The sequence below is a fragment of the Thermopolyspora sp. NPDC052614 genome (assembly GCF_040678635.1).
Lineage (GTDB): Bacteria > Actinomycetota > Actinomycetes > Streptosporangiales > Streptosporangiaceae > Thermopolyspora.
The window spans coordinates 57,672-112,257 of the sequence record NZ_JBFATZ010000018.1 but is presented as its reverse complement, the minus strand read 5'-3'; the positions used below and the strand labels follow the sequence as shown (position 1 = coordinate 112,257).

The 54,586-nt window shown below is 70.5% G+C and carries 60 protein-coding genes (2 of these 60 only partly in view); 35 read left to right on the top strand and 25 right to left on the bottom strand.

From position 1 onward, the window contains the following. Window positions 1-405 carry the end of an SDR family NAD(P)-dependent oxidoreductase gene (locus AB0K60_RS30105; protein WP_364062599.1) on the top strand. Its footprint begins 477 nt before the window's first position, so only the last 405 of its 882 coding nucleotides appear in the window; its start codon lies off the left edge, out of view; it ends in the stop codon at window positions 403-405. Window positions 406-437: 32 nt separating this feature from the next. On the opposite strand, the gene AB0K60_RS30100 is transcribed toward AB0K60_RS30105, so the two are convergent. Continuing rightward, the gene (locus AB0K60_RS30100) at window positions 438-821 is read right to left on the bottom strand and encodes a type II toxin-antitoxin system death-on-curing family toxin (RefSeq protein ID WP_364062596.1); all 384 of its coding nucleotides are present in this window, start codon (window positions 819-821) and stop codon (window positions 438-440) included. A 2-nt stretch (window positions 822-823) separates the two neighbouring features. Further along, window positions 824-1,027, bottom strand: coding sequence for a ribbon-helix-helix protein, CopG family (locus AB0K60_RS30095; protein WP_364062593.1), 204 nt, complete (start codon window positions 1,025-1,027; stop codon window positions 824-826). 324 nt (window positions 1,028-1,351) lie between these two features. Here AB0K60_RS30095 and AB0K60_RS30090 point away from each other — a divergent pair, with 324 nt between their 5' ends. Next, the gene (locus AB0K60_RS30090) at window positions 1,352-2,161 is read left to right on the top strand and encodes an HAD-IA family hydrolase (protein ID WP_364062590.1); all 810 of its coding nucleotides are present in this window, start codon (window positions 1,352-1,354) and stop codon (window positions 2,159-2,161) included. Here the strand turns inward: AB0K60_RS30090 and AB0K60_RS30085 are convergent. Continuing rightward, window positions 2,136-3,455: an FAD-binding oxidoreductase gene (locus tag AB0K60_RS30085; RefSeq protein ID WP_364062587.1), complete on the bottom strand. Its 1,320-nt coding sequence runs from the start codon at window positions 3,453-3,455 to the stop codon at window positions 2,136-2,138. The genes AB0K60_RS30090 and AB0K60_RS30085 overlap by 26 nt on opposite strands. 75 nt (window positions 3,456-3,530) lie before the next feature. On the opposite strand from AB0K60_RS30085, the gene AB0K60_RS30080 reads away from it, so the two are divergent. Then, window positions 3,531-4,406, top strand: a complete 876-nt coding sequence (locus AB0K60_RS30080) for a sigma-70 family RNA polymerase sigma factor (protein ID WP_364062584.1) — start codon at window positions 3,531-3,533, stop codon at window positions 4,404-4,406. Window positions 4,407-4,410: 4 nt separating this feature from the next. On the opposite strand, the gene AB0K60_RS30075 is transcribed toward AB0K60_RS30080, so the two are convergent. The 3 genes from AB0K60_RS30075 to AB0K60_RS30065 form a co-directional block, all read right to left on the bottom strand. Continuing rightward, complete coding sequence (locus tag AB0K60_RS30075) at window positions 4,411-5,637, bottom strand: PAS domain-containing sensor histidine kinase (protein ID WP_364062581.1); 1,227 nt, start codon at window positions 5,635-5,637, stop codon at window positions 4,411-4,413. Window positions 5,638-5,777: 140 nt separating this feature from the next. Further along, on the bottom strand, window positions 5,778-7,013 hold the full coding sequence (locus tag AB0K60_RS30070; RefSeq protein ID WP_364062578.1) for a PP2C family protein-serine/threonine phosphatase: 1,236 nt from the start codon (window positions 7,011-7,013) through the stop codon (window positions 5,778-5,780). A gap of 44 nt (window positions 7,014-7,057) precedes the next feature. Continuing rightward, window positions 7,058-7,429, bottom strand: coding sequence for a hypothetical protein (locus AB0K60_RS30065; protein WP_364062575.1), 372 nt, complete (start codon window positions 7,427-7,429; stop codon window positions 7,058-7,060). Between the two features lie 339 nt (window positions 7,430-7,768). Between AB0K60_RS30065 and AB0K60_RS30060 the strand changes: the two genes are divergently transcribed. Next, on the top strand, window positions 7,769-8,590 hold the full coding sequence (locus AB0K60_RS30060) for an SAM-dependent methyltransferase (protein ID WP_364062572.1): 822 nt from the start codon (window positions 7,769-7,771) through the stop codon (window positions 8,588-8,590). A gap of 95 nt (window positions 8,591-8,685) precedes the next feature. Here AB0K60_RS30060 and AB0K60_RS30055 read toward each other — a convergent pair whose 3' ends face one another. Next, window positions 8,686-9,039, bottom strand: coding sequence for a hypothetical protein (locus AB0K60_RS30055; protein ID WP_364062569.1), 354 nt, complete (start codon window positions 9,037-9,039; stop codon window positions 8,686-8,688). Then, the gene (locus AB0K60_RS30050) at window positions 9,036-9,524 is read right to left on the bottom strand and encodes a hypothetical protein (RefSeq protein WP_364062566.1); all 489 of its coding nucleotides are present in this window, start codon (window positions 9,522-9,524) and stop codon (window positions 9,036-9,038) included. Before AB0K60_RS30050 ends, AB0K60_RS30055 begins: the two co-directional genes overlap by 4 nt. Before the next feature lie 636 nt (window positions 9,525-10,160). On the opposite strand from AB0K60_RS30050, the gene AB0K60_RS30045 reads away from it, so the two are divergent. Continuing rightward, entirely contained in the window at window positions 10,161-11,495 is a 1,335-nt protein-coding gene (locus tag AB0K60_RS30045) for a citrate synthase (protein ID WP_364062563.1), read from the top strand. A gap of 57 nt (window positions 11,496-11,552) precedes the next feature. Here AB0K60_RS30045 and AB0K60_RS30040 read toward each other — a convergent pair whose 3' ends face one another. Both AB0K60_RS30040 and AB0K60_RS30035 read right to left on the bottom strand, forming a co-directional pair. Beyond that, a complete protein-coding gene (locus AB0K60_RS30040) occupies window positions 11,553-11,717 on the bottom strand; it encodes a hypothetical protein (protein ID WP_364062560.1) in 165 nt (54 codons plus the stop codon). 3 nt (window positions 11,718-11,720) lie between these two features. Further along, window positions 11,721-12,779: a glycosyltransferase family 2 protein gene (locus tag AB0K60_RS30035; protein WP_364062557.1), complete on the bottom strand. Its 1,059-nt coding sequence runs from the start codon at window positions 12,777-12,779 to the stop codon at window positions 11,721-11,723. 236 nt (window positions 12,780-13,015) lie between these two features. Here AB0K60_RS30035 and AB0K60_RS30030 point away from each other — a divergent pair, with 236 nt between their 5' ends. Beyond that, window positions 13,016-13,621, top strand: a complete 606-nt coding sequence (locus AB0K60_RS30030) for a class F sortase (protein WP_364062554.1) — start codon at window positions 13,016-13,018, stop codon at window positions 13,619-13,621. Between the two features lie 94 nt (window positions 13,622-13,715). On the opposite strand, the gene AB0K60_RS30025 is transcribed toward AB0K60_RS30030, so the two are convergent. Beyond that, window positions 13,716-14,033, bottom strand: a complete 318-nt coding sequence (locus AB0K60_RS30025) for an ATP-binding protein (RefSeq protein WP_364062551.1) — start codon at window positions 14,031-14,033, stop codon at window positions 13,716-13,718. A gap of 237 nt (window positions 14,034-14,270) precedes the next feature. Between AB0K60_RS30025 and AB0K60_RS30020 the strand changes: the two genes are divergently transcribed. Further along, a complete protein-coding gene (locus AB0K60_RS30020; RefSeq protein WP_364062548.1) occupies window positions 14,271-15,119 on the top strand; it encodes a helix-turn-helix transcriptional regulator in 849 nt (282 codons plus the stop codon). A 10-nt stretch (window positions 15,120-15,129) separates the two neighbouring features. Continuing rightward, window positions 15,130-15,330, top strand: a complete 201-nt coding sequence (locus AB0K60_RS30015) for a DUF397 domain-containing protein (RefSeq protein ID WP_364062545.1) — start codon at window positions 15,130-15,132, stop codon at window positions 15,328-15,330. 109 nt (window positions 15,331-15,439) lie between these two features. On the opposite strand, the gene AB0K60_RS30010 is transcribed toward AB0K60_RS30015, so the two are convergent. After that, complete coding sequence (locus AB0K60_RS30010; RefSeq protein ID WP_364062542.1) at window positions 15,440-15,604, bottom strand: hypothetical protein; 165 nt, start codon at window positions 15,602-15,604, stop codon at window positions 15,440-15,442. Between the two features lie 76 nt (window positions 15,605-15,680). Between AB0K60_RS30010 and AB0K60_RS30005 the strand changes: the two genes are divergently transcribed. Both AB0K60_RS30005 and AB0K60_RS30000 read left to right on the top strand, forming a co-directional pair. Then, a complete protein-coding gene (locus AB0K60_RS30005) occupies window positions 15,681-15,827 on the top strand; it encodes a hypothetical protein (protein ID WP_364062539.1) in 147 nt (48 codons plus the stop codon). 116 nt (window positions 15,828-15,943) lie between these two features. After that, window positions 15,944-17,299 (top strand): hypothetical protein, encoded by a 1,356-nt coding sequence (locus AB0K60_RS30000; protein ID WP_364062536.1) that lies wholly within the window; start codon window positions 15,944-15,946, stop codon window positions 17,297-17,299. An 85-nt stretch (window positions 17,300-17,384) separates the two neighbouring features. On the opposite strand, the gene AB0K60_RS29995 is transcribed toward AB0K60_RS30000, so the two are convergent. Next, window positions 17,385-18,062, bottom strand: coding sequence for a response regulator transcription factor (locus tag AB0K60_RS29995; RefSeq protein ID WP_364062533.1), 678 nt, complete (start codon window positions 18,060-18,062; stop codon window positions 17,385-17,387). After that, the gene (locus AB0K60_RS29990) at window positions 18,059-19,732 is read right to left on the bottom strand and encodes a histidine kinase (protein ID WP_364062530.1); all 1,674 of its coding nucleotides are present in this window, start codon (window positions 19,730-19,732) and stop codon (window positions 18,059-18,061) included. Before AB0K60_RS29990 ends, AB0K60_RS29995 begins: the two co-directional genes overlap by 4 nt. Window positions 19,733-20,154: 422 nt before the next feature. Between AB0K60_RS29990 and AB0K60_RS29985 the strand changes: the two genes are divergently transcribed. Further along, a complete protein-coding gene (locus tag AB0K60_RS29985; protein WP_364062527.1) occupies window positions 20,155-20,385 on the top strand; it encodes a hypothetical protein in 231 nt (76 codons plus the stop codon). A 39-nt stretch (window positions 20,386-20,424) separates the two neighbouring features. Here the strand turns inward: AB0K60_RS29985 and AB0K60_RS29980 are convergent, their stop codons facing one another. The 3 genes from AB0K60_RS29980 to AB0K60_RS29970 form a co-directional block, all read right to left on the bottom strand. Beyond that, a complete protein-coding gene (locus AB0K60_RS29980) occupies window positions 20,425-23,349 on the bottom strand; it encodes a hypothetical protein (protein WP_364062524.1) in 2,925 nt (974 codons plus the stop codon). A gap of 137 nt (window positions 23,350-23,486) precedes the next feature. Beyond that, the gene (locus tag AB0K60_RS29975; protein WP_364062521.1) at window positions 23,487-24,149 is read right to left on the bottom strand and encodes a response regulator transcription factor; all 663 of its coding nucleotides are present in this window, start codon (window positions 24,147-24,149) and stop codon (window positions 23,487-23,489) included. Window position 24,150: 1 nt separating this feature from the next. After that, complete coding sequence (locus AB0K60_RS29970) at window positions 24,151-25,449, bottom strand: histidine kinase (RefSeq protein WP_364062518.1); 1,299 nt, start codon at window positions 25,447-25,449, stop codon at window positions 24,151-24,153. A gap of 134 nt (window positions 25,450-25,583) precedes the next feature. Here AB0K60_RS29970 and AB0K60_RS29965 point away from each other — a divergent pair, with 134 nt between their 5' ends. Both AB0K60_RS29965 and AB0K60_RS29960 read left to right on the top strand, forming a co-directional pair. Continuing rightward, window positions 25,584-26,711 carry a serine hydrolase domain-containing protein gene (locus AB0K60_RS29965; RefSeq protein ID WP_364062515.1) on the top strand — a complete coding sequence of 376 codons (1,128 nt, stop codon included), beginning with the start codon at window positions 25,584-25,586 and terminating at the stop codon, window positions 26,709-26,711. A gap of 52 nt (window positions 26,712-26,763) precedes the next feature. Beyond that, a complete protein-coding gene (locus AB0K60_RS29960; RefSeq protein WP_364062512.1) occupies window positions 26,764-27,945 on the top strand; it encodes an amidohydrolase family protein in 1,182 nt (393 codons plus the stop codon). Here the strand turns inward: AB0K60_RS29960 and AB0K60_RS29955 are convergent. Further along, a complete protein-coding gene (locus tag AB0K60_RS29955) occupies window positions 27,933-29,594 on the bottom strand; it encodes a sulfatase (protein ID WP_364062509.1) in 1,662 nt (553 codons plus the stop codon). The two genes, AB0K60_RS29960 and AB0K60_RS29955, sit on opposite strands and share 13 nt — an antisense overlap. Before the next feature lie 322 nt (window positions 29,595-29,916). On the opposite strand from AB0K60_RS29955, the gene AB0K60_RS29950 reads away from it, so the two are divergent. Genes AB0K60_RS29950 through AB0K60_RS29935 form a run of 4 tightly spaced genes read left to right on the top strand, consistent with a single transcriptional unit; the run spans window position 29,917 to window position 31,306 of the window. Then, a complete protein-coding gene (locus AB0K60_RS29950; RefSeq protein ID WP_364062506.1) occupies window positions 29,917-30,063 on the top strand; it encodes a hypothetical protein in 147 nt (48 codons plus the stop codon). Continuing rightward, window positions 30,056-30,199, top strand: a complete 144-nt coding sequence (locus tag AB0K60_RS29945) for a hypothetical protein (RefSeq protein WP_364062503.1) — start codon at window positions 30,056-30,058, stop codon at window positions 30,197-30,199. Before AB0K60_RS29950 ends, AB0K60_RS29945 begins: the two co-directional genes overlap by 8 nt. Before the next feature lie 58 nt (window positions 30,200-30,257). Then, window positions 30,258-30,803 (top strand): NAD(P)H-dependent oxidoreductase, encoded by a 546-nt coding sequence (locus tag AB0K60_RS29940; protein WP_364062500.1) that lies wholly within the window; start codon window positions 30,258-30,260, stop codon window positions 30,801-30,803. Further along, on the top strand, window positions 30,800-31,306 hold the full coding sequence (locus AB0K60_RS29935) for a flavin reductase family protein (RefSeq protein WP_364062497.1): 507 nt from the start codon (window positions 30,800-30,802) through the stop codon (window positions 31,304-31,306). Before AB0K60_RS29940 ends, AB0K60_RS29935 begins: the two co-directional genes overlap by 4 nt. On the opposite strand, the gene AB0K60_RS29930 is transcribed toward AB0K60_RS29935, so the two are convergent. After that, window positions 31,290-31,817 carry a hypothetical protein gene (locus tag AB0K60_RS29930; RefSeq protein WP_364062494.1) on the bottom strand — a complete coding sequence of 176 codons (528 nt, stop codon included), beginning with the start codon at window positions 31,815-31,817 and terminating at the stop codon, window positions 31,290-31,292. The genes AB0K60_RS29935 and AB0K60_RS29930 overlap by 17 nt on opposite strands. A 182-nt stretch (window positions 31,818-31,999) precedes the next feature. On the opposite strand from AB0K60_RS29930, the gene AB0K60_RS29925 reads away from it, so the two are divergent. Next, window positions 32,000-33,250, top strand: a complete 1,251-nt coding sequence (locus AB0K60_RS29925; RefSeq protein WP_364062491.1) for a hypothetical protein — start codon at window positions 32,000-32,002, stop codon at window positions 33,248-33,250. 10 nt (window positions 33,251-33,260) lie between these two features. On the opposite strand, the gene AB0K60_RS29920 is transcribed toward AB0K60_RS29925, so the two are convergent. Together AB0K60_RS29920 and AB0K60_RS29915 are read right to left on the bottom strand one after the other, a co-directional pair. Further along, window positions 33,261-35,018, bottom strand: coding sequence for a SpoIIE family protein phosphatase (locus AB0K60_RS29920; RefSeq protein WP_364062488.1), 1,758 nt, complete (start codon window positions 35,016-35,018; stop codon window positions 33,261-33,263). A 62-nt stretch (window positions 35,019-35,080) separates the two neighbouring features. Beyond that, the gene (locus AB0K60_RS29915) at window positions 35,081-35,764 is read right to left on the bottom strand and encodes a class I SAM-dependent methyltransferase (protein ID WP_364062485.1); all 684 of its coding nucleotides are present in this window, start codon (window positions 35,762-35,764) and stop codon (window positions 35,081-35,083) included. A 244-nt stretch (window positions 35,765-36,008) separates the two neighbouring features. Here AB0K60_RS29915 and AB0K60_RS29910 point away from each other — a divergent pair, with 244 nt between their 5' ends. From AB0K60_RS29910 to AB0K60_RS29900, 3 genes are all read left to right on the top strand, one after another. Beyond that, window positions 36,009-37,484: an FAD-binding protein gene (locus AB0K60_RS29910; RefSeq protein ID WP_364062482.1), complete on the top strand. Its 1,476-nt coding sequence runs from the start codon at window positions 36,009-36,011 to the stop codon at window positions 37,482-37,484. Window positions 37,485-37,834: 350 nt separating this feature from the next. Then, window positions 37,835-38,203, top strand: coding sequence for a hypothetical protein (locus tag AB0K60_RS29905; RefSeq protein WP_364062479.1), 369 nt, complete (start codon window positions 37,835-37,837; stop codon window positions 38,201-38,203). A 172-nt stretch (window positions 38,204-38,375) separates the two neighbouring features. Beyond that, the gene (locus AB0K60_RS29900; RefSeq protein ID WP_364062476.1) at window positions 38,376-39,023 is read left to right on the top strand and encodes a hypothetical protein; all 648 of its coding nucleotides are present in this window, start codon (window positions 38,376-38,378) and stop codon (window positions 39,021-39,023) included. Window positions 39,024-39,319: 296 nt separating this feature from the next. Here AB0K60_RS29900 and AB0K60_RS29895 read toward each other — a convergent pair whose 3' ends face one another. Then, window positions 39,320-39,550 carry a DUF397 domain-containing protein gene (locus AB0K60_RS29895; RefSeq protein ID WP_364062473.1) on the bottom strand — a complete coding sequence of 77 codons (231 nt, stop codon included), beginning with the start codon at window positions 39,548-39,550 and terminating at the stop codon, window positions 39,320-39,322. Further along, complete coding sequence (locus tag AB0K60_RS29890; RefSeq protein ID WP_364062470.1) at window positions 39,532-40,386, bottom strand: helix-turn-helix transcriptional regulator; 855 nt, start codon at window positions 40,384-40,386, stop codon at window positions 39,532-39,534. The genes AB0K60_RS29895 and AB0K60_RS29890 overlap by 19 nt, the downstream gene beginning before the upstream one ends. Window positions 40,387-40,733: 347 nt before the next feature. Between AB0K60_RS29890 and AB0K60_RS29885 the strand changes: the two genes are divergently transcribed. The 10 genes from AB0K60_RS29885 (at window position 40,734) to AB0K60_RS29840 (ending at window position 49,347) form a co-directional block, all read left to right on the top strand. Beyond that, entirely contained in the window at window positions 40,734-41,126 is a 393-nt protein-coding gene (locus AB0K60_RS29885) for an ATP-binding protein (protein WP_364062467.1), read from the top strand. 161 nt (window positions 41,127-41,287) lie between these two features. Further along, a complete protein-coding gene (locus AB0K60_RS29880; RefSeq protein WP_364062464.1) occupies window positions 41,288-42,052 on the top strand; it encodes a GntR family transcriptional regulator in 765 nt (254 codons plus the stop codon). Window positions 42,053-42,058: 6 nt separating this feature from the next. Then, window positions 42,059-42,286 (top strand): 4Fe-4S dicluster domain-containing protein, encoded by a 228-nt coding sequence (locus AB0K60_RS29875; protein ID WP_364062456.1) that lies wholly within the window; start codon window positions 42,059-42,061, stop codon window positions 42,284-42,286. Between the two features lie 11 nt (window positions 42,287-42,297). After that, window positions 42,298-43,572, top strand: a complete 1,275-nt coding sequence (locus tag AB0K60_RS29870) for an ABC transporter substrate-binding protein (protein WP_364062453.1) — start codon at window positions 42,298-42,300, stop codon at window positions 43,570-43,572. Beyond that, a complete protein-coding gene (locus AB0K60_RS29865) occupies window positions 43,559-43,714 on the top strand; it encodes a hypothetical protein (protein ID WP_364062450.1) in 156 nt (51 codons plus the stop codon). Before AB0K60_RS29870 ends, AB0K60_RS29865 begins: the two co-directional genes overlap by 14 nt. Further along, window positions 43,714-44,610 carry an ABC transporter permease gene (locus tag AB0K60_RS29860; protein WP_364062447.1) on the top strand — a complete coding sequence of 299 codons (897 nt, stop codon included), beginning with the start codon at window positions 43,714-43,716 and terminating at the stop codon, window positions 44,608-44,610. The genes AB0K60_RS29865 and AB0K60_RS29860 overlap by 1 nt, the downstream gene beginning before the upstream one ends. Then, complete coding sequence (locus AB0K60_RS29855; protein ID WP_364062444.1) at window positions 44,607-45,329, top strand: ABC transporter ATP-binding protein; 723 nt, start codon at window positions 44,607-44,609, stop codon at window positions 45,327-45,329. Before AB0K60_RS29860 ends, AB0K60_RS29855 begins: the two co-directional genes overlap by 4 nt. Then, entirely contained in the window at window positions 45,329-47,989 is a 2,661-nt protein-coding gene (locus AB0K60_RS29850; RefSeq protein ID WP_364062441.1) for a fumarate reductase/succinate dehydrogenase flavoprotein subunit, read from the top strand. The genes AB0K60_RS29855 and AB0K60_RS29850 overlap by 1 nt, the downstream gene beginning before the upstream one ends. A gap of 85 nt (window positions 47,990-48,074) precedes the next feature. Continuing rightward, the gene (locus AB0K60_RS29845) at window positions 48,075-48,800 is read left to right on the top strand and encodes a lysophospholipid acyltransferase family protein (RefSeq protein WP_364062438.1); all 726 of its coding nucleotides are present in this window, start codon (window positions 48,075-48,077) and stop codon (window positions 48,798-48,800) included. 160 nt (window positions 48,801-48,960) lie between these two features. Further along, window positions 48,961-49,347, top strand: coding sequence for a hypothetical protein (locus AB0K60_RS29840; protein ID WP_364062435.1), 387 nt, complete (start codon window positions 48,961-48,963; stop codon window positions 49,345-49,347). Window positions 49,348-49,853: 506 nt separating this feature from the next. Here AB0K60_RS29840 and AB0K60_RS29835 read toward each other — a convergent pair. After that, complete coding sequence (locus AB0K60_RS29835) at window positions 49,854-50,444, bottom strand: hypothetical protein (RefSeq protein ID WP_364062432.1); 591 nt, start codon at window positions 50,442-50,444, stop codon at window positions 49,854-49,856. A gap of 129 nt (window positions 50,445-50,573) precedes the next feature. Between AB0K60_RS29835 and AB0K60_RS29830 the strand changes: the two genes are divergently transcribed. Continuing rightward, window positions 50,574-51,467, top strand: coding sequence for an SMP-30/gluconolactonase/LRE family protein (locus tag AB0K60_RS29830; protein WP_364062429.1), 894 nt, complete (start codon window positions 50,574-50,576; stop codon window positions 51,465-51,467). Here the strand turns inward: AB0K60_RS29830 and AB0K60_RS29825 are convergent. Beyond that, window positions 51,457-51,666 carry a hypothetical protein gene (locus tag AB0K60_RS29825; protein WP_364062426.1) on the bottom strand — a complete coding sequence of 70 codons (210 nt, stop codon included), beginning with the start codon at window positions 51,664-51,666 and terminating at the stop codon, window positions 51,457-51,459. The two genes, AB0K60_RS29830 and AB0K60_RS29825, sit on opposite strands and share 11 nt — an antisense overlap. Window positions 51,667-52,056: 390 nt before the next feature. On the opposite strand from AB0K60_RS29825, the gene AB0K60_RS29820 reads away from it, so the two are divergent. The 3 genes in view from AB0K60_RS29820 to AB0K60_RS29810 are tightly spaced (each overlapping or abutting the next) and all read left to right on the top strand, a layout consistent with a single transcriptional unit that may run on beyond the window. Then, window positions 52,057-52,764 (top strand): siderophore-interacting protein, encoded by a 708-nt coding sequence (locus tag AB0K60_RS29820; RefSeq protein ID WP_364062423.1) that lies wholly within the window; start codon window positions 52,057-52,059, stop codon window positions 52,762-52,764. After that, window positions 52,764-54,554, top strand: a complete 1,791-nt coding sequence (locus AB0K60_RS29815; RefSeq protein WP_364062420.1) for an ABC transporter ATP-binding protein — start codon at window positions 52,764-52,766, stop codon at window positions 54,552-54,554. Before AB0K60_RS29820 ends, AB0K60_RS29815 begins: the two co-directional genes overlap by 1 nt. Next, window positions 54,551-54,586, top strand: the start of a protein-coding gene (locus AB0K60_RS29810) for an ABC transporter ATP-binding protein (protein ID WP_364062417.1). 1,719 nt of this gene lie beyond the right edge of the window; the window shows 36 of its 1,755 coding nt (coding positions 1-36); its start codon is at window positions 54,551-54,553; the stop codon falls past the right edge of the window. The genes AB0K60_RS29815 and AB0K60_RS29810 overlap by 4 nt, the downstream gene beginning before the upstream one ends.

The window sequence follows — 54,586 nt, the reverse complement described above, 5'->3', positions numbered from 1 at the left end:
TTTCACTGGTACGGCAGGGCCAAGCTCGCCAACCTGGCGTACACCATGGACCTGGCGAAACGACTCCAGGGCACCGGCGTCTCGGTCTTCGCGGCCGACCCCGGCGGCGCCACCACCGAGATGAACAACGGCAGCGGACGAGTACCCAAGATCGTCACCCCCGGCCTCCGCCTACTGTGGCCGCTGGTGCGTCGCACGTTCGAACGACGCGCCGCCACCCCCGTCCCCGTGGCGGCCCAGTCGTCGATCTTCGCCGCCCTCGACGCCTCACTCACCGAGCAGACCGGCCTGCTCATCGACCCCGAATGCCGCTCCGTGGAGCCCTACAACTCCAGCACCGACTCGCGCATGGCCGAGGCCGTACGCAAACTCAGCGAACGCCTCGCGCCACTCGTAGACGCCTGACCCGCGGACACTCACAGCGGCGCGCGGACGTCTTACCCCGTGGGTTGGATCAGGGGCTCGATGCGTTTGACGATCGACGGAACATCGTCGAGGACATGCGTGGCGATGTCCAGGACGGTGGTGAACAGTTCGTCCTCGGCCGCAGGGTCGAATCGAGCGCCGTTAAGTTTGAGGAAGACGTCGGTCGTGGCGAACGCCACCCGTTTGTTCCCATCGGTGAACGGATGCGAGGTGGTGAGGGAGTGCAGCAGGGCGGCCGCCTTTTCGATCAGGGTTGGGTAGGGATCCATGCCGAAGTCCGTCACAGCGGGCCGGGCTGCGGCCGACGCGACAAGGCCGAAATCGCGCACCGTGAGATCGTCGCCCACGAGGCGGCGTCCGATGGCGATTATCTCCTCCGGGGTCAGGTAGCGCATGGTCAGGCGTCGCCGAGGCGGTCGAGAAGGCTTCGATGGTCGTTGGCGGTCTCGTCGGCCAGTTTCAGCACATGCGCGAGTTCCCGGCGCTGGCGGTACTCCTCCAACGCGGTGATCAAGATGGCGTTCTTGGACTGGTGCTCAGCGGCGGCCAGCTCGTCGAGCCAGGCATCCAGATCCTCGGGAAGGCGTGCTGCGAAAGCCATTTCGACTCCTGCCGTACAGACGTCTGATACTGCCAATGATACCAGTTTTGGTTCTACTCTCATCGCCGTCCCCAACCTGCTCCGCCGTCCACGCGGACCGACTGGAGCGCCTGTACCCGTCCGCCCTCAACTGACGCACTGGTCCTCTTGCATCGGCGCGGGCGGAGGAAATCGGCGATCAGGTGTCCGTTGTCGGTGGGCTGGGGGAGAGTTGCGTGGGTAGGTGGGCGGGGCGAGGTCGGGTGTGTCCCGGCGATGGCCCGTCACGGACTCGGTGCGTACGGCTCGCGCCGGCGATCGGCTACCGAAGGGATGGGGAGGGCGATGGCCACCACGGGCTTTCAAGGAGCGATCTTTGACGTCGACGGGGTGCTGGTCGACTCGCCGCATGAGCGGGCGTGGCGGGAGGCGCTGCGTGGGCTGATGGAGGGCGAGTGGGCGTCGATCCGGGAGCGGACCGCCTGGTCGCCGGAGGCGTTCACCTCGCAGGTGTACCAGCAGGTGATCTCCGGCAGGCCGCGGATGAGCGGGGCTCTCGGCTGTCTGGAGTACTTCAAGGTGCCCGACGCCGAGGAGCGCGCGAAGGTCTACGCGGACCGCAAGCAACGCATGATCGTCGAGTTCATCGAGGCCGGGGAGTTCACCGCGTTTCCCGACGCCGTCCGTTTCGTGCTCGCCGTACGGGCGGCGGGCATTCCGATGGCGTCGGCCTCTTCGTCGAAGAACGCCGACCGGTTCCTCAAGCGGATCCGCGTGGACACGTTCGCCGAGAAGGAGGGCCTCGGGTACGACTTTGTCCGTCCGGGCATGTCGCTGTACGACTTCTTCACCGCCGACCTGTCCGGCCGCGACCTCGCCCACGGCAAGCCGCACCCCGAGATCTTCCTCACCGCCGCCGCCGAACTGGGCATGCCCCCGGAGCACTGCTTCGTCGTGGAGGACGCGGTCAGCGGCGTGCAGGCGGCCAAGGCCGGGGGCATGGCCGCGCTCGGCGTCGCCCGCGCCGACGACCGCGACCTGCTGGCCGCCGCCCACGTCGACCTCGTCGTCACGAGCCTGGACGAGGTCGACGTGGGCGCGCTGGCCGCCCACCGGCTGACCCGGCTGATCAGACGGGGAAGTTGGCGCGGATGACGCCGCGCGGGTCCCGCGCGTGCTTGATCGCGCGCAGCCGGTCGAGCGCCGTGGCGGGGAAGGCCGCCTCGGCCGTCTCTCCGCCGCCGAGGAACGTGTACGGCTTGCGCCCGGTGACAACCCCGCCCAACTCGGCCACGAGCCGCCGCTGCCTGTCGTCGATCGCGGCGGCGAGCTCCGGGTTCAGGGCCGGCCCGAGCGTGTAGAGCAGGTACGGCTCGGCCACCGCCCCGGCCGCGCCCCGGTCCGGCCGGTCCTCGGCGAGCGCGCCGCCCAGGTGCCTGACCTGCACGTTGATCAGCGGGTCGATCGGCCCGGCGAGCAGGATCCCCGCCACCTCGTCGTCCAGCCGGGCGAGCAGCTCGGTGCGGGACTTCACCGGCGCCGGGTCGGCCGGATCCTTGGTGATGTCGCCCAGATCCGCCGGCGAGAGCGTGCCACGCGTGTCGGAGATCACGCCCCCGATCTTGTCGAGCCGCGCCAGCAGCTCACGGGCCTCGTCCGCCGTGCCCAGGTGCGCGAGATCCACCGCCACCATCGGCGGCGTCTGCGGGATGTTCAGCCTGCTGAACCACAGCGACAGCTCGGGCGGCGCCTCGGCCGTGATCTCCCGGAAGGCGTCCAGCACCTCGGCCGCCCGCGCCTCCGGCCAGATGACCCGCCCGCCGTACAGGTCGGCCGCCGGATACAGCTCGAACTCGACCTCGGTGACGATCGCGAAGTCCCCGCCGCCGCCCCGCAGCGCCCAGAACAGCTCCGGATCGGACTCGGCGTCGATCCGCCGCCGCTCCCCGTCGGCGTCCACGACCTCGAACGCGCGCACGCCGTCGGCCCCCCAGCCGTACCGGCGGCTGAACCACGACAAACCACCACCGAGGGTATAGCCGGTCACGCTCACCACGGGCGAGGTCCCCGCGAGCCCCGTCAGCCCGTACGGCCCGGCCGCCGCCTGCACCCGCCCCCACGTCACGCCCGCCCCGGCCCGGGCCAGCCGCCGCTCGGGCAGCACCTCCAGGCGGTCGAGCGCGGCGGTGCGCACCAGGATCACGCCCTCGATGTTCCCCGAGGCCCCATGCCCGGACGGTTGGGCGCTCACGCTGAGCCCGGCCCCCCGGGCGTGCCGCACCACGGCGGCCACATCGTCGGCGTTCGCGGCCTCCACCACGGCCGCCACCGCCGACTGCCCGACCGCCCGGTTCCACGGCAGGACGGCGGCGTCGAACCCGTCCTCCCCGGGCAGCAGCACTCGCCCGGAGACACGCCCGCGCAACTCGTTCCCGCTCATCTCGTCCATGGCTCCTTCTCTCGTCACCTTCACGGTGTCCGTCTCGTCCCTGCTATGACGGAACCCGAGCGACGAAGGTGACCGATGGACGAGAAGGAACTGCTGGCGAGCCGGTTCGCCGACCACCGCGACCATTTGACCGCGGTGGCGTACCGGATGCTCGGCTCCCTCAGCGAGGCCGAGGACGCCGTGCAGGAGGCGTGGCTGCGGCTCAGCCGGTCCGACGCGGACGCGATCGAGAACCTGCGCGCCTGGCTGACCACGGTCGTCGGCCGCGTCTGCCTGGACATGCTGCGTTCCCGCGCGGCCCGCCGCGAGGAGCCGCTGCCGGAGGTGCGCCTGCCGGATCCGATCGTCGCGGACGGCCCCGATCCGGAGCGGCAGGCGCTGATCGCCGACTCGGTGGGCCTCGCCCTCGTCGTGGTCCTGCAGACGCTGTCGCCCGCCGAACGGCTCGCGTTCGTGCTGCACGACCTGTTCGGCGTGCCGTTCGACGAGATCGCCCCGATCGTGGGCCGCACCCCGGCGACCGCGAAGAAGCTCGCCAGCCGCGCCCGGCAGCGGGTGCGCGGCGCGGCCCCCGCGCCCGACACCGATCTGGCCGGTCAGCGCCGGGTCGTCGAGGCGTTCCTCACGGCGGCGCGCGGCGGGGACTTCGAGGCGCTCCTCGCCGTGCTCGACCCGGACGTCGAGCTGCGGGTGGACGCCGGTCCCGCGGCGGCGGGCGTACGGGCGCGGGGCGCGGCGACCGTGGCGAGGTCGGCGATCGTCGGGGCGCGTGCGGCCGACCGCGTCCGTCACGTCGTGGTGAACGGCGTCGCGGGTCTCGTGGAGAGCTCGGCGGGCCGCCCGGTCGGGGTGCTCGCGTTCACGATCAGGAACGGCCGCGTCGCCACCATCGACATCCTCACCGACCCGGTACGGCTCGCGCGCCTCGACCCGGCCCTGTTCGAGGAGTGATCGTTCAGGCGGCGAGCGGGAGGCGCAGGACGAACCTGGCGCCCGTGGGATGGTCGGCGGCGTACAGGTGACCGCCGTACCCCTGGGCGATCTCCCGGGCGATGGGCAGCCCGAATCCGGAGCCGCCGGGGTCCAGGCCCTTGGCGGCCTCCTGCCGGTAGAGCCGGTGGAAGATCCGCTCGCGGTCGGCCGGGGGGATGCCGGGGCCGTCGTCGATGACCTCCAGGATCGCCTCGGACGCGTCGGCCGACACCACGATCTCGATCTTGTTGGTGGTGTGCCGTTCGGCGTTGGCGAGGAGGTTGGACAGCAGGCGGGCGAGCCGTACGCGGGAGGCGCGGACCACGGCGGGCCGCTCGTACCGGGTGATGACGTTGCCGCTCGGCGGGTGGGCCTCCAGCTCCTGCTCGACCAGATCGGCCAGGTCGACCCGTTCGGAGGCGGGCGGGGTCCCCGCGTACAGCCGGGCGAGGGTGAGCAGGTCGCCGACGATGTCGTTGAGGCGTTGCACGTCGCGGTGGAGTTTGCGCAGCGTCCGGGGCAGGTCGGCCTCGGGCTCGGAGAGCGCGACCTCCAGCTCGGTGAGCAGCCCGGTGATGGGGTTGCGCAGGTCGTGGGAGGCGTCGAACAGGAAGCGCTGCTGGTGCTCGATGGCCTCCTGTAGGGCCGAGACGGTCTGTTGCTCCTGCCGGTAGGCGTGCTTGAGCCGGTCGCTGAGCTCGATCAGCTCGCGGGTGCGCGCGGAGACGGTGTTCTGCATCTCCTCCAGCCGTATGCCGGACAGGTCGGTGTCGCCGTCGCGGGAGCCCAGCACGTGCCGTACGAACAGGGTGACGTCCTCGGAGCGGTGCACGATGTATCGCACCTTCCCGTCCGGGGTGAGGATCGGGGTGTTCACCAGGTTCCAGTACCGCTCCTCGCGGTCGTCCGCCCGGTCCCGCCGTACAACACGGCCCCGCACCAGCGGCATGGTGTCCGCCTCGCCGGTGCTCAGCACCCGCTCCAGCGAGAGCCGCAGCGCGCCCACGCCCGGCGCGTCGGGATCGCCGCCGGCGTCGGGGTTGGCGGGGAAGGAGTCGAAGACGGGGCGCCCGATCACCTCTTCCCTGGTCCGCCCCGTGGCCCGAAGGTAGGCCTCGTTGACCTCCATGATGAGCAGGTCCGGCGACAGGATCGCGAACGGGGCGGCCAGGCAGTTGAACACGGCCTCGAAGTCCACCTTGGTCTTCATCGCACTCACCCCCGGGAGCACCCATACCCAAATCACCCATAGAGGTACACATAGCCAAATATTAGGACATTTGAGTGTTGGGTGATCGTCGTACGACCGGTGCCGCGGCGATGAGAAGGGACTCTGGCCACCATGGAGCGTCAAAGGCCGGTGGCGGGGGAGGCGAGGGTGAGGTCGGCGCCGGTGTCGGCGTCACGCGGCGGCCGCCCGATGCCGTACCAGTCCAGGCACAGAACCGTGGCGTCGTCGCGTAGGCGGCCGTCGTTCGCGTGAAAGACCGCCCCGGTCAGCGCGAGGGCCGCCTGACGCGGGTGCAGATCACGGGTGCTCACCATCAGACCGGGCAGGTCGACGCCGGACCCCAGCATGCCGTCGGTCAGCAGCATCACGCGGTCACCCGGGCGCAGTTTGAAGGGCTGAGCCGTGTACGAGTGCGGAAATGGAATGCCGAAGGGGAGATCCGGTTCGAGCAGGACCTCCTCGACGTGGCCCTCGCGCAGGCGCAGCGGCGGGAGATGCCCCGCGTTGACGATGTGGGCGAGGCCCGAGCGCAGGTCGACGCGGATCAACTGCCCGGTGGCGTACAGGTCGGGGATGTTGTGGTGCTCGCGCATCGCCGCGTCGGCGCGGCGGGCCTGCTCCTCCAGGCCGGCCCCCACCCGCCGACCGCCCCGCAGCGCCGCGAGCAGCAGCGCGGCGCCCAGCGCCGCCTCCACGTCGTGCCCCATCACATCGGTCAGCGACAGGTGCACGGCATCACGGTCGAGGGCGAAGTCGAAGGTGTCGCCGCCGATGTTGTGCGCCGGCTCCAGCGCGCCGGACACGGTGAACTGGTTGGACTCGCACGTCAGCGCCAGGGGCAGCAGCTGGTGCTGGACCTCGGCGGCCAGGGCCAGCGGGGTGCTGCGCCGGCCCCACTCGTACAGGTCGGTGAAGCGCCGGTTGGCGATGACGACGTACGCCAGCGCGTGGGCCGTCCTGCCGATGCGGTCCAGCGTCGCCGGGGCGGGGTCGTCCGGGCAGACGACCTCCAGGATGCCGATCGAGTCGCCGCGGTTGGTCACCGGGGCGAGCACCTGCACCGAGCCATTGTCGAGCCGCCGCCGGTACCGCCGCTGAGTGCGGAGCACCTGGTCGTAGAGGGTGTCGGCGAGCGGGATGCGCTCGGCCTCCAGCAGTTCCTCCAGGCAGCCACTCACCTGCACGGTCGGCGCCATGATCGCGGCCAGGCGTACCACGGAGTGCCCGGAGAAGTCGGTGAGCAGGAAGGACACCGCGGTGGCGCCGAGATTGCGGCGCAGGCCGGCCGCGACCACGTCGATCGCCGCCTCCGGAGGCGCGTTCTCCGCCGCCGTCAGAATCTCGTCGATGTCCATCCGCTCAAACGAGGGAAATCGCCCCATACGTGGTGGACTACCCGTTATTGGCCGTCGCGCTCATCCGGATGGCGGGCCACGCGACGCCCACCGCCGACCCGGCCGCCCCGGGCCTCCGGGGGAATGGCATGGCGTTGGATGTCCCAGGGTTTCTCGTAGCGCCGCGTGAGGCGGGAATGCAGGTCGGTGAAGGCGAGCTGGCTGGCCGTCGCGAGCGGGCCCTGGCCGGAGTAGGCGGAGCTGCCGGGCGGAGGGGATGGGCGCGGCGCGGGGGCGGGACCGGCGCATGCGGTGAGTGCGAGCAGGACGGCCGGTAGTAGGGGGAGTAGGCGGCCTGCGGACAGCGCCCGGACCGATGGGGAGGCGGTGCGGTGGGCGCGGGCAGGAGTCGGCGGCGGCGACACTGTGAGGATCATAACGGGGAGTGCCGATCGCGTGCGGAAACGGGTGCCCGGGGCTTGGCCGACCAGCGGTGCCGGTGGTGACCGCTGTGTGAAGAATTCTCGCATGAGGCGGGCGTGAAACAGAATTTCGGCAGGCTTCTCGGTCATCTTTCGGCGGGTCCTGAAAGAAAACCGCTCACGCTCCGAATCGGCTGATCGGCGGGGCATGTCATGAACGTGTATTGGTCCCTGCATCGCGTTTGACCAATGCCATCGGTCATGTGAGAGTCGTCGGGAAATTGCGCCACTCCTCGTACGCAGCAGCCGATGCTCGTGCCATGCGACATCGCCGCGGACCATCGATAGGAGATGATGAGTGTGCAGCCCGACGTCCCGGTCCCCGACGAGCACCCGCCGCCGAGAATCGACACCACCGTGCCGCATTCCGCCCGCATCTGGAACTACTGGCTGGGGGGCAAGGACAACTATCCGGTGGATCGCGAGGCCGGCGACGCGTACCTCCACATCAGTCCCGGCATCGTGGAGACGGCACGCGCGTCCCGCTACCTGCTCGCCCGCTTCATCCGCTACCTGACCGGCGAAGCCAAGATCCGGCAGTTCCTGGACATCGGGACCGGCCTTCCGACCGTGGACAACACCCACGAGCTCGCCCAGTGCGCGGCCCCGGACTCCCGGATCGTCTACGTCGACAACGACCCCCTGGTGCTCGCCCACGCCCGCGCCCTGCTCACCGGCACGTCGCCGGGCACCGTCGACTACATCGACGCCGACCTGCGCGACCCGGACAGGATCATCGCGCAGGCCGCGAAGACCCTCGACTTCGACCGGCCCATCGCCCTCATGCTCATGGGCATCCTCGGCCACATCGACGGCTACGACCTGGCCCGTTCCCTGGTGAGGCGGCTGGTGGACGCCCTTCCCGCAGGCAGCTACCTCGCCCTCTACGACGGGGTGGAGGGCAACGCGGCCTCCCACCAGGCGCTTGACGACTACAGCTCGCGCGGCGCCGTCCCTTACCACCTGCGCAGCCGGGAGGAGATCGTCGGCTTCTTCGACGGTTTGGACCTGGTGGAGCCGGGCGTCGTCCCGCTGTCCGAGTGGCGTCCCGAACTGCCGAACCTCGACCCCCCGACCGTGACCGCGCTCGGCGGCATCGGCCGCAAGGTCCGATGACGGCTCGCCCTCCGCGGGCTCGCGCCGAACCCGCGGAGGCATGAGCGTCGGTCTTCGGCGGCCCGGCCTCGCCTACCCTCGCCTACCGTCCCCGGTCACCTCCTGCGGACGATGATGCGCTGCGACCCGTTGGCGTTGTTGGAACTGGTGGCGGAATTATTGGAGTTGCGGGCCCGTATCACGATCGCGAAGTTTCCGCTGTTGACGGAACGGCCCGAGCTGTAGTAATAGCCGCCGTTCTTCGAGATCCCGTTGCGCCGGGGTCTGCGGGCGTCCCTCGCGGAATTCGGTGGCACACCGCCGGACGCGTACATCCGGAACATGTCCCGGGAAACGCCACGCGTGTTCTCCGAGGACGCGGATTCGGCGAAGGCCGACGCCCCCGCCGCGGTCACCGTCAGAGCACAGCAGAGTACGGCCAGGCCGGCCGGCTTCATCAGATACCTCATCGCCCCTGATGCTCCATACGTTGTGTCGGCCCTTCGGCCGGCGTCCGGCGTCGGCTCCACCGTGCCTCCGGGCTTGCCGCGGAACCCTCGTCGATATCCAGCGTCTGCCCGCCGTTGGCGGCGTTTCCGCTGCTTGTCGCGTTGTTGCTGCCCGTGGCGCCGTTTCCGTTCGAGAAGTTGCCGCTGTTGATGGGATTGCCCTCGCTGTAGTAATTCCCGCTGTTGGTGGAGTTACCGCTGTTTTCCGCGCCGTTGACGCACTTCGTGGGAGAATTTGAGGAGGGTGAATTATAGGCGACCAATCGGTTTCCGCAGAACACCTGGGGTATCGCGTCCAGCACCGTGACGAGGTCCGCGCCGGTCAGTCGCGCCAGCGTGGATCGCCGCGCGGGCGCGGGATCGGCGCTCGCCGGCCCGGCCGCCCCCGATATGGCGATGATTCCCGACGCCGTCACCGCGACCGTAATCCTGCCGAAGCCCCGCATTCCGCCTCCACTGTCCATGAGAACTCCGCCGAGAACGCCGCCCAGGCTACTGCCGGGCCGTTCGACGAATCATTACCGGCGCATCGTGTCGAAGAATTCGACGATCCGGCCGGGAGAATTGTGGCGATTATCGGGGGCAAGGCAGGACGGCGGCGTCGGAATTCTGCCGAATCGGCTCGTGGCCGCGCCGACGCGGCAGCGTGCGCGGGAGGCGTCGTACCGGCCCGTCGCGAGCGCCCGGAGGCGCGCTTGACATCAACCGGGACGCCCACGAGTCCCTGCAGAACCGCGCCACAGTCGGCAAGTCCCTCCTGCTCATCTGACTTATCCGAGCCTTATCCGAGCCTTATCCGGGCCTTATCCGGGCCTTGGTTGAGTTCGCTCCGAACCGCGCCGCGTACCTGATCCCGGCCGTCCGCGTCGGTCGCGCGGCGATCGCCGTACCCGTCGTCCAGGGCTCCGGATCGCCGCGCGACGTGAGAGTTCCCGCTCGTCACGGGGGTGCTGACCGTTCGCTCCACCCACACTGCGAAACTACGGTGGGAAAAGGTACACCCAGGTACGAGTCGCCCTATGGGACAGGCCACGCGAAAACATCGACGGTGTTGGCCCAGGGTTGGTAAAGAGGAGACCGAGATGACGATCAGCCCGCAGGCGCGGCACGGAGGCGAAGCGGCCGGGACCAACGGCGCCGGCTTCAAGCTCGAGTACGACCACGGTTCCCTGGCGCTCCCGGCCCGCCCGGTGACCGAGGGCCCGGCCGGGGTCGATGTGAGCACACTGCTCAAGGAGACCGGGTACGTCACGGTGGACGTGGGCTTCGCGAACACCGCGGCCTGCTCGTCGGCCATCACCTACATCGACGGGGACGCGGGCATCCTGCGCTACCGCGGATACCCCATCGAGCAACTCGCCGAGAAATCCTCCTTCCTGGAGGTTTCGTACCTGCTCATCTACGGCGAGCTCCCGACTCGCGAGCAGCTCGTCGAGTTCACCGAGAAGATCACCATGCACACCCTGTTGCGCGAGGAGATGCGCCGGTTCTTCGACGGCTTCCCGCGCGACGCCCACCCGATGGCCGTGCTGTCCTCGGCCGTGAGCGCTCTGTCGACGTTCTACCAGGACAGCCTGAACCCCTTCGACCAGGACCAGGTCGAGATCTCCACCGTACGGCTCATGGCGAAACTGCCCACGATCGCCGCGTACGCCCACCAGAAGTCGATCGGCCGCCCGCTCCTCTATCCGGACAACTCGCTCGGCTACGTGGAGAACTTCCTGCGCCTGACGTTCGGGGTGCCGTCCACGCCGTACGAGATCGACCCGGTCCTCGTCGACGTGCTGGACATGCTGTTCGTGCTGCACGCCGACCACGAGCAGAACTGCTCGACCTCGACCGTCCGCATGGTCGGCTCCAGCCACGCGAACATGTTCGCCTCCATCTCGGCGGGCGTGAACGCGCTGTTCGGCCCCCTGCACGGCGGCGCCAACCAGGCGGTGCTCGAGATGCTGCAGCAGATCCACGCCGACGGCGGCGACGTGGACGCCTTCGTCCGCAGGGTGAAGGCCAAGGAGAAGGGCGTCCGCCTCATGGGCTTCGGCCACCGGGTCTACCGCAACTACGACCCGCGCGCCGCCATCGTGAAGAAGGCCGCCCAGGAGGTCCTCACCCGCACGGCCAACGGCGACCCGCTGCTCGACCTGGCGCTGCGCCTGGAGGAGATCGCCCTCTCCGACGAGTACTTCATCGAGCGCAAGCTCTACCCCAACGTGGACTTCTACACCGGCCTGATTTACAAGGCGATGGGCTTCCCCACCGAGATGTTCACCGTCCTGTTCGCCCTCGGCCGTCTCCCCGGCTGGATCGCTCAGTGGCGAGAGATGATCACCGACCCCACCACCAAGATCGGCCGTCCCCGCCAGCTCTACGTCGGAGCCACCGAACGCGACTACGTCCCCATCGAGAACCGCTGACCCACCGGAACACCACCCGAGGTCATGGCTGCCCCGCAGGGCAGCCATGACCTCGGGTCATCCCTCGCGCTTGGGCAGCACCCGCTTGATCGCGAGAGCGGCCGAGATGAGGGTGAACAGGGCCAGGCCGACCCAGAGCGCGTTCATACCCATGAACGGCGCGCTGGCGGCGGCGCCTCCGAATCCCGCGGCGACTCCGCCGATCGGGGGATTGTTGTACATCTCCTACCACTTCCTCTCTTTGCGGAACACTGCCTCCCAGAACGCCTTCGCCTGAGCGGCCTGAAGGAACACATCAAAGATCATTTCGACCACGATCAGCCCGGCGATCGCCATCTGCCTCCGCCCGCGGCTGCGTACCGTCACCACGCGTTCGACGGCGAAGACGCCCGTGATCGCCAGCCACAGGGGTTGCAGGACGATGCCGCCCATGAACAGCACGCTGTAGGCGAGCGAGCCGAGGTAGGCCACGATCACGACGATGCCGATGAGCGACAGCAACTGACGCCCCCAGTAGGGGCGGGTGACCCGGGTCCATCCGTAGTCGGCGAGGTTCTCCAGCGCGCCGCGCTTCCAACGCAACCGCTGCCGGAACAACTCGCCCCAGGTGGGCATCACCTCGGTGGTGAGCGTGCACTCCGCCGGGCAGAGGATCCGCAGGTCGAGGTGGAGAATCGCGAGCGTCAGCTCGTTGTCCTCGGTGAGCACGCGCACGTCGTACACATGATCCCCGCCGGGAAGACGCCCACAGCGGCGCGCGGCCACGACCTCCCGCAGGGTGATCGCGCGGAACAGGGTGGCCGTGCCGGTCAGCACCAGCGCCTTGCCCCGCAGCCGCCGGACGTCTCTGGCGTAGCGTGCGTACTCGTTGCGCTGGAACATCCCGACCAGACCGCCCCCGCGTTTGCCGGTGAAGGTCCCGCCCACGGCGGCGAGCCGGCCGTCGGCCAAGCGGAGCACGCCGTGGTGGAGGAAGCCTGGATCGAGGGCGGAATCCGCGTCCATCACGAGGATCGCGTCCGCGCCACCCAGCGTGGGGAGCAGGTCGTCGAGGATCTGGTTGAGCGCCCCCGCCTTCTTGTGCCGGTTGCCCCTGGTCTCGACGACCTCGGCGCCCAGCAGCATCGCCAGCCCCGCCGTCGCGTCCGTGCAGTTGTCGGCGATCACGATGATCCGGTCGGGAGGGCGGACCTGCCGGGCCAGCGACGCGATGGTCTCGCCGATCTGCGCGGCCTCGTTGTGCGCCGGGATCAGCGCCGTGACCCGCATGTCCGATGGGTCCACGGGAGGCAGGCTGCGCCGACCGTCCCGATCGCGCCGTCTCGGAACGGTCCATTGCTCGGCGAGATGGGCCGGGTGGTGCACGGGTGGTCCTGGTGGTACTTGTGAAGCTGCTGCTTCTTTTGGGCATGGAAGGCCCTAATGTGGTGCAAGAACCAATGAAACACTAGATCTACCTCTCTGCGCTATAAGAGAAGTAAGTGATGTTGATTGCCCGATCGGTAGCACCCGTCCGAATCTTGATCGCCTCGGTCGCCGCCACCGCGGCGCTCGCCGCGGGATTGATCGGGTACGCGCACCTCACGCGAGTGACCACGCCCCCACCGGGCCCCCCGCAGCCCCCGCCGAGCGCGAGCGCCCTGCCGGCGCGGGTGAAGGCCGCCGCGGCGCTCCCCGCCTCACGCCCGGTCCGGCTGGAAATCCCGAAGATCGGCGTACGGACGCCCCTGATGACCCTGGGCAAGAACCCCGACCAGACCATCGAGGTCCCCCCGCTGACGCGAGCCGACACGGCCGGCTGGTACCGGCTGGGCCCAACGCCAGGGTCGCGAGGAGCGGCGGTGATCGTCGGCCACGTCGACACCACCACAGGACCGGCCGTGTTCTACCGTCTAGGCCGGTTGCGCGCGGGCGACAAGGTACGGGTCTTCCGGCGGGACGGCAGACCGGCGATCTTCGTGATCGACGCGGTGGAGAGCGTCCGCAAGGACCGCTTCCCGACCGCCAAGGTGTACGCCGACCCCGGCTACCCGGCGATCCGCCTGATCACCTGCGGCGGAGCCTTCGACGCGAACAGCGGCCACTACGAGCGCAACATCATCGCCTACGGCCATCTGACCCGCTGAACGCTCCCGCCACCGTACGGATGTTCGGCGTCGTAGGCGGACGTGGCCGCGGGCACCGAGAAGACCGCCCATGGCCCGCGATCGTCCTCAGCCATCACGTCTGGCGGAGTCGGTAGCTGAACCACACGCTCTTGGCTCCGTCCTCGGTACGGCTCCAGCCGAGGCACTGCGTCATGCACCGGACCATCGCGAGTCCCCGTCCGTGCTCGGCGATGTCGTCGGCGGCCACGAGGTGGGGAAACTCTGCTCCGTGATCGATGACCTCGCCGAACAGCATGCCGCCCCGGACGTACAAGGTGAGCCTGACCTCGGGGGCGCCGTGGACGATCGAATTCGTGATCAACTCGGAGACGATCAGTGTGATGTCGTCGGAGGCGTGACCAGGGCGCCCTGGCCCAATTGCCTTCGCCACGCTCGCCACAGGCCGGCCACGTCCGCGCGATCGGCCGCTGTCCTGGATGCTTCTGCTGTACCCGTTCTTGGCGTTTCCCGGACTTGTGTAACCGTACCACCACCCTCCGTAGTGATTTCGGTTAACATAATGAGGTCCAGGAATTGAAAACTCAATAGGCGAGTCTCAATATGAGGGGTTGTCCCGATTTGCCATTGACTCGCTTATCGGGCAATTCATCACAGGGAGGCCATATCGATGTCCAGCCCCACCCTGAAACGTCGGCGACTCTCCATCGAGCTCCGCCGTCTCCGTCAGAGAACGGACCTGAGCGTTACGGAGGCGGCAAAACGCCTAGATCTGGACCCGGCCACGATTACCCGCATGGAGCGAAACGACTGGAAACGCCCCAACATCAACATTATTCGCAACATGCTCACCCTGTACGGCGTGACCGACGAGGCCAACCGCGATGCCCTCCTCACCCTCGCGAGAGAGTCCCGCCAGCGCGGTTGGTGGGCCGACTACGCCGACGTGTTCCGGAGCAGCCTCCCCGACTTCGAGTCCGGTGCCCGCGCCATCTTCGAGTACCCCGCCCTGCTGATCGCCGGGCTCCTCCAGACCGAGGAGTACGCCCGAGCGGTCTTCCGTGGCGATCAGGTGCTGACCGACGAAGCCTTGCTCGAACGTCACATTCGCGCTCGCATGGTGCGGCAAGAGATCCTGGACCGCGAAGACCCTCCGCATTTCTGGGCTGTGATCGATGAGGCGGCCCTGACGAAGCTGGTCGGCGGTCCCGACGTCATGCGCGATCAGCTTCGGCACATCTGCAAGATGGCGGCCAAGCCCCACATCACCATCCAGGTCCTACCGGACTCGGTGGGTGCCCACAGCGGAATGATGGGCGCGTTCACGATCCTGGACTTCCCGGCTCCCGACGACCCGAGCATGGTGTACATAGAGACGCCGACAGATGCCTTGTATCTGGAGAAGCCAGAAGAAATCCACCGTTATAGGATTATTTATGGCCACCTTCTTTCGGCGGCCCTTCCGCCGGAGGAGTCTGTTCGTTTCGTGGCCTCGATGGCAGACCAGCTCAAGGAGTAGGTGAGGGGCAATGAACCGAAGCCCGAAGCCGGCCTGGCGCAAGAGTTCCCATAGCGGCGGGAGCGGTGACAACTGCGTTGAGATCGCGGGTGTGCGCAGCGGCGTGGCCATGCGAGACAGCAAGAACCCTGGCGGAGGAATCCTCACCTTCACTCCTCGCGAGTGGAATGCCTTCCTCGGCCGCATCAAGGGCGGAGGGCCCGTCGAGTAGGCGAGGAACAGGGCGGGGCCGCGCGGCCAGGTGCCCGGGGGCGGGTCCTTTTCGCTTCGTCCCTCTGCGAACCACATGGGGCGGCTTTCACCCCCATGTGGTTCTCGGGTCAATTCCAGAGGTCCATCTCGGGGAGTTTCACCCAGAGGTCAGGAGAGCCCGTGAACGCGCGCGCATCGGTGAGGCGCAATCCCGCGCCCGCGCAGCAGTACGCCACGGCCTCACCGCGGTAGAGGTAGACGGCGAGGATCTCCTCGGCCGGCTGACGACGCATCCGCCGGGCACGTCCGTGACGGGCGCGGCGCGGTAGAGGCCTGAGCGGCGGGCCGTACGGGCGAGGTCGGATCCCCGTGTGGTACGGCCTGCACCTGTTGGCGGCGCTGGCGATCATCATCCTGCTGGTGATCTCGTCGCGGCGGGAGGCCGCCCGGCAGCCCCGCACCATCGGGTTCGTGGCGCTGAGCATCGCGCTCACCCTGTTGATCTTTGCTCTCTGACCGGCGCTCGGTCATTTGTCGTAGTCGACTCTGCCTTGTTGCCAGACGAAATGTCTGTTGCACGTCGGCTCTACTGGGTGGCGGCGATGGAGCCTGATGCGAGGAAGGTGTATGTCATGGCAGCTGAGAGTCTCGAGGCCGCGATTCAGCGGGTGGGGTCTGCGGTCGGGGTGCTACGCGATTCGAAGGTTCGGCCGCACACCTTCCCCGTGGCACCGGAGTTCACGAACTGGCGCTCGGAGCAGAAGGCGTGGCGGACCACGTGCGCGCTGCTCGACCAGTCGCACCACATGACCGACCTGTTCATCAGCGGCCCGGACGGGCTGAGGCTGCTGTCGGACTTCGGCGTGAACTCGTTCGCGAACTTCACGCCCGGGAAGGCCAAGCAGTACGTCGCGGTGAACCAGGACGGCTACTTCATCGGGGACGCCATCCTCTTCCACTTGGAGGACGGCCTGTTCGACCTGGTGGGGCATCCCACCGTGGCGAACTGGCTGCAGTACAACGTCGAGGTCGGCGGGTACGACGTCACGCTTGAGCGGGACGACAACTCCTACGACCGGCCGTCGGGGCCGCCGAAGCTGTACCGCTACGAGCTGCAGGGGCCGAACGCGGTGCCGCTGCTGGAGAAGCTGACGGGCGAGCCGCTGCCGCACGTGAGGTTCTTCAACATGACCGAGTTCGTCATCGCCGGGCACCGGGTGCGGGCGCTGCGGCACGGGATGGCCGGCATGCCGGGGTTCGAGATGTTCGGGCCGTGGGCCGAGGGCGAGGAGGTGCTCGCGGCGATCCTGGCGGCCGGGGCGGAGTTCGGGCTGGTCCGGGCGGGGGCGAAGGCGTACTCGACGTCGAATCTGGAGTCGGCGTGGATTCCGACGGCGGTGCCGGCGATCTTCGGGCCGGAGTTGCGGGGGTATCGGGAGTGGCTGCGGGTGGACTCGCTCGGGTCGCTCGGCGGCAGCATGAACTCCGCGGACATCACCGACTATTACGTCACGCCGTACGACATCGGGTACGGGCACGTGGTGAAGTTCGACCACGAGTTCCTGGGGCGGGAGGCGCTGGAGCGGCTCGCCGGGACGCCTCGCCGTGCCAAGGTGTCGCTGGTGTGGAACCCCGATGACGTGGTGTCGGCGGTGCGGTCGCTGCAGGAGCCGGGGCTGCCGGCCAAGTACATCGAGATGCCGAAGGCGCGGTACGCGTTCTTCCAGGTCGATGCGGTGCTGCGCGACGGCAAGCAGGTGGGCATGTCGCTGGATGTCGGATATATCGCCAATGAGCGGGCGTTCATCTCGCTGGCCACGCTCGACCTCGACTGCGCCGAGCCGGGCACCGAGGTCACGGTGCTGTGGGGTGAGGAGCCCAACTCGGCCAAGCCCGCGGTCGAGGAGCACCGGCAGATCGAGGTCCGGGCCACGGTGGCTCCCGCGCCGTACGTCCGCGAGGTCCGCGAGTCGTACCGCAAGTCCTGAAATATCCGGCCACCGCGGGGCACGTCCTCGCGGTGGCCGCCACCCACACGGAGCCGGTCGCGCGGGGGCGGCCGGCTCCTTCGCGTCACGTCTCGTCGGCGGGCGGCGGCACCAGCCCCTCGCGGATGGCGACGAGGGCGGCCTGCGTCCGCGAGGTGAGGCGCAGCTTGCGCAGCACGTTGCTGACGTGCGTGCGCGCCGTGCGCTCGCTGATCACCAGCTCCTCGGCGATCTGCCGGTTGGTACGCCCGTTGGCGACCAGAATGAGCACGGCGCGCTCCCGCTCGGTCAGCGCCCCCACCCCGGTCGGCGAGATCATCTCCCGGGTGAGCCGACGGGCGACGGCCGGATCCAGGAACATCTCGTCGCGCGCGGCCGCCTGGATCGCGGCGGCCACCTCGGTCGGCCCCGCGCTCTTGAGCAGGTATCCGGCCGCGCCGTTCGCCAGCGCCGCGTGCACCCGCTCCATCTCGCCGAAGCTCGTCAGGATGACGACCCGCACCTCCGGGTAGCGGCTGGTGATCCGCGCGGTGGCGACGACGCCGTCCATTTTCGGCATCAGCAGGTCGAGCAGCACGACATCCGGCAACTCCTGATGGACCGCCATCTTCTGGAGGATGTTCAGCGCCTCCTCGCCGTCCTCAGCCTCCGCGACCACCTCCATGTCGTCGAGGACCTCAAGGTAGGCGCGGATGCCGCGGCGCACCACCGCGTGGTCGTCCACGATCAGCACCCGGACGGGGGCGCCCTCCGGAACGTTCATGACGCGCGTCCCCCCGCTGCGGACGTCGGCGCGGATGTCGGCCCGGAAGTCGGCCCTGATGTCATCGCGGAGACCGGGGTGATCGGCACGGCGAGACCGCGCGCGACCGCCGGCGCCTCGACCGTCGCCGGCATCACGAGCCGGACGACGGTGCCGCAGGCCCGCCGTGGCTTGACCGTCAGGGTTCCACCCCATCGCTCCGCTCTCTCCCGCATCATTTTCAGCCCATATCCGGCGGTACGCCGGCACGAGTCCGCCTGCACCGCGCCGATGCGCCGGCCGTCGTCGGTGACGGTCGCCCAGAGCCGGTCGTCGCGCCGATGCAGCCGGATGGTCACCTTGCTCGCCTGGGCGTGTTTGACGATGTTGTGGATCGCCTCCGCGACGATCCGGTAGACATCTTCGGCCATTTCGCCCCTGATGTGCTCCAATCCCTGGCCCACCGAGAGCGTGAACCGCAGGCCGGTACGGTTCGCGGTGCTGTCGACCAGCGCCCGGACCGCCTCCTCCAGCCCGCCGAGCTCGGCCGACGACGACGGCCGCAGCTCGTGGACCATCGCCCGCAGATCGGCCAGCACGGTCCGGGACAGCAGGCCCACCTCGTCGGCGAACCGCCGTACCGTCTCGGCCGGTACAGCATCGCCGCGCTCGCCCACCACCTCCATCGACTTCGCCTGCATGCTGATCGAGAACACTTGCTGCACGATCGAGTCGTGCAGGTCGCGGGCGAGCCGCTGCCGCTCCTCGCGCCGGGCGACGTCGCGTTCCTGCTGCAGCAGCGCCGCGTAGTCGACGGCGATGGCCGCCTGTTCGGCCATCGCGAGCAGGAACTCCAGGGTCCGCTGCCCGATGACCTGACCGGGAGCGAAGAACACGTTGAGCACGCCGACGGCGTTGCCGCGGGCCAGCAGCGGAATGCTGACGAACGACTCCCACTTCAGCTCGGCCAGGTAGTCCCGCAGCGGCTCCCACGCCGGGTCGTCCCGGATCAGCGCCCAGCGGTTGGGCACGACGATCGGCTTGCGGCCGTGCAGCGCGTCGAGCATCCGCAGGGCCGCCCCCCGCCGCTGGCACAGCAGCAGCCGCTCGAAGAAGTCCGGCCAGTACCGGAACCCGGCCTGCCCCATGATGCGCAGCTCCCGGCTCCCGCCGTCGAGCGTCATGATCTGCACGCCCGCCACCGCGTCCGTCTTCAGCACCTCGGACGCGAGCGCGTCCAGCATCGCCGAGAGCGAGCCCTGAGAGGTCAGGTTCGCCGCGGTACGCGCGACGGCCGCGATCCGCCGCCACCGGTGCCGCTCGTCCGTGACGTCGCGAAACGCGACCACGGTGAGGGCGGGCTCGGCGGGCAGGCGCTGCGCGCGGTAGGAGAACTCGCGGCGCACCCCCGGCTTCGGCGACCACCGGGTGACCTGCTCCATCGACCCGTCCTCGAACAGCCCGACCGGCTCCATCCCGCGCTCCGGCGCGAGCGCGAACGGCGCCGGAGCCCCGATGAGCTCGCTCTCCGGCCTGCCGCACAGCCGTACGCCGGCCGGATTGATCTGGGCGAACCGCCCGTCGGATGTGATGACGGCCAGACCGTCGGGAGCATCGAGGGCGACCCGAGCCCAGTCCAGCACGGGACGGGTCCGCACGTCCGTATCGCCGCCGTCGACCGAACCGGCCATGGCGAAACCCCCCTCCGCGTCGGCGCGACCAGGACCCTGGGACGGCGGTCACAGTGAGCCGCATCACAAGGATGCATGTCAGTCACACGAAATGCACCCCTGCAAGGGGGTACTGCTGACGAACCGGAAATATGCCCGTCATATACACCATATCGGACGTTACCTGCCGTACCAGGGTGCGAACCTGCGGCAACATCCCGGACCCACCGCGACGGCCGCAGGGTGTATCAGATCCTCCCGGCCCCCCTCAAGGAGTTCGGGCGTACCTGACCACGACCTCGTTGAGGTTCTCGCACCGTGTGGCCGAGCCTGCCGAAGAGGTGACAGTCCGCAGCGCCCCTCTGGTGACGAGTCCTTCGGCGGGTTACGTTCCGAAATGGAAGCGATCGTCTGCGTTACAAGACCACATGAAAGAGGCCGTCATGCGAGATCGCCACGCCCCCGTGTTCCTCGCCCGGTTCTGCGGCAACTGCGACTGCGGATGCCCCGAGCTGTACGTCGACCCGAGCGCGGACGCCGACCGCCGGGTCGTCATCACCGATGATTTCGGGCAACGGGTCGAGATGAGCCTGGACCAGTTCCGGGACCTCGTCGAGATGGCCAAGAGCGGCACGCTCGACGACCTGCTCGACCGCCGGGTCACCAGGGCCTGACCCGCCCGGCGGCCCCCGCTCGTGCCGCCGCACGCGAGGTCAGGGCGTGCGCGACGGCGTCCCGCCCTCCTGCGGGAGGCCGTCGCAGTCGCGGATCAGGTCCTCGGTGACGCGGCCGCACACCTGGGTGAGCGTGGGGCCGGTGCGCGGATGGACGTAAACGAGCAGCACCGGCTTGCCGGCCGGGTCGTGCCGGTCGGGGGAGACGCCGAAGTCGATCAGGCCGGTGGCCCCGGAGAGGCGGCGGCCGTTCTGGTTGATGTTGCGCAGTTCGTACAGGACCATGCCGCTGGTCGGCGCGGTGCCCTCGACGGCCTGGAAGGCGCGCTGGGCGGCCTGGACGAAGGCGAGCGCGGCGTCGTGGGCGAGCATGGCGTGCCCTTCCGACGGCCGGTCGCCGATGTCCGGGTCGGCGGCCTTCAGCTTCTCGAACTCGGCGAAGAATCCCGGCGGGCTGGCCTTCTCCTTCACCCAGTCCAGTTCCCATAGGTCACGGAAGGCCAGCGGGGTGTAGTAGAGGCGCAGCGAGGTGCGCTGCTGGATGCCGATCGGGTTCTGGATCACCTGGCGGGTGATCTCGTCACCGGCCATGACGTACAGCGGCTGGGTGCCGCACGACCGCTCCAGGTCGTCGAGGAAGGCGTTGAGCTGGGGCGCCCGCCCCGCGTAGTAGTACACGTCGCGCCGCGGGCGGCAGGCCTGGTCCACCACCCGCTGCAGCTCGGCCACCCCCTCGTACGGCAGCAACTGGACCGCGTCCGACGCGAGTCCCTCGCCGAAGTGCCCGGCGAAGTCCGTGGCGAGGTTCTCCCCGTACAGGTCGCCGGGGGTGGCGTCGTAGAAGACGGCGGCGGTGCGGGCGCGCATGACCTTGCCGTCCGGCCCGGTCAGCCCGAGCCTGGCCCAGCGGGCCGCCGCGGCCGCCTGCCGCTCGTTGCCGGGCGCCACGTGGAAGTAGTACGGCGAGCGCCAGCGACCGAACTCGGCGGTCTTGTCGTAGGTGTTGACCGTGCCGATCATGGGCAGCCCCACCGAGGAGAGCGCCCTGATCGCCCGCTGCGTCTGGTCGACGCTCTGCCCGAGGCCGACCACGCCGACGATCGTCGGATCCCGCCGGCTCAGCGCCACCACGTCGCGGGCGACCCGCTCGGCGTGCGCGGAGAACTCCCCGACGTTGCCGATCAGCAGCCGCAGCCGCAGATCCTGCTCCCTGTTCTGCTCCTCCTGCAGCAGCAGGAGGCCGGCGAGCTCGCCGTACGTGCCGGCCACCAGGCCCTGCCCGCCGTGCCGCACCGACAGCGGGCCCAGGTAGACCAGCGTGATGTACGGCTTGCGCGCCCGGTCCCGCATCACCTGGTCGTTCTGCGCCCGGATGCGCTCGATCACCGGCCGCAGCGTGGCGTTGAACACCTCGCTGCCGTCGCTGATGCCGACGCACTCGCCTTGGGCGGTGCGGGCGATGGCGTGGGTCCCGCAGTACCGCGCGGCCTCCGCCGCGTTCGCCCGGTTCCGCAGCTCGTTCAGCGTGACGAAGCCGCCGCACATCAGCAGCACCGAGGCGACCAGCACCCAGTAGACGCCGCGCCGGGCCAGCACCGGCGGACGCGGCAGCGGCGCGCGGCCCCTGACCCGGTCCACCGCCAGGTCCCGCCCGGTACGCGGCACGTTCACCTGCAGGTAGCAGGACCTCGCCGGGGAGGCGCTCGGCCGCAGCCACGCCTCGTGCAGCCACGCCTCGTAGTCCTCGGCGGCACGGGCGAGATCCGTCCGCCGCGGGCCCAGGCCGCCGTGCCCATGCCCATACCCGTGCCCATACCCGTGCCCGTGGTCATGATCGTCATCGTCCACCGGCGAGTCCGGCAGCGTATTGATCACCAGCAGCGGGTCGAGCTGCCCGGTCTCCTCCCGGACGTCGTGCACCAGCCGCATGAACCGCAGCCCCGTGCCGGTCGGATCGCCAGGGTCGTCGTCGCCGTCCACGCCCGTGCGCTCGGGCGGATACATCGTGAGCAGGGCGTACCCGGTCCGAGCCCACGGCGCGCGCCGCAGCCGCCTGCGCCGGTACGCCTGGCGAAGATCCTCAAGGAAGGCGTGCACGAGCAGCTTGTCAAGCTCCTCGGTGTCGTCACGGCGGGCCGCCTCCACCACCCGCACCGCGAAGCGCTCGAAGGTGGTCACGTCCTTCGACAGGTACGGCTGCCGCCGCCGGTCCTGGTAGAACCAGCGGAACCGCCGCCGCCCCGCCCAGTCCCGGGTGTTGCGCACCGTGTAGACCAGCCACGCGCCGACGCTGGCGAGCAGCACCGCCAGCGCCGCGATCACGCTGATCGCCTGCCCGGCCCACGCGCCGAGCACGGCGGCCCCGGCGAGCCACGCGCCGAGGGTGCGGTCCACGTAGGCGAAGACGCTGTCGCGTTTCTCCTGGCCGCTGTCCTTCACCGGGAGCAGCGCCGTACGGCCGCGCGCCTTGATGCGCCTGCGCATCTCGGCCTCTTTCGCCCTGACGTCCTTCTCCTTGAGGTCCCGGCCCGGCTCCGGCTCCTCGCACAGCCACAACAGGAACGTCACCAGGGGAAACCGGGGCGCGGGCCGCAGCTCCCCACCGGCTCCTTCGCGGCCGAGCTCGTCACTGGCCTTCTCCAGCAACGCGCGCAGCCGCTGTGAGGGCGTATCCCCGTCCAGAGCGCTCGGCGTGATGTCCGCGTTCGGCGTCCGCTTCTCGTAGTGCCCCGCGAGCGCGTGCACCACCTTGAGCCGGACGTCCCGGGGGCCGGAGAAGGTGAGCAGCGGCAGCGGCCGGTCCCCCTCGCCGGGGGTGACGCGCCGCAGGCCCGCCACCGACAGGATCTTCAGCAGCCGGTTGTCGTGAAAGGCCGGAGGCCGCCGCACGATCGAGTCGAAGAGGGCGAAGAACTCCTCGGGATCCGCTCGCTCGGTGCCGCTCACGAACGTGTCGTCAAGCATGGCTGAGATCCTTCTCTGGCAGAGACCCCGCTGGATCTACCTATGAAGACGTCTCAGAGTTACCGAATAGCTCCCGATTTGGCCATGAAAAAAATCAGGGCAGGCGTCACGGCTCGATCACCGTACGCCGTCGCGCGTCATCCCCGCAGGTAGGCCAGCACGGCGCGGACCCGGCGATGCCCTTCGGCGGCGGTCAGGTCGAGCTTGGCGAAGATGTTGCCGATGTGCTTGGCGACGGCGTGCTCGCTGACGACCAGGTAGGCGGCGATCTCGGGGTTGGCGCGGCCCTCGGCCATGAGCGCGAGCACCTCGCGCTCACGCGGGGTCAGCCGGTCCAGCGGGCTGTTCGTACGGCGGCGGGTGAGCAGGTGCCGGACCACCTCCGGATCGACCGTGGTGCCGCCGCCCGCGACCGTCTCGACGGCGTTGACGAACTCGGCGACCCGCCCGATGCGGTCCTTGAGCAGGTAGCCGACGCCGCCCGGCCCGGCGGTCCGCTCGAACAGCTCGACCGCGTAGGCGTCCGCGACGTACTGGGAGAGCACGCAGATGCCCAGCCCCGGATGACGCCGCCGCAGCTCCACCGCCGCCACCAGGCCCTCGTGGTCGTGATCGGGCGGCATCCGCACGTCGGTGACGACCACGTCGGGCAGGACGCCGGACGCGGCCTGCTCCGCGACCGCCGCAAGCAGCGCCTCGGCGTCTCCGACGGCGGCGACCACCTCGTGCCCGAAACGGTGCAGCAGCCCGGCGAGCCCTTCGCGGAGCAGCACCGAGTCCTCGGCCAGGACCACCCGCATCTCAGCCTTCCTCCAGGGGCTCCAGGGCATCGTGACGATCGACGGGCATGACGGCGGTGACCACGGTCGGTCCGCCGGCGGGGCTGCGCACCGTCAGCGTCCCGTCGTACACCGCCACCCGCTCACGCAACCCCGCCAGCCCGCCGCCCGCCGTGAACGCCGCGCCGCCCCTCCCGTCGTCCCGCACGGTCACCACCAGGCCCGGCGCCTCCTCCCGGCGGTCGGCCGTCACCCTCGCGGTCATCATCGCGGTCACCGCCGCGTGGGACGCGCCGCTGTGCCGTACCACGTTCGTCAGCGCCTCGGTCACCACGAAGTACGCCGCGGACTCCACCCCGGCGGGCAGCCGCGGCACGTCCACCTCGACGCTCACCGGGATCGGCGCGCGGTCCGCGACCTCGCGCACGGCGGCCTCCAGCCCGTGGTCGGCGAGCACGCGCGGGTGGATGCCCCGGACGGTGGCGCGCAGCGCGACCAGCGCCTCCTCCGCCTGCGTCCGCGCCCGCGCCACCAGCTCGCGGGCGGCGGGCGGGCATCCGGCGAGTTCGAGGTCGGCGAGGCCGAGGGTGAGCGCGAGCGCCACCAGCCGTTCCTGCGCGCCGTCGTGCAGGTCGCGCTCGATGCGCCGCCGCTCGTGCTCGAACGCGTCCGCGAGCGTGACCCGCGAACGCCTCGCCTCGGCGAGCCGTTCCGCCAGCTCCTCCTCCCGCCCGGACAGCAGCGCCCGCGCGAGGGCGGCCTCGGCGACGGCGAGCGCCGTCCACAGGTAACAGCAGGCGACCAGCACCACCAGGCCCGCGGCGAACAGCGCCGGGACCTCCCACCCGCTCGTGACCTTCACCCCGGCGTCGGACAGCAGGCCGAGCGCGGCGAGCAGCGGCGCGCCGAGCAGCGGCACGAGCAGCCCGCCGGTGGCCAAGACCACGACGGCGTTGACGACGCCGATGATCGCCAGCAGCAGACACCAGGCCGTCTCCCGCCACGTCGCCGGCTCCCGGAGCCACGCCCCGACCCGCCCGTACGGCGAGGCCCCCGCCGCGACGACACGCGGACCCCGCGCCACGACCAGGCCGAGCGACCGCAGCCGCCGACGCTCCAGCGGCGCCACCACCGCCACCCACAGCGGCACGAGCAGCACGGCGAACACCACCGCGGTGGACGCCACGCACAGCAGCACCCCGAACCCGACCAGGGCGCCGCCGGCCAGGTAGACGAGGCAGCGCCACGGCCACGCCGACGCGACCAGCCGCCAGGGCGGCAAGGCGAGCGCCCGGCCCGGGGCGAGAAGCGAACCGGCCATCACCGCGACCCTACGGCCGATCACGCCCGCGCGACATCCCGCGGGATCCACCCCGGTGGTAGACCGCGCTCTACCCCCCGGACTCCACCGCGGGCCCGTGACCGGGCGGCGCCCCGTCCGCTGCCATGGAGACCATGAAACACACGGTCAAACCCGTCGCCCTCGCCCTGGCGCTCACCATGCTCTGCGTCACCGCGCCCCCGCCCTTCGACGCCGCCGCGACCGCCCGCGCCGTGCGCGCCGTCGTCGGCGGCCCGGTCCTGGGCGTGCTGGCCCGCGTCGGCGGCGACGCCCGCTGGACCGCCACGGCGGGCCGGGCCGAGGCCGACCGCCCCCGTCCCGTACCCGCCAACGCCAGGTTCCGGATCGGCAGCATCACCAAGACCTTCGTCGCCACCGTCGTCCTCAGCCTCGTCGCGGAGGGCGAAATCACCCTGGACGACCCCATCCAGCGGCACCTGCCCGGCGTACTGCCCGCCGACTACCCGCCCATCACCGTGCGGCAGCTCCTGCGGCACACCAGCGGCATCCCCAACTACCGTCCCAGCGTGATGTCCACCCCCGAGACCGTCGTGCGCGACCGCTTCCGCCGCTGGCGGCCGGAGGAACTCATCCGGATCGCCACCGCCCAGCCCCGCCTGTTCGAGCCCGACGCCGGCCAGAGCTACGCCAACACCAACTACATCCTGCTCGGCCTGCTCATCAAGAAGATCACGCACCGATCCTGGCAGCGGGAGGTCACCGAGCGCCTGATCAAACCTCTCGGCCTGACCGCCACCTCGGCCCCCCGTACGGACCCGAAGGTGCCCACCCCCCACGCCCACGCCTACGTGACCCTCACCCGCGACGGGGCCACCCGGCTGGTCGACGTCACCCGGATCAGCCCGTCCGCCGTCGACGCCGCGGGCGCGATGATCTCCACGTCCCACGACCTCGACGTCTTCCTGCACGCCCTGCTGACCGGCAGGCTGCTCCCCGAGCCCCTGCTGGCGGAGATGCTGCGCCCGTTCCCCGGCGGATCGGTCGGCGGCGCGGGCTACGGCCTGGGCATGATGACCGTCACCCTTCCGCCCGCGTGCGGCGGCCAGACCCTGTACGGCCACGGCGGCGGCACCTTCGGCTACTCCAGCCTCGTCCTGGCCACCCGCGACGCCCGCCGCCGCTTCACCATCTCCGCCAACACCACCGCCCTGGACGAGGCGAACTCCCCGGTGGAGAAACTCCTCGCCGCCGCCCGGACCGCCTTCTGCGGCGGGACATGAACCGGGCATAGACGGGACATCAACCGGGCATGAGCGGCAAGGGAGGCGCGGCGTGCTCGATCTGACCGACGTACCGGTGATCGACAACCACTGCCATTCGATCATCCACGGCCATGCGAGGCTCGGGGCACGCGACTGGGAGGGCTGCTTCACCGAGGCCGCCTCACCACAGATGCGTCACCGGCACGCCGCCGCCACCCTCGCCTTCCGCCGTACGCTGCGTCTGCTGGCGGCCGAACTCGGCGTCGGGCCGGACGCGGGCGACGACCTCGCGGACGCGGTGGCCGCCGCCCGCACCGCCCTGGGCGACGACGAGCTGAGCCGCCGCCTGCTCCGCGCCGCCAACGCCACGATGTTCCTTCTCGACGACGGCTATCCCACGGCCCCGCACCGCACCGACGCCGAGTTCGCCGCCCTGAGCGGCGCCGCCACGGCGCGGATCGCCCGCCTCGAACCGATCATGGAACGCGTCCTGCCCGCCGCCTCCACCCCCGACGACGCCCGCGACCGTCTCCTGGCAGAACTGGACGGCCTCGCCGGACGGGCCGTCGCCCTGAAATCCGCCATCGCCTACCGCACCGGCCTGGCCATCACCACCTGGGACGCCGACCAGGTCGAGGCATCCTGCAACCAAGCCCGCCGCGACGCCGCCCGCTATGGGGGCCGCCTGCGCCTGAACCACCGCCCGATCCACGAGCACCTGCTGCGCGCCGCCCTCCGCTGGGCGGCCGCCCACCGCATCCCCGTCCAGTTCCACACCGGCTACGGCGACCCCGACCTCGACCTCCGCCTGGCCAACCCGCTCCACCTGCGCCTCCTACTGGAGGACCCCGCCCTGCGCGGCCTCCGCCTGGTCCTGCTGCATGGCTGCTGGCCGTACACGCGGGAAGGCGCCTTCCTCGCCGCCGTCTACGAGGGCGTCTTCCTCGACGTTTCCTACGCCATCCCCTTCCTCTCCACGGCCGAGACGCGCGCCATGACCCGCGCCGCCCTCTCCGCCGCCCCCACCACCAAGCTCCTCTACAGCAGCGACGGCGTCACCATCCCGGACCTCCACTGGTCCGGCGCGCACACCGCCCGCCGGATCCTCGGCGCCGTCCTCACCGAGGCCGTGACGGACGGCGACCTCACCCGGCGAGAGGCCGAGCGGACCGCTCACGCGATTTTGTACGGCAACGCCCGTCACCTGTACGGACTGGCCGAGCAGGGTCGAGGAGCCGGTCAGCGGGACTGAGGGGCGGTGCTGAAGGCGGCCAGGAAGCGGTCGCGGAACTGGTCCATGCGCCAGACGGGGGAGCCGGGGCCGGGTCTGAGGCCGTCGGTCCAGTTCCAGGAGGAGACGCGGTCGAGTACGGCGGGGTCGCGGGCGACGATGGTGATGGGCACGTCGTGCGGGGCGCCCCGGCCGGTGACGGAGGGAAGGGGCTGGTGGTCGCCGAGGAAGACGACCACGAGATCGTCGTCGCCGTACGTCTCGATGTAGGAGATGAGGCTGGTCAGGGAGTATTCGATGGCGCGGCGGTAGTCGGCGCGCACGCGTTCCGGGCTGCGCCAGATCTTGGGGGAGGGGCCCGCCTTGGCCATCGGGGTGTAGACGCTGCCGTCGCCGAGCCGGTCCCAGGGGAGGAACGAGGGCAGCGGCGTCCACGGGACGTGGCTGGAGACCAGCGGGATGGTCGCCATCACCTGGGGACGGCCCTTCCTGGCGTGTTCGAGGCGTTCGAAGGCGGCCAGGGTGAACTGGTCGGGGACGCGCGCCCAGGAGAAGGGGGAGCCGTGGTAGCGCAGGTCCCAGGAGGCGTACACGCGGTTGAAGCGGAAGAACGACGCCTCCGGCCAGGCGCGGCGGACGCCGGGGGCGAGGGTGACCGTGCGCCACTTGGCGCGGCGGAAGGCGCTGGGGAGCGTCATGCGGTCGCTGGAGACGAGGTTGCGGTAGCGCTGCTGATTGTCGATCCACAGGCCGGACAGGAACGTGGACTGGGCGAGCCAGCTTCTGCCGCCGAAGGTCGGCGAGGTGAGGTACGCGCTGCGGGAGGCGAATCCGGCGGCGCGCAACCGGCGCGTGCCGTCGTCGAGCAGCGCGCCGACCTGCGGCGCGAACTCCGGGTCCTCGACGGCGTCGCGTCCGTAGCTCTCCACGAAGGCGACGACGACGTCCTTGCCCTGCAGGGCGGAGAGCAGCCGGTCGGCCGGGGTGTGGCGGAAGGCGTCGACGGCGGCCTCGGCGGCGAAGGCCTCCTGGTCGTGCAGGCCCACGCGTACCTGCTGGACCCGGTCGTAGGTGAACGCGGCGACCGGCACCTCGGGGGTGATCGGACGGCCGGCCAGGGCGAAGGCGAGGGAGATGACCGTGAGCGCGGCGACGCCCGCGGCCGTCCTGGCGCGGTGCCGTACGGCGATCCGGGCCAGGCGCAACGCCGCCAGCGGCATGAGGGCGAGCACGGCGACGGCGAGGGCGCCCGCCAGGACGGCGGCGGCGATCGCGCCCGCCAGGCCGTAGGAGTCGAGGACGTACTCCCAGGCGGGTTCGAGCGTGACCCAGTCGAGGATCACGTCGAACGGGCGGACGACGACCATCAGGAAGCCCATGTCGAGGATCTTCAGCACGGCCAGCGGGGCCAGGATCAGCCCGACGGCCACCGCCACGATCCGCGCGGCCCGCCACGGCAGGGCCAGCACGAGGGCGACGGCGATGAGTCCCTCCACCGGAACGCGCAGGAACGCGCCCACAGTGATGAGATCCAGGTCGTTGGGCGCGACCAGGGCGAACAGCACCAGCGCGCAGGACAGTGCGGTGGCGGCCCATGCGACGACGCGCCGCCCGATCCGCCCGATACGCCCGTCGCGTCGGCTCTGCCGGAGCCGTATGTTGATCGCCAATGCGCAGGTCCTTCCGCGTGTGACCGGGGGTCGTGCCGGTCCGAGCCGCCCGGGCTCAGATACGCGCCGGAGCGGCGACCCGGTTCGCGGGGGACGGGAAGGCGGTAGAAGTACACAGAAAGGTACAGAAATTCTATGTACAACAGGTAGGGAATATTGACATGCTGGCCGACGCCTGCCTAGGGTCATTGGTATGAGCCAGGGCCGATCGCTGACCAGGCGCTCTCACGTGGACTTCGGCCACGTCGCCAGCGCGCAGTGTCGCTGACCGCGGAGACATCCGGTACGGATGGCCGCCGGTAACCGAGGGCGAGTCGCCGCGATGTCTCCACGTCCCGGCCGGATTCGGACCATCATCGACTTCGACTTCGACTCCCGCGAGGGAGACCTGCGCGCCGATCCACGCTTCGGCGACCACCGCCACCACATCTGGCCCCTGCCGTGCGAGGAGGTGAGCACCCTTGTCTGAGTCGGCCGTGCCCGCGGACGAGGAGAGATACCCGGGCGAGGTCCACTGGTACGACCTGCCCGACGACGACGCCGTCCCGGAGGACGAGGATCCGACGGACCCGTCCGCGCCACGTCCGGCCCGCCGCCTCCGATGAAGAACGTCCGACGAAGAACGTCCGACGAAGAACATCAAATTAAGAACGAGGTGTACCGATGACCGCGAGCCTGGTGACCCTGGTCGGCAACCCCCGCCCCGGCTCCAAGACCCTGCAGGTGGCCGTCGAGGCGGCGGCGGCCGTCGCGGGCCGCGTTGACCACGGCGCGCTCAACGGTCGCGACGGCACCGCCGACGTCGTCGATCTGTCGGCGCTCGGCCCGCACCTGTTCGCCCCCACCCCGTCGCCCATCCTGGAGGCGGCCGTCGATCTGGTCGCCGGCGCGGACGTCCTCGTCGTCGCCTCCCCCACCTACAAGGGCACCTACACCGGCCTGCTCAAGGCGTTCCTCGACCGCCTCCCGCACCGCGCCCTCGCCGGCACGGCCGCGCTGCCGCTGCTGGTCATGGGCGACCCCCGGCACGCCCTCGCCGTCGAGGTGCATCTGCGCCCCCTGCTGGTGGAGCTGGGAGCGACCGTGCCCACCCCCGGACTCGCCGTCGTCGAGGCCGACCTGCCGCGCCTGAACGAGATCCTCACCGGCTGGGCCGACCAGGTGACCCCCCAGGTCGCCACGGCACTCAGGGAAGGAGCCAGCACTTGACCGACACCCTCCCCACCCGACCCATCAACGCCGACCTGTTCCGCAAGGCGCTCGCGGTCCACGCCGCCGGCGTCGTAGTGATCACCGCCCAGCACCAGGGCATCCCCGTCGGCCTGACCGCCACGTCGTTCTCCTCGGTCAGCCTCAACCCGCCCCTGGTCTCCTTCTACGTCGACCGCTCCTCCACCACCTGGCCCAACCTCAGCGCCGCCGACCACTTCGCCGTCAACGTCCTCACCGACGCCCAGTCCGAGGTCGCCGCCCGCTTCGCCCGCAAGAACATCGACCGCTTCGCCGAACCCACCCGCTGGCGTCCCGGACCGCTCGGCGCCCCGCTGCTGCGGGACGTATCGGCGCATCTGATCTGCCTGCCGTACGACACGGTGGAGGTCGGCGACCACATCCTCGTCGTCGGCCTGGTCGCCGAGGCGGAGGTGCACCACTCCGGCCACCCCCTGCTCTACCAGCAGGGCCGTTTCGGCCGCTTCACGCCCACCACCTGAGCTCGCCCGCCGGGGCCGTGGCGACGCCGGCGAGGGCCGCGGCGACGTGCGGTGCCGCGGCCAAGGCGTCGTGAACCACCGGATCGGTGGACAGCAGCAGGGCCAGATGCGTGACGGCGTGCGCGGCCACGTGCTCGGGACGGAGGCGCTCGGGCGTGGGCTCGGCCGGGCCGCCGCCCCGGGCCACGCGCAGCTCGGGCAGCGGAATCGCCGGTAGGCATGGCCGAGGATCGGGGCAGATCGCGTACGTCAACACGATCCGACCCTCGGGTTGGTACCGCCAGCTCGTGGAATGAACCACGGTGTGCGTGGCATCGGCCGGTATCCCGGCGAGGCGGCGAGCGGCCTGGTCGGGGCTCTCCCCGGGGCCGGGGACGGTGCGCAGGTGCCGGAAGGACCAGCGACCGTGCGCGTCCGCCCGCAGGGCCAGCGCCTCGACGGTGATCGTCGCCAGGGCAACGCCGAGGCCGTCGTCACACTCGTCACGCTCGGCGGTGTTCACCGTGGACACGGCACTCCCATCGCTCGCGGGGCGGCGCGTGACACATCGTCACGCCGCTCGTTGATACCACCAATTGCAACCAGTATGCAGGAGCGGCTGCCTGGCAATGCCGTCCGCGCTGGATTCCGCGACCGGTGACCGGTTCAATCGGAGAAGGCGGACGCGATGGCGCGATGGGAGGTCGGCGCGGCGTGCTGGTGCTTATGGGGTCGGGCGAGACCAGCCCCACGATGGTGACCGTGCACCGGCGACTGGCCGCCCGGCTCACCCCGCCGCCGCGCGGGCTGCTGCTCGACACGCCGTACGCGTTCCAGGAGAACGCCGCCGACGTCTCCGCCCGCGCCCTCCGGTACTTCGCGCGCAGCGTGGGACTGGACGTCCAGGTGCTGCCGGAGAACGACATCCATCGCCTGCGCACCGCCGAATGGGTCTTCTGCGGCCCCGGCAGCCCCACGTACGCCCTGGACAGGTGGGCGGCCACCCGGGTGGGCGAGGAACTGCGCGCCCGGGTGCTGGCCCGCACCGGGGTGACCGTGCTCGCCTCGGCGGCGGCCTGCACGGCGGGCCGCTGGGCGGTCCCCGTGTACGAGATCTACAAGGTGGGCGCGACCCCGCACTGGCGCGACGGGCTCGACCTGCTGGCCGCGATCGGCATCCAGGCCGCGGTGATCCCGCACTACGACAACGCCGAGGGCGGCACCCACGACACCCGCTACTGCTACCTGGGCGAGCGCCGGCTGGCGATGCTGGAGCGCGAACTCCCGCCGACGGCAGCGGTGCTCGGAGTGGACGAGCACACGGCCGTGCTCATCGACCTGAAGGACGGCGGCGTCGAGGTGCACGGCAGGGGAGCCCTCACCGTACGGCGACGCGACGCCCAGACCACGCTCCCCACCGGCACGACGCTGACCCTGCCGGACCTTCGCGCGCTCGTCGAGGGCGCCGGCCGGGCACCCACTCCACCCCCGACCCCGACCCCGGCCCCGGCGGCGGAGCCCGCGCAGCCCGTGATCACCCTGGCCGAGGCGATCCGCGCCTGCGAGAGCAGATTCGACACCGCCGTCGCCGCCGCGGACGCCGCCGCGATGACCGAAGCCGTGCTCGACTTGGAGGCGGAGACGGTCAAATGGGCCGGCGACACCGAGGAGGACGAGGGCGGCGTCGAGCAGGCCCGCGCCGTGCTGCGCCACCTGATCGCCCGGCTGGGCCGGGCGTCCGACGCCAGGACCACACGCGAACGCCTGGACCTCCTCGTGGAGTCGACGCTCGCCCTCCGCGCCGACCTGCGCGAACGCGGCCAATATGGGCACGCCGACGCGCTGCGCGCCGTCCTGGCCCGCGCGGGCGTCGAGGTCCGCGACGGCACCGACGGCCCGCACTGGACCCTTGTGGACGTCCAGGCGGGCCCCGCCGGCGGGCCGGACGATCGCGCAGGGCCTTGACGACCTGTGCTCACCGAAGCGCGCACTCGAACCAGACCACTTTTCCGGTGGCCGTACGGCTCGCGCCCCAGCGGCGGGCGAGGCGGCTCACCAGATGCAGGCCACGACCGCCCTCGTCCATCGCCGTCGCGTGACGAAGCGCCGGCAGCCGATGATCGTCGTCGGTGACCTCGCACAGCAGGGCGTCGGTACGCAGCAGGCGTACCTCGATGGGCCGGGTGGCGTGGCGGACGGCGTTGGTGACGAGCTCGCAGGCGAGGAGTTCGGCGGTGTCGACGAGATCGGGCAGGTCCCAGCCGGCGAGGGTGGAGCGCACCAGGCGGCGTACCCTGGCGGGGGTGGTGGTGCGCGGCTGCAGCAGCCACTGGGCGACGTTCTCGGCGTCGATGCCGCGCAGCCGGGCCATGAGCACGGCCACGTCGTCGTTGCGGTGGGCCGTGTCGAGGGTGCCGACCAGGTGGTCGCACCGGGCCCGCAGCGGCAGGCCGGCGGAGGCGGCGAGGTCGCGGTGGAGCCGCGCCAGGCCCACGTCGATGTCCTCGGTGCGGCTCTCCACCAGGCCGTCGGTGAACAGCACGAGGACGTCGTCGTCGGCGACGCCGGTCTCGATGGTGGCGAAGACGCCGTCGCCGACGCCGATGGGCGGGCCGTCCGGCACCTCGAGCGGCCGGATCTCGCCGGTGCCGGTACGGGTCAGCAACGGCGGGAGATGCCCGGCGTTGGCGACGGTGACGCGCCGCGCCACCGGGTCGTACACGACGTACAGGCAGGTGGTGACGTAGCCGTCGTCGAAGCCCTGGGCGAGGTCGTCCAGGTGTCGCAGCACCTGGTCGGGCGGCAGGTCGAGGGCGGCGAGCGTCCGTACGGCGGTGCGAAACTGGCCCATGATCGCCGCGGATCGCACGCCGTGGCCCATCACGTCGCCGACGACGAAGGCGACCCGGCTGCCCGGCAGCCCGATCGCGTCGTACCAGTCGCCGCCCACCTGGATCATCGGGGTCGCGGGCAGGTAGCGGTAGGCGAGTTCCACGCCCGCGAACGCGGGCAGCGTCATCGGCAGCATGCTGTGCTGCAGGGTGTCGGCGGTGGCGGCCTGGGCCCGGTACAGGTCGGCGTTGTCGACGCCGAAGCCGGCCTGGGCGGCGAGCAGGCCCGCGGTTCGCACGTCGAGGTCGTCGAACGGGGGGCGATCCGGGTTGCGCATCAAAAACAGCGCGCCGAGGGTGTGGCCGCGCACCCGCAGCGGCACCACCAGCGCGCAGTAGCCGGGCAGCCACGGGGTGGGCCCGGCGAGCGTCCACTCGATGTGCCGCACCGGGTCCGCCTCCGCGGGCTCGCCCGGCCCCGGCCGGTTGAGCAGGACGGGCTCGCCGGTCAGCATCGCCCGGTGGATGGGGCTCGCCGCCCGCATCAGAATGGTCTCGCCCTCGGCGAGCGCGTACGGCAGGGCCGCGGGCCGTACCGACTCGCGGACGGCGACCCGGCGCACGGCGGCCGTGGGCGCGACCACGAGCTCGGGCACGGGCCGGTCGCCGCGCTCGGTGAACAGCGCGTCGAGCAGGTAGACCACGCCGAGATCGGCGAGCCGCGGCACGACGACTTCGGCGAGGCCGTACGAGGTGTCCGCCAGATTCAGGCTGCCGCCGATGCGGTGCGTGGCCTCGGCGAGGTAGGTCAGCCATTCGCGCAGGGCCGCGCGCCCGGCCTCGTCGGCGGGAATGGGCAGGGGAGTGTACGGCTGCACGGCGTCCGGTGGCCCCAGCGTCATCGGTCTGGCCGGCTTCCCATTCTGGTCCGGGTGAATACGAGTAATCGGCCGATCCGTTTCGCTCAGTCCGCGCGCCGGCAATTCAGGAATAGCTGGATTTCGGGCTGGGCCTGTGTCGTCGCGGGGGCGTACGACAGCGCGCGCTCCTCCTCGATCACGAATCCGGCCGCCTCGATGAGGGCGCGTAACTCGTCACGGAAATAGCCGGTCACCCGGATTTCCTGGCCGAGGAACGAGATCGGCAGGTCGTCGACGTCCGCCTCCACCATGGACAGGGAGAAAAGCCCGCCGGGTTCGAGCGCCAGGCGGATCCGCTCCAGCGCGTCCGGCATCATCGCCCGGGGGAGGTTCAGCAGCGCGAAGAAGGCCACGGCGGCGTCGTAGCGGACCTCGCCGTCGAGCGCGTCGAACAGCTCGCCTTCGACGATGCGGGCCTCGGGGACGTTGCGGCGGGCGAGCTCGCACATCACGGGGGAGATGTCGACGCCCGTGACCTCGAACCCGGCGTCGGCGAGCTGCCGCGCGGTGGGCAACCCGGTGCCGCACCCGAGATCGATGACGCGCGCCCCCGGCCGCAGCCGCTCCCGCAGCCACTCGCCGCAGCGTATCTGGCCGTCCTTGTGCGGGAACGCCTTGTCGTACTCCTCGCCCATGCCGTCGTACGCCGCCGCCTGCGCCGCCTCCCGCGCCGCCCAGGCCGCCGCGTCACCGCCGAACCCGGATGCGCCTGTCTCCCTCGCCGTCATGCCGTGACCGCTCCTTCACCGGTACGCCGGGCAGGTCCGTTCAGTCCACGTCGATCATGCTTGCCTCGCTATTAAATTACAAATCACCCATAACAACGACAAAGATGCTTGTTAGGGCATAAACCAGACAAAAACAGATTGCTGATCGACTTCGCGGGTAGCATCGGTCCCGAGCCAAAACGATCAACGTACGACGGCGTTCACGCCACCACAGACCCTGTAGTCGGAATATGAACGGATTGGCATGGAAAACCAGATGACCCGCCGGGCCGTAGTCACCGGAATCACCGCCGCGGCCCTGGTCACCGGCCTGGACCCGGTCACCCGCCTGTGGGTGACCAAAGCCGAGGCCGCCACTTCTCCGCCCACCGCCCCGCCCAACCCGGTGCCCCCGCTGGACGGCACACTGCTGACCGACGCCACAGCACGGGAGCGCGCCGCCGACGACTTCGGCCACATGATCCACCGCTCGCCGCTCGCCGTACTCCGCCCCGGCTCGGTACGCGACATCGCCACCATGCTCCGCTACTGCTGCGAACACCACATCCCGGTCGCCGCCCGCGGCCAGGGCCACGCCACGCACGGCCAAGCCCAGGTCGAAGCGGGCCTCGTCATCGACATGACCCCGCTCAACACCATCCAGATCACCGGCGACACGGCCACCGTCCAGGCCGGCGCGCTCTGGAGCGACCTGCTCCGCGCCACCCTCGCCCAGAACCTGACCCCGCCCGTCCTGACCGACTACATCGAACTGTCGATCGGCGGCACCCTCTCGGTCGGCGGCGTCGGCGGCGCCACCCACCACCACGGCATGCAGGTCGACAACGTCCTGGAACTGGAGGTGATGACCGGCACCGGCGACCGCAAGGTGTGCTCCCCCACCGCCAACGCCGACCTGTTCCACGCCGTCCTCGCCGGCCTCGGCCAATGCGCGATCATCACCCGGGCAACCCTGCGCCTGCTGCCCGCCCCCACCACGGTCCGCCGCTACCAGCTCCTCTACCCCAGCGTGGCCGCCCTCACCGCCGACCAGCGCAAGGTGGTCCGCGACGGCCGGTTCGGGTACGTCGAGGGCCAGATCGTCGCCCCCACCGAATCCGGCGGCGACTGGGGCTTCCTCCTAGAGGCCGTGGCCTTCCATAACGGCACGACCCCGCCCGACAACGCCGCGCTGCTCGGCGACCTGGCGTACCAGCGCGGCACCGAGCAAATCGACGACCTGTCATACTTCGACTTCGCCAACCGCCTCGCCGAGCCCGTCGAGTTCCTCAAGTCGATCGGCGAGTGGTCCCGCCCGCACCCCTGGTGGAACGGCTTCCTCCCCAGCAGCGCCATCGACGCCTTCGTCGGCTCCTTCCTCACAACCCTCACCCCGACCGACATCGGCACAAGCGGCGTGATCCTCCTCTACCCGTTCCGCCGCGCCGCCCTGCAGACCCCACTGCTCCGCGTCCCCGACGAGGAACTGGTCTTCCTGTTCGCCGTACTCAAGACGGCCTCCCCGGGCGCGGCCACCCCCGACGCCATGATCACCGCCAACCGCACCCTGTACGACCAGGCCCGCGCGGCCGGCGGCCACCAGTACCCGGTCGGCTCCATCCCCACCACCCCCGCCGACTGGCGCGCCCACTACGGCCCGGCATGGAACGCCTTCGCCGCCGCCAAGCGACGCTACGACCCGGCCAAACTCCTCGCCCCCGGCCAGGGCATCTTCGGCTGACCCACCGGCGACAGCGCCCCGAGCAGGGCGGCAAAGGCCTCGTCATCGCCAGACGGCTACGCGTCCCCATCGACGCCCCCGCCGACCCCACACCCGACCAGAGCCCGGACCAGGACCAGAATCAGGACCAGAACCAGGACCGGGCCTGGGGCGAGGTGGCCCCGCCAACTCGACGCCGCCCTGCTCAGCGTCGGCTTCAGATGCTCAACCGCCCTCCTGGACCGCCTCTCCCGCCTGCCCGCCTACTTCATCGACTCCCCCAAGAACGTCCCCGACACCCTGGAGTCCTGGGTCGGCCTCCTGCGCGAGGCCCTACTCGCTTCGGTCACCGCCGCCCGCGTCCAGGGCCCGTGCTCGACCTGCCGCCCCTGCCCGGCTACGGCCGCTACCAGCACACCTACGCCGACCCGCTCACCCGCGCCCCCCTCCTGGTGCGCTCGATCGTCGAACGCGACTACCCATGCGTACGCCACCTGGCCGACCTGATGCGTGCCAAGCCGTCCACGGCCGGGCACACCACCTACATCGGCCTGGAGCCGCCGGACGACCTCCCCCGGCCGCCAAGATCTACACCCCCGCGCCCCTACACGAGTGGTCCCCGCTTGATACCGCCGCCTCGGCGAGACCATGGAACGGGCTTCCTTCTCCTGCTTCCTGCCAAACCGCCACTAGTTCTCCCGCCTTCCTCGCCACCCGACCTCGTCGCCACCCAACCGTGAGTGTGCACGCTCAGCACGTCTCGCGTCTTGACCATGATCAGTGACGGACGTGACTGTTACGGATCAATGTGGACACATAGAGATTTGTGAGCGATGGTAGACCTCTGAAATATGTGTACACAGTTCGCAGTGGATTCCTGCGTGATCCGCCTTCTTATGGGAGTACCCCTCAATGAACCACCGTGTCCGACCGGTGCGCCGCCTCCTCGCCGCCGTCACCGCCATGGCCCTCGGCGGAACGTTGCTGATCGCTCCGACTTCAGCCGCCGCCGCATTCGCCCCGAGCGCGGCGGCCAAGACGTTTCGCGGTGTAGGCGACGACCTCATCCGCATCAGGGCGACCAAGTCGCGGGGTATCGCCACGGTCACCCACGACGGCGAAAGCAACTTCGCGCTGTGGACACTGAAGCCGAACGGCAAGCAGGACGATTTGCTGGTCAACACCATCGGCTCCTACTCGGGCACAACCGTCTTCAACCTGTACCCCTGGCATCAGACGGGCGCGTTCGAGATCGCAGCCGACGGCGCGTGGACGCTGAAGATCCAGCCGATCTCCGCCGCGCCGCTGTGGAAGACCGCGACGGTTCGGAACCGCGGCGACAAGGTGCTGAAACTGAAGACGCCCACGCGCGGCCTGCGCACCATGCGTTACCGGCACTCCGGCGACCGCAACTTCGTCGTGTACGCCATCCCCACATCAGGCAGCCCGGACCTCCTGGTCAACAAGATCGGGGCGGTGAAGGGCAAGGTCCGCATCCCGGCCGGCACCAAGTACGTGAGCGTACAAGCGGACGGCCCCTGGTACTTGGTTCGCAGCTAGTGTCATGCGCCTGGTGGCTGCGTCAACCCGCAGTGGCCCCAGTGTGCTGTTTGATTGGGCCCCGCCGCGGCGAGAGGGAGGGGTGGTGATTCTCCTGTGAGATGGCCCCACCGCCGGGTGTTGTGAGGCTTTGGAGGGGCGGGGGGAGGGGACACCTTGGGCCGGGGCAAACCGGGCTGCCCGAAATTCTGCTCTCGACCGGGCCGTGGAGGCTCGTGGGTCAAGGCGGCCCGCAGGAGAGTCGCCGCTGTGTTCACGCGATTGTGCGTGACCCTGGGAGCGTCGAGCCGGGATGGTTACGCTGTCTTGTCGAACATGCCGCTTTTGACCTGCTGGAGGAAGGTGCGCCACGCGTCGGGGGTGAAGGCGAGTGCGGGGCCGGTTGGGTTCTTGCTGTCGCGGACGGCGACGAACCCGGGGAGATTGCCGGCGACTTCGACGCAGGTAGCGCCGTTGTTGCCGCTGTGAGAGCTCTTCCGCCACGCTGCTTCGGCGAGGTCGACACAAGTCAGGTTTCTGGCTTCCATTGCTGCGCCGCTTCCTCGATTCTGTCGAGCGACTCGTCCGCTGAGTAAGCCTGTGTACGTAGTCTGTCATAGCGGTCCACGATCAGCGAGACGACTTTGTGCTCGTCTGATACCTCGCCTTCGCCTGCGGAGTCCACGATGACGGTCGTCGGCGCGTCGGGCAGTTCCGCGATGACGAATGAGGACGAGAAACCATCTGTGCAGAGTGTGTTGTAGGGGACGACTTGCACCGTCACGTGGCGGTGGCGCGCAATCGTTGCCAGATGCCGGAGTTGGTGGTGCATGACCTCCCCGGTGCCGATCGGGCGCTTGAGGACCCACTCGTCCATAAGTACATACAGGCCTGGAGGTTTTGGTCGGTTGAGAATCCGCTGGCGTTCCATGCGGGCGGCAACCTGCTCCTCCACTTCGTCCTCGGAGCTGGAGAAGTGGCCGAGGAAGACATAGCGGGCATATGCCTCCGTTTGCAGCAAGCCGGGGATCAGCAAGGGGTCCCAGGTGCGCAGGATGACAGCGTTGGGTTCGATCTCCTCAAGCCATCGCAGGTACCACCCGGCGCCATAGGGGGAGCGGTGGACTCGGCGGGCCAGCCTGACGAAAAACTCCGTGTCGAGTTCGAAGTAGCGGTCGCATGCCTCCGCGAGGCTGATCGCCGGATTACGGCTACCGGTCTCGATGTGGCCGATGAGAGAGGGCGAGCAATCGAGATGCCTGGCGAGCGCGCGCTGGGTGATTCCTCTGTCTTTGCGGAATCTGGCCAGTTCGCGTCCGAAGCGCTCGGCCGGTGACAGTAGCGGGTTGAAGTCGTTTGGCATCGCCGCCTCCATGCGTTCCATAGATGCTGGTTGCCGCTTGCTCACACAGTAAGACCTGCATCTACGTTCGATGAGGGTTTTCGTCGATAAGGGTCCTCTGTTTTCGCTGGCAGCTATCGCCTTCGTACGGGCATTCTTGGGCCGTCCGGCCAGGTGGGATGTCTATCTGGCCCAGTGTAAATCCGACAATGGAGACGTAATCCTGGAGTCAGGATGACGGGAATAATCTTGAACGTCTACTGGCCTCGAACGGCGTGATGGTGTGCATTGTCGGATTTGCGCCAGCTAACAGCGAGGTGCATATGACCAAAATCGTTCGTAAGCGGTTTCAAGAAGGCCGATTCGTCAGTTGCATTCCTCTCCCGGCCATGGCCGCGTCGGTGGCCACGGCACGCATGCACACTCGTACCGTCCTCGAAGGGTGGCGTCTGCACAGCCTGCTCGACGATGCCGTGCTCGTCGTCAGCGAGATCGTCAGCAACGCCATCAAGGCGACGAACGCGATCCCCTCGCAGGCGCGGTACCCGGAGCTGTATGACCGGCTTGAGGTCATCTGTCTGTGTCTGTACCTGTACGGCGACGAGGTGCAGATCGAGGTCTGGGACCGCAAGCAGGGGGCGCCCGAGCTTCGTGAGGCGGCGCTCGAGGACGAAGGCGGCCGGGGGTTGTGGCTGGTGGAGTCCCTGAGCAGGGCGTGGGGCATCAGGTGGGCGGTGACCGGGGGGAAGGTCGTCTGGGCCAGGGTCGCGGCGTCGGAGTAGGTGTTGCGGGCTGGGCGACTGGATGCCAGGGGTGGCGGATCTTCGGGTTTTCGTGGGTGTAAGTGGGGGTTTGTCGTGTTTGGGGTGGCGCAATCTCGTCGTTATCCCCATATCCCTACCTGTTAGATAGGCTTATGTTCGCCGAGGTCAGGGAGGTGGACATGGGCGACGTGGCGGAGATCGGGGGGCGCCGGGCCGATCGGGCGCGGCAGGTGGCCGATCTGCTGCGCGGGGAGATCGTGCAGGGCAGGTTCGGGGGCGGGAGGCTGCCGCGGGAGGCGGTGCTCGCCCGCGAGTTCGGCGCCTCGCGGAACACGGTGCGGGAGGCGCTTCGGCTCCTGCGCGACGAGGGGCTGGTCGAGCGGTGCCCGGGGGTCGGCACGACGATCTCGGGCGAGAAGTATCCGCACGGGCTGCACCGGTTGCTCGGGCTCGCCGAGACGTTGCACGAGCACGGCGAGGTGACCAACCAGGTCCGCACGATGACGCTCATGGAGCCTCCGTCGGCGGTACGGCAGCGCCTTGGCCTCGGCCCCGGCGAGCAGGTCGTCTACCTGGAACGGCTGCGCAGGCTCAACGGGCTGCCGCTGTCGCTGGACCTGACGTACCTGGTGCGTGAGGTCGGCGAGCCGCTGTTCGACGCCGATCTGGAGCGCAACGACATCTTCGTGCTGCTGGAACGCATCGCCGGTCAGCCGCTCGGCGTCGCGGAGTTGACGCTGGAGGCGGTCAACGCCGACCCGCACACCGCCTCGGTGCTGGACGCGCCGCGCGGCGCGGCGCTGCTCATGGTCGAGCGGCTCACCCACCTGTCCGACGGCCGCCCGGTGGACCTGGAGTTCGTCCGCTTCCGGGGCGATCGGCTCACCATGCGCGGCCATCTGCGCCGTGCGACGACCCAGGATCCCGGCACGGAGAAGGAGTAGCAGGACATGCCTTTGATCAACCAGCGGGTCGAGGTCCCGGTGACCATCGACGAGGCGCTGTGCATCGAGGGATGCACGTTGTGCGTGGAGGCCTGCCCGCTCGACTCCCTGGCGATCAACGAGGAGACCGGCAAGGCCCACATGTACGTGGACGAGTGCTGGTACTGCGGCCCGTGCGCCGCGCGCTGTCCCGTGGACGCGGTGACGATCAACATTCCCTATCTGCTGCGATGAGGAACACCCCGATGAGGATCCCCCTGCGTACGCTGCTCGCCGCCGTCGCCATGCTCACGGCCGCCGCCGCATGCTCGGTGCCGGGCGCCGACGACGGCGGCAAGACGAAGGTGGTCGTCGGCTACCAGTCCAAGACCATCAACACCGTGACCGCCGGGACGCTGCTGCGCTCGCTCGGCTACCTGGAGAAGCGGCTCGGCGACAGGTACGCCGTCGAGTGGCAGGACTACGACACCGGCGCGCCGATCACCGCCAAGATGGTCGCCGGGAAGATCGACATCGGCTCGATGGGCGACTACCCGCTGCTGATCAACGCCTCGCGCACGCAGGGCATCGAGTCGGCCCGCACCGAGTTCATCTCCACGACCGGGTACAACCTGCGCGGCGGCCTCAACATGGTCGTGGTCGCGCCCGACTCCAAGGCGCGTACGCTCGCCGACCTCAAGGGCACGAAGATCTCGGCGAGCTTCGGCTCGGCCGGGCACGGCACGCTGGTGCAGGCGCTGGAGAAGGCTGGTCTCGACCCGGCGAAGGACGTGGAGATCGTCAACCATCAGCCGCCGGTGGGGGCGTCGCAGCTCGAATCGGGCGGAGTGCAGGCGTACGCGCAGTTCGTGGCCTGGCCGGGGCTGCTGGCGTTCCAGGGCAAGGCCCGCCTGCTGTACGACGGGTCGGCGCTCGACGTGCCCACCTTCCACGGCGTGGTCGTACGGCACGCCTACGCCGCCGAGCACCCCGAGGTCGTCGACGCGTTCCTCAAGGCGCAACTGGACGCGACGAAGTACCTGCACGAGCACCCGGTGGAGGCCGCCGAGTCGGTCGCGAAGGAGACCGGCCTGCCGGCCGAGGTGGTGTACCTGTACAACGGGCGGGGCGGCATCTCCACCTTCGACGCCACGATCAAGGAGCCGCTGCGGGCCGCCCACGAGCACGACGTGCCGTACCTGCAGCGCATCGGGGACGGCTTCGCGGGCGTGGACCTGAAGAAATTCGTCAACGACTCCTACATCCGCAAGGCGTACGGGCCGAACTACGACGCCGACGCGGCGAGCACCGCGAACCCGGCCCCGATCACCGGCCAGGACCCGGTCTGCGGCGTCGCGGTGAACGACCCGGCCACCGCCTCCGAGCTGTGGATCAGCGGCACGGCCACGCAGCCCGCGGCCACGCCGACCTGCCTGCTGCGGCAGCTCGCGGCGCACGATGGGCCGGTGCGGGCGGCGTACGTCCCCGACACCCACCACCGGCACGCACTGGTTCGCCGACCGGGCCGTGTGGCTGCGTGACCCGGACGGTGAGAAGAACGCCCGCTTCCTCCCGTTCAGTACGCAGGAGGGCGCCGACGCCTACCGCAAGGAGCACCCGAAGACCGAGCCCGTCTCCTACGCGGACGCCCTGAAGGCCGTGAAGAAGGAGGGGGCGGCCTGATGAGCCTGGCCCCGGAGAAGGCGCAGGAAAGAGCACACGAGAAGGCGCGAGGGGGAACGCCGGAGCCGGACGTCGCCGCGCCGGGCGGCGCCGGCCCGGAGGCGGCCCGGACCCGGACGGGCTGGCGGAACTGGGCCGTCCGGACCGCCTCGCTGCTGGCGGCCGCCGCGCTGTGGCAACTACTCACCGCCACCGACGCCCGCGTCTGGCTGCGATTCGACCGGCTGCCCTCGCTTGACGAGATCGCCGCCGAGTTCGCGACCCAGCTCGGCACCCGGGTCTACTACCTGGACCTGCTGCAGAGCCTGATCCGGATCCTCACCGGTTTCGGCATCGCCGCCGTCGCCGGAATCACGGTCGGCATCCTCATCGCGAGGTCGCGGTGGGCGGGCGACGTGCTCACGCCGCTGCTGGAGGCGGTCCGGCCGATCCCGGCGATCGCCCTGGTGCCGATCGCGATCCTGCTGTTCCCCACCGACGAGCAGGGCATCGTGTTCATCACCTGCGCCGCCGCCTTCTTTCCGATCATGGTCAGCACCCGCCACGCCGTACGGGCGCTGCCGACGCTGTGGGAGGAGGCCGTGCTGACGCTCGGCGGCACCCGCCGCCACCTGCTGTTCAACGTGGTCCTGCCGGGCGCGCTGCCCGGCGTGTTCGGCGGCCTGTCCATCGGCATGGGCGTGTCGTGGATCTGCGTGATCTCCGCCGAGATGATCTCCGGCGACTTCGGGGTCGGCTACCGCACCTGGCAGGCGTACACGCTGGTGGACTACCCCGCCACGGTCGTCGGCATGATCACCATTGGGGTGCTCGGCTGGCTGACCTCGGCGCTGATCGAACTGGCCGGCCGCCGGGCGACCCGGTGGCTGCCCCGCGCGGAAGGGAGCGGCGCGTGACGGCGACGGAAACAGTGGGCACGGCGGGCCGGACGGGCACAGCGGGCCTGCGGCTGACCCTCGACGGCGCGAGCCTCGGCTACGGCAGGGGAGCGGTGCTCAGGGACGTCACCCTGGACGTGGAGCCCGGCGAGATCCTGGTGGTCGTCGGCGCGTCCGGATCCGGCAAATCCACCCTGCTGCGCGGCCTGGCCGGGCTGCTTCCGCCGTACCGGGGCCGGATCCTCGCCCACGGCGCCGAGATCACCGGCCCGTCCCCCGACCGCGCGATGATCTTCCAGGAGGACGGCCTGCTGCCGTGGCGCTCGGTCCTGCGCAACGTGGAGCTGCCCCTCGGCATCCGCGGAATCGGCAAACAGGAGCGTCGCCGCGCCGCCCGCGAGTGGATCGAGCGCGTCGGCCTCGCCGGATACGAGAACCGGCTGCCCCGCGAGCTGTCCGGCGGCATGCGCCAGCGCGTCCAGCTCGCCCGCGCCCTCGCCGGCTCCCCGCGCGCCGTGCTCATGGACGAGCCGTTCGGCGCGCTCGACGCGCAGACCCGCGCCGAGATGCAGCGTCTCCTGCTCGACGTGCTGCGCGACACGTCCGCGACCGTCGTGTTCGTCACCCACGACGTGGACGAGGCGCTGCTGCTCGGCCACCGGATCGCCGTGCTCACCCCAGCGGGCGTCCGCACCCTCACCGGAGCCACCCGCGACGAGATCCTGAAGGAGCTGTGATGGACGTCCCGGCGATCGAGGACCGGCAGCGTCTCGACTGCGACGTGCTCGTGATCGGCGGCGGCACCGCGGGCACGATGGCCGCGATCAGCGCCGCCGAGCGCGGCGCCCGGGTGCTGCTGCTGGAGAAGGCCCACGTACGGCACAGCGGCGCCCTCGCCATGGGCATGGACGGCGTGAACAACGCGGTCATCCCGGGCAAGGCGACCCCCGAGGACTACGTCGCCGAGATCACCCGCGCCAACGACGGCATCGTCAACCAGAAGACGATCTACCAGACGGCCACCCGCGGCTACGACATGGTCCGCAGGCTCGAAGGCTACGGCGTGAAGTTCGAGAAGGACGAGTACGGCGAGTACGCCGTCCGCCGCGTGCACCGCTCGGGCAGCTACGTGCTCCCGATGCCCGAGGGCAAGGACGTCAAGAAGGTCCTCTACCGGGTGCTGCGCCGCCGCGACATCCGGGAGAAAGTCCGCATCGAGAACCGCGTCATGCCCGTCCGCGTGCTCACCTCCGGCGGCCGGGCCGTCGGCGCGGCGGGCTTCGACACCCGCGGCGGCGCGTTCGTGACGGTCGCCGCGGGCGCGGTCATCCTCGCCACCGGCGCCTGCGGACGCCTCGGCCTGCCCGCCAGCGGCTACCTGTACGGCACCTACGAGAACCCGGCGAACGCCGGCGACGGCTACGCGATGGCCTACCACGCCGGGGCCGAGCTCAGCGGCATCGAATGCTTCCAGATCAACCCGCTGATCAAGGATTACAACGGCCCGGCCTGCGCGTACGTCGCCAACCCGTTCGGCGGCTACCAGGTCAACAACCGGGGCGAGCGCTTCGTCGACTCCGACTACTGGTCCGGCCAGATGATGGCCGAGGTGGCCCGGGAGATCGCCTCCGCACGCGGGCCGATCTACCTCAAGCTCACCCACCTGCCCGAGGAGACGATCTCCGCCGTGGAGGCCATTCTGCACTCCACCGAGCGCCCGACCCGGGGCACGTTCCACGCCGGACGCGGCCACGACTACCGCACCCACGACGTGGAGATGCACATCTCCGAGATCGGCCTGTGCGGCGGCCACTCCGCCTCCGGCGTGTGGGTGGACGAGCACGGCGCCACCACCGTCCCCGGCCTGTACGCCGCCGGCGACCTCGCCTGCGTCCCGCACAACTACATGATCGGCGCCTTCGTCTTCGGCGACCTCGCGGGCACCCACGCCGCCGAGAACCACCCCGGCCCGCCCGCCGACCTCCCCGAGGACCAGATCGCCGCCGCCCACGAGCTGATCTACCGCCCGCTGCGCAACCCGGACGGCCCGCCGCAGCCGCAGGTCGAGTACAAGCTGCGCCGTTTCGTCAACGACTACGTGGCCCCGCCGAAGACCGCCGCCAAGCTGGAGATCGCCCTGGAGACGTTCGAGCGCATGCGCGCCGAGATCGCCGCGATGGGCGCGCGCACCCCGCACGAGCTGATGCGCTGCGCCGAGGTCGACTTCATCCGCGACTGCGCCGAACTCGCCGCCCGCTCGTCCCTGGTCCGCGCCGAGAGCCGCTGGGGCCTCTACCACGAGCGCGCCGACCTGCCCGAACGCGACGACGCCGAGTGGCTGTTCCACCTGAACGTGCGCCGCCGCCCGGACGGCGGCATGGAGTTCGTCAAGCGCGCCGTCGAGCCGTACCTCGTGCCGGTCCCCGAGTTCGCCCCGACCCCGGCGGAGCCCGTGGTGGTCGCGAGCCACGCCCCGGCCACGGCCGTGCGCACGACGGCCGAACGCGCCGAACGCCCCTCGGTCGGCCGCTCGCCGCGCATCCTCGAACTCAACCGCCTCGCCGAGGACCAGCCCACCGTGGACCGCCTCGCCCCCTACCTCGCCGACCCCGACCACAAGGTACGGCGCGCGGCGATAGCCGTGCTCACCGAGACGGTCCCGGACGGCGCGGCGACCGCGTTGCTGTCCGCGCTCGACGACGAGCACGGCACCGTGCGCCGCGCCGCCGCCGCCGGGCTGCGGGAACTGGCCGAGGTGCTGCCCGCCGTACCCGAGCTGGGCGAACCGCTGGCGCGGCGTACGGCGAGCGCGGACGCGGCGGTGCGCGCCACCGCCCTGGACCTGCTGCGCGCCCGCGGCCTCGGCGACCGCGAGACGTTCGCCGCCGGGCTCCGCGACGACGACCACCGGGTGCGCATCGAGGCGATCCGCGGCCTGGTCTCGCTCGACGAGTCCGATCTGGTGGCGACCGCCGCCGCGGACCCCTCCCGGCAGGTCCGGGTCTGGGCCGCCCGGGGTCTCGGCCTCATCGGCAAACCGGCCCCCGCCCTGCGCGCCCTCGCCGCCGACCCCGACCCCCTCGTCCGCGCCGCCGCACTGGAGGCGTCCGGCGCGACCGGCGATCCGCTGGAGGCCGAGGCCGTGGCGGCCGTCCGCGACCCCGCCTGGCAGGTGCGCGTCGGCGCGGCCCGCTCGCTGTCCGCCGCCGCGCCCGAGGTCGCGCTGCCGCCGCTGATCGAGGCCCTCGCCGACCCCAACCTGGACGTACGCAAGGCCGCCGTCCTCGCGTTGACCCGGTGGGCGTCGCACCCCGAGGCGGCGGCGGCCCTCCGCGACGCGACGACCGACCCCGACGCCGACGTGCGCGCCTACGCCCGCCGGGCCCTCGCGGGGTGACCGGCTTCGGTCCGCGCCTGCCCCCCGACCACTTCGGGACCAATGACCCGGGTGAACCTACGGAATAGTAGGTTACGGTTCCGGCATGGCCGAGATCGTGTATCCCCCCGTCATCAGGCTCGCGCGCGTCCTGTTCAAGGCGCTCGATTACCGGTTCCGCATCGAGGGTGCCGAGCGCGTGCCCCGTACCGGCGGCGCCGTTCTCGTCAGCAACCACATCAGCTATCTCGACTTCATCTTCGCCGGGTACGCGGCCTTCCCCGCGCGCAGGCTGGTCCGGTTCATGGCGAAGAAGGAGGTCTTCGAGCATCCGGTGTCGGGGCCGCTGATGCGCGCGATGCACCACATCCCCGTGGACAGGTCGGCGGGGGCCGGCGCGTACGGCCACGCCGTACGGGCGTTGCGGGCGGGCGAGGTCGTCGGCGTGTTCGCCGAGGCCACGATCAGCCGTTCGTTCATGCTCAAGGACCTGAAGAACGGCGCCGCGCGGATGGCCGCCGAGGCGGGGGTGCCGTTGATCCCGGTCATCCTGTGGGGAACGCAGCGGCTGTGGACGAAGGGCCGCCCCCGCAGGCTGCTCCAGCGGCACCTGCCGATCACGATCCTGGTCGGCGAGCCCATGCACCCCACGCCCGAGGACGACATGACCGTCGTCACCAAGCGGCTGCGCGAGCGCATGGCGGAGATGCTCGACCGGGCCCAGCGGACCTATCCGGAGATCCCCGAGGGCGTGTGGTGGCAGCCCAGGCACCTGGGCGGCACCGCTCCGAGCCCGGAGGAGGCCGGCGAGGCGGACGCCCGGCGAGGCTGACGGCGCCCGCCGCGGACTCGCTCCGAGGGCGAAAAGTTCTGTGACCTATGTCGCATTTTTCCCACGAACCCTATATGTCTCCTCTGCATCAAACAACACAGATTCGCCACAACAAGGCGGATGAAAAATCCGAAAAATCGCAGTAAGGGAGACAATGAAAATGCGCAAGATTCTCGCCACCGCCGCCGTCGCCGGGATTATGACCCTTGGCTTCGCCGCCGCCCCCGCCCAGGCCGCCACCAGCACGAACACGCAGAGCACGACCACCTGGATCGGCGTCTGCGACGCGGTCTCGATCGCCTACGACGCGTTCAAAACCATCGAGGTCGAGGGCCCGGGCAGCGTCAGAGACGGTCTGTTCAACAGGACGGACCTGCGCAGCGTCGCGGACAACGACCGCGAGGACCAGGACGTCCGCGACGCCGCGAAGCGCCTGCTGAGGGGTTCGCTGTTCGACCGGCTCGACACCTCCGGGTACGGCGGCCGCCGCGACGGGCTCATCTCCAGGGACGACCTGAAGGCGTTCTACAACGTGGTGTGCAACTAAGCTCGTACCGGGGTCGGGAGCGAGCAGGGGCGGCGGCCCCTGCTCTCCCGGACGCGAGAACCCGGGGGCGTCAGTCAACGAACCGACAGCCCGGCCGCCGAAGCGGTGGGCCTCCGGTGTGATCGTGAAGAACAGCACGGCCAAGACCGCCATCACCGCGGCGCAGGCCCAGGACGCCCGGCGCAGCCAGGGCGGGGCCGGACGCTCCGCGACGCGGAGCCGTACCGCGAACCACCACCGCGAACCACCACCGCGTGGCGAAGTCGGTGAGCGCCACCAGCGCCACGACGAACTCGCCCGCCTTCTGCCGGGCCTCATCCGACGCCGCGCACCCGCGTCAGGCCGTTTCCACCGAGCCCACGACGAGCAGGCCGGGCCCCCGGCGAGTTACCGGAACAGTACTTCATGCGGCGGCAACGCAGAAACGCGCCGCCGCCGCTGGAAACGCGACGGAAGGTTCCCCCGAGCCTCGGCGGGCGCTTCGGCTCGGAGCGTCGACCGGTCCGTCAGGTCACAATTTTGCGCAGTACGTCGAGTGATTCCGCCAATCGGCCGGCGTCGATGGTCACGGTGCCGGCCGGGGTGGTGACGGTGACGTTCACGTCGGGCCCGCGGTCGGCCAGCCAGGCGGCGATCGCCTCCGCCAGGGCGGGTCCCGCGCCGTCGGCGTCCAGGTCGACGGCGATCGCCTCGACCGCTCCGCCGGGCTCGTTGTGGGTGGGAGCCCGATAGACCGGGCGGACCTTGTCCGTCAACTCGTTCTGCTTTTTCAGCCGTCCCATCAGGGAAACCAGTTCCCCGAGCGGGTCGTTCGCGCTGATTCTCAGTTCGGCGTTCAGCTTGCCCTCCACGCCCTGTTTCTGCCGGTAAATGTGCCCCGACTCCCAGCCGGTCGTCCGGGAAGGGCCGGATGGCCCTCCGGCCGGCCGCGCATAATCACGGCGACGGCCGGGAAAATACTCCCGGTAATCGGCTCCCGCGCGGATCATATCGGCTCGGACCTCGATCCCGGACATCAATTCCGTAATGGGCGCTCCAGACGCCGCGGGGCGCCCGCGGCGCGGGCGCGCGTGACGGAACGGGCAGCGGATCGCCAACAGATCCCCTTCGAGCCGTACTGGCTCTTGGCCGGGACGCGATCACGGACGACAATCGGCTCCGGTGAGCGACGTCGGCCGCGGCCGACGCCCACGAGCCCACCGCTGCGCACCGCGAGGAGGACGACCATGACAGATGTGACCACCGTCGCCGAGGACTTCCACTTCCTGGAGGCGCCGCGCTGGCGCGACGGGCGGCTCTGGTTCTCCGACTTCTACGGCCATCGCGTCTCCTCGATGCGCGAGGACGGCTCGGACCTGCGCACCGAGGCCCACGTCCCCGCGCAGCCGTCCGGGCTCGGCTGGCTCCCCGACGGACGCCTGCTGATCGTCTCGATGACCGACCGCAAGCTGCTGCGCCGGGAGCCCGACGGGACGCTCGCCGTCCACGCCGACCTCGGCGACCACGCCACCGGGCACGTCAACGACATGGCCGTGGACGCCCAGGGCCGCGCCTACGTCGGCAACTTCGGCTTCGATCTGATGGCCGGGGACCCGCTGGAGCCGGCCGCGCTGCACCGGGTGGACCCCGACGGCCGGGTCACCCGGGTCGCCGACGAGCTGTGGTTCCCCAACGGCAGCGTCATCACGCCGGACAACGTCCTGCTGGTGGCCGAGACGTTCGGCAACCGCGTCAGCGCCTTCGACCTCACCCCCGAAGGCGACCTGGTCAACCGCCGGGTCTGGGCGGAGTTCGGGCCGCTGCCGTCCGACCGCGACCTCACCCGGGCGATCGCGGAGGCCCGGGTCGCCCCCGACGGCGTCTGCCTCGACGCGGAGGGCGGCCTGTGGATCGCCGACGCCGTCGGCGCCCGCCTGCTCCGGGTGACCGAGGGCGGCACGATCACCGACGAGATCAAGCCGGGCTCCCCGGTGTACGCCTGCGCCCTCGGCGGCTCCTCGGGCACGACGCTGTTCGCCTGCGCCGCCCCCGACTTCTACCAACACGCCCGCGAGGCCGCCCGGGAGGCCCGCATGCTCGCCATGCGGGTCACGGTGGCGGCGCCGCCGGTCATGGCCTGATCAGCGGCCGGTACGCCTTGCGGATGTCCGCGGTGGACGATGTGACATACGCCTCGTCCGGTGGGGCGTTGAAGAAGTTGTAGACCGTGTAGGTGAAGCGGCGGGGGCAGCTTCGTCCGCCGATCTGCACGCTGGTCTTGGTCACGAGCCTGCCGCCGTAGCGTTGCAGCGTCGCGGCGAGCGTGACCGTGACCGCCACGGCGCCGACGGCGAGCCCCACCGCCGCAGCAGCAGATATCCGACGCCGAGCAGCGAGGCGTTTCCCAGCGCGGCGGCGAACGGATCGCAGGACCGCGCCCCGGAACCGGCCCGCATCGGCTGTTGTGGAGGCTCTTTCACAGGCTCGTGCGTCGGGTTCATCGGGGCTCCGCTCCACACGCCGAACTGCTTGAGGCGGTTCCTGCTCCGTGCTTGTGATCGGCGATGCCGAATCGCCCGCGTCCCACCCGGACGGCCTGCCGACCTTTGCCGCGATCTTACGTGATTTCGATGTGGCGACGGGCGCGAGGACGCGGTGTCTTGACGATCACCGACCAGATGCAACATGCTGTCGCATATAGGTAAGACTTACCTAAGTTATGGAGTGATCATGCCGAGGCTGCCCGCCGTACTGGCCGACTCGATGACGCGTTGGATGGGCCACCCCGCGACCGTCACCGGCGTGACGGAGCTCTCCCCGGGCCTGCTGCGCGTGGGCTTCGAAGGCGAGGCGCTGCGCGGCAGGCCCTGGAAGCCCGGGTGCGAGATCGAGTTCCGGGTGAGCGAACGCGAACTGCGCCACTACACCCCGGCCGCGTACGACGACGAGAAGGGCCGCGTCGAGGTGGTGTTCCAGCTTCACGGAAACGGGCCGGGAGCCGCGTGGGCCCGGAGGCTGAGCGAGGGCGACCGCGTGTCGGTGCTGGGACCGGGCGGCCGCTCGTGGCTGCGGCCGGGGCCGTCGCACCTGTTCGCCGGCGACGCCACCGCGGTGGGCCTGTTCGAGGTGCTGATCTCGGCCCTCGACGCCGGCGCGCAGGTGACCGGGGCGGTGGAGGCGCCGCCCGCCGACGTGGACGCGATCAGGGAACTGCTGCCCCGGCTGACCGTGCTGCCCGCCGCCGACGAGGGGCCCGGCCACGCGCTGCACGCCTGGCTGGAGGCGAACGTGCGGGTCGCGCCCGGCGCGGCCTACCTGGCAGGACACGCGCGCAGCGTCCAGCGGCTGCGCGCCCGGCTCTGCTCGGCCCCGCTCGGGATGCGGCGCGGCGACGTGGTCGCCAAGGCGTACTGGGCGCCCGGCAAGGCCGGTCTGTGATGGCGACGACCGCCGAGACGACCCGGGCGCGGGACCCCCAAACCGGACCGCAGGACACCGGACGCGCCGCGGCACGCGACCTGTCCATGATCCTCGGCCCGGTACGGCGCCGCCTGGTGATCGCCGGGCTGTTGCAGGCCGTGGCGTCGGCCGCGTCGCTGACCCCGTACATCATGGTCGTCGAACTCGCCCGCGAACTGCCGGCCCCGGTGCAGACCGGCCGCGTGTGGACGATCGTCGCGCTCGCCGTCGCCGGGCTGGTGGTGCGCAGCCTCGCGGCCGGCGCGGCCATCACCGTCGCCCACCTGGCCGACGTGGATCTGCAACTGCGGCTGCGGCGCGGCGTGGTGCGGCGGATCGGCGCGGTGCCGCTGGGCTGGTTCACCTCGCGCGGCTCCGGCCAGGTGAAGAAGGCCGTGCAGGACGACGTGCACAGCCTGCACCACCTGGTGGGGCACACCGTGCCCGACCTGGTGTCGGCGGCCGTCGTCCCCGTGCTGACGCTGGCCTACCTGGTGTGGGTGGACTGGCGGATGGCGCTGGTGACGGTCGCGACGCTGCCGATCTACCTGGCCTGCTACGCCATGCTGATGCGCGGCTACCAGGGCAAGCTGGCCGAGATGAACGAGGCGACGGAGCGCATCAACGGCACGGCCGTGGAGTTCATCGACGGGATCGCGGTGGTCAAGACCTTCGGCCAGGCGCGCCGGGCGCACCGCCGCTTCGCCGAGGCCGCCGACGACTTCGCCACCCGGCTGCGCCGCTGGGTGGAGCCGATGCTCCGCGTCGAGGCCGCCGCCCAGAACCTCATGATGCCGGCGACCGTCCTGCTGGTGGTGCTCACGGCGGGCGTCCTGTTCGTCTCGGCCGGAACGCTCGCCCCGGCGGACGTGCTGCCGTTCGCGCTGCTCGGGCTCAACCTGGGCCAGCCGATCATCGCGCTCGGCTTCGGCATGCAGGCGATGCAGGAGGCCCGCGACGCGGCCGCCCGGGTGACGGGCGTACTGCGCGCCCCCGAACTGCCGCGGGCGTCGCGAGCCGCGCAGCCGCGGGGACACGGCGTGGAGTTCGACCAGGTGACCTTCTCCTACGACGGGGACAACGACGTGCTGCACGAGGTCACCCTGACCCTGCGGCCGGGCACCGTCACCGCGCTCGTCGGCCCCTCGGGATCGGGCAAGTCGACGCTCGCCCGGCTGCTGCCCCGGTTCTGGGATCCCGGCGGCGGGCAGGTGCGCATCGGCGGCGCGGACGTGCGGGACATCCCGGCCGATCGGCTCTACCGGCTGGTCGGCACGGTGTTCCAGGACGTACGGCTGCTGCGGATGAGCGTGCGCGACAACATCCGGCTGGGCCGTGCGGACGCCACCGACGAGGAGGTGGAGCGCGCCGCGCGGGCGGCGGGCATCCACGAGCGCATCCTGGAGCTGCCCGGCGGGTACGACGCCGTCGTCGGCGAGGAGGCCCGGCTGTCCGGCGGGGAGGCGCAGCGGGTGAGCATCGCCCGGACGCTGCTCGCCGACACCCCGATCCTCGTGCTCGACGAGGCCACCGCCTACGCCGACCCCGAATCCGAGGCGGCCATCCAGGACGCGCTGTCGACGCTGGTGGCCGGGCGTACCGTCCTGGTCATCGCGCACCGCCTGCACACCGTGACGCACGCCGACCAGATCGTCGTCCTCGACCGCGGGCGGATCGTCGAGCGCGGGCGGCACGAGGAGCTGCTCGCCGCCGGCGGCGTCTACCGGCGGCTCTGGGACAAGGCCGCCGTACCCGAGGGAACATCATGATCCGTTTGCTGCTCGGCGTCGTGGGCGCCGCC

Coding starts and splice junctions, on each gene's coding strand:
- AB0K60_RS30100 (WP_364062596.1), bottom strand. CDS start 821: ATGCGCTACCTGACCCCGGAGGAGATAATCGCCATCGGACGCCGCCTC.
- AB0K60_RS30095 (WP_364062593.1), bottom strand. CDS start 1,027: ATGGCTTTCGCAGCACGCCTTCCCGAGGATCTGGATGCCTGGCTCGAC.
- AB0K60_RS30090 (WP_364062590.1), top strand. CDS start 1,352: ATGGCCACCACGGGCTTTCAAGGAGCGATCTTTGACGTCGACGGGGTG.
- AB0K60_RS30085 (WP_364062587.1), bottom strand. CDS start 3,455: ATGGACGAGATGAGCGGGAACGAGTTGCGCGGGCGTGTCTCCGGGCGA.
- AB0K60_RS30080 (WP_364062584.1), top strand. CDS start 3,531: ATGGACGAGAAGGAACTGCTGGCGAGCCGGTTCGCCGACCACCGCGAC.
- AB0K60_RS30075 (WP_364062581.1), bottom strand. CDS start 5,637: ATGAAGACCAAGGTGGACTTCGAGGCCGTGTTCAACTGCCTGGCCGCC.
- AB0K60_RS30070 (WP_364062578.1), bottom strand. CDS start 7,013: ATGGACATCGACGAGATTCTGACGGCGGCGGAGAACGCGCCTCCGGAG.
- AB0K60_RS30065 (WP_364062575.1), bottom strand. CDS start 7,429: ATGATCCTCACAGTGTCGCCGCCGCCGACTCCTGCCCGCGCCCACCGC.
- AB0K60_RS30060 (WP_364062572.1), top strand. CDS start 7,769: ATGAGTGTGCAGCCCGACGTCCCGGTCCCCGACGAGCACCCGCCGCCG.
- AB0K60_RS30055 (WP_364062569.1), bottom strand. CDS start 9,039: ATGAGGTATCTGATGAAGCCGGCCGGCCTGGCCGTACTCTGCTGTGCT.
- AB0K60_RS30050 (WP_364062566.1), bottom strand. CDS start 9,524: ATGCGGGGCTTCGGCAGGATTACGGTCGCGGTGACGGCGTCGGGAATC.
- AB0K60_RS30045 (WP_364062563.1), top strand. CDS start 10,161: ATGACGATCAGCCCGCAGGCGCGGCACGGAGGCGAAGCGGCCGGGACC.
- AB0K60_RS30040 (WP_364062560.1), bottom strand. CDS start 11,717: ATGTACAACAATCCCCCGATCGGCGGAGTCGCCGCGGGATTCGGAGGC.
- AB0K60_RS30020 (WP_364062548.1), top strand. CDS start 14,271: ATGTCCAGCCCCACCCTGAAACGTCGGCGACTCTCCATCGAGCTCCGC.
- AB0K60_RS30015 (WP_364062545.1), top strand. CDS start 15,130: ATGAACCGAAGCCCGAAGCCGGCCTGGCGCAAGAGTTCCCATAGCGGC.
- AB0K60_RS30010 (WP_364062542.1), bottom strand. CDS start 15,604: ATGCGTCGTCAGCCGGCCGAGGAGATCCTCGCCGTCTACCTCTACCGC.
- AB0K60_RS30000 (WP_364062536.1), top strand. CDS start 15,944: ATGGCAGCTGAGAGTCTCGAGGCCGCGATTCAGCGGGTGGGGTCTGCG.
- AB0K60_RS29995 (WP_364062533.1), bottom strand. CDS start 18,062: ATGAACGTTCCGGAGGGCGCCCCCGTCCGGGTGCTGATCGTGGACGAC.
- AB0K60_RS29990 (WP_364062530.1), bottom strand. CDS start 19,732: ATGGCCGGTTCGGTCGACGGCGGCGATACGGACGTGCGGACCCGTCCC.
- AB0K60_RS29985 (WP_364062527.1), top strand. CDS start 20,155: ATGCGAGATCGCCACGCCCCCGTGTTCCTCGCCCGGTTCTGCGGCAAC.
- AB0K60_RS29980 (WP_364062524.1), bottom strand. CDS start 23,349: ATGCTTGACGACACGTTCGTGAGCGGCACCGAGCGAGCGGATCCCGAG.
- AB0K60_RS29975 (WP_364062521.1), bottom strand. CDS start 24,149: ATGCGGGTGGTCCTGGCCGAGGACTCGGTGCTGCTCCGCGAAGGGCTC.
- AB0K60_RS29970 (WP_364062518.1), bottom strand. CDS start 25,449: ATGGCCGGTTCGCTTCTCGCCCCGGGCCGGGCGCTCGCCTTGCCGCCC.
- AB0K60_RS29965 (WP_364062515.1), top strand. CDS start 25,584: ATGAAACACACGGTCAAACCCGTCGCCCTCGCCCTGGCGCTCACCATG.
- AB0K60_RS29950 (WP_364062506.1), top strand. CDS start 29,917: ATGTCTCCACGTCCCGGCCGGATTCGGACCATCATCGACTTCGACTTC.
- AB0K60_RS29940 (WP_364062500.1), top strand. CDS start 30,258: ATGACCGCGAGCCTGGTGACCCTGGTCGGCAACCCCCGCCCCGGCTCC.
- AB0K60_RS29920 (WP_364062488.1), bottom strand. CDS start 35,018: ATGACGCTGGGGCCACCGGACGCCGTGCAGCCGTACACTCCCCTGCCC.
- AB0K60_RS29915 (WP_364062485.1), bottom strand. CDS start 35,764: ATGACGGCGAGGGAGACAGGCGCATCCGGGTTCGGCGGTGACGCGGCG.
- AB0K60_RS29910 (WP_364062482.1), top strand. CDS start 36,009: ATGGAAAACCAGATGACCCGCCGGGCCGTAGTCACCGGAATCACCGCC.
- AB0K60_RS29900 (WP_364062476.1), top strand. CDS start 38,376: ATGAACCACCGTGTCCGACCGGTGCGCCGCCTCCTCGCCGCCGTCACC.
- AB0K60_RS29895 (WP_364062473.1), bottom strand. CDS start 39,550: ATGGAAGCCAGAAACCTGACTTGTGTCGACCTCGCCGAAGCAGCGTGG.
- AB0K60_RS29890 (WP_364062470.1), bottom strand. CDS start 40,386: ATGGAACGCATGGAGGCGGCGATGCCAAACGACTTCAACCCGCTACTG.
- AB0K60_RS29885 (WP_364062467.1), top strand. CDS start 40,734: ATGGCCGCGTCGGTGGCCACGGCACGCATGCACACTCGTACCGTCCTC.
- AB0K60_RS29880 (WP_364062464.1), top strand. CDS start 41,288: ATGGGCGACGTGGCGGAGATCGGGGGGCGCCGGGCCGATCGGGCGCGG.
- AB0K60_RS29875 (WP_364062456.1), top strand. CDS start 42,059: ATGCCTTTGATCAACCAGCGGGTCGAGGTCCCGGTGACCATCGACGAG.
- AB0K60_RS29870 (WP_364062453.1), top strand. CDS start 42,298: ATGAGGATCCCCCTGCGTACGCTGCTCGCCGCCGTCGCCATGCTCACG.
- AB0K60_RS29860 (WP_364062447.1), top strand. CDS start 43,714: ATGAGCCTGGCCCCGGAGAAGGCGCAGGAAAGAGCACACGAGAAGGCG.
- AB0K60_RS29850 (WP_364062441.1), top strand. CDS start 45,329: ATGGACGTCCCGGCGATCGAGGACCGGCAGCGTCTCGACTGCGACGTG.
- AB0K60_RS29845 (WP_364062438.1), top strand. CDS start 48,075: ATGGCCGAGATCGTGTATCCCCCCGTCATCAGGCTCGCGCGCGTCCTG.
- AB0K60_RS29840 (WP_364062435.1), top strand. CDS start 48,961: ATGCGCAAGATTCTCGCCACCGCCGCCGTCGCCGGGATTATGACCCTT.
- AB0K60_RS29830 (WP_364062429.1), top strand. CDS start 50,574: ATGACAGATGTGACCACCGTCGCCGAGGACTTCCACTTCCTGGAGGCG.
- AB0K60_RS29820 (WP_364062423.1), top strand. CDS start 52,057: ATGCCGAGGCTGCCCGCCGTACTGGCCGACTCGATGACGCGTTGGATG.
- AB0K60_RS29815 (WP_364062420.1), top strand. CDS start 52,764: ATGGCGACGACCGCCGAGACGACCCGGGCGCGGGACCCCCAAACCGGA.